Source organism: Flavobacterium sp. 1355, assembly GCF_017833415.1.
Classification (GTDB): domain Bacteria; phylum Bacteroidota; class Bacteroidia; order Flavobacteriales; family Flavobacteriaceae; genus Flavobacterium.
In genome coordinates, this window is the sequence record NZ_JAFICC010000006.1 from 173,014 (window position 1) to 230,684 (window position 57,671).

General features: G+C 34.4%; 50 protein-coding genes (2 of these 50 only partly in view). 22 read left to right on the plus strand and 28 right to left on the minus strand.

Annotated elements, in window-relative coordinates:
* The 6 genes from JOD96_RS09530 to JOD96_RS09555 form a co-directional block, all read right to left on the minus strand.
* On the minus strand, positions 1–848 hold the 5' portion of the coding sequence (locus JOD96_RS09530) for an alpha/beta fold hydrolase (RefSeq protein ID WP_209564047.1). The gene continues 73 nt to the left of window position 1, outside the view; only the first 848 of its 921 coding nucleotides appear in the window; the start codon lies at positions 846–848; its stop codon lies beyond the left edge, outside the window.
* Complete coding sequence (locus tag JOD96_RS09535; RefSeq protein WP_209564048.1) at positions 849–2,132, minus strand: MFS transporter; 1,284 nt, start codon at positions 2,130–2,132, stop codon at positions 849–851. It abuts the gene before it with no gap.
* Positions 2,119–3,822 carry a single-stranded-DNA-specific exonuclease RecJ gene (gene recJ / locus JOD96_RS09540; protein ID WP_209564049.1) on the minus strand — a complete coding sequence of 568 codons (1,704 nt, stop codon included), beginning with the start codon at positions 3,820–3,822 and terminating at the stop codon, positions 2,119–2,121. The genes JOD96_RS09535 and recJ overlap by 14 nt, the downstream gene beginning before the upstream one ends.
* 119 nt (positions 3,823–3,941) lie before the next feature.
* Complete coding sequence (locus JOD96_RS09545) at positions 3,942–4,286, minus strand: HopJ type III effector protein (RefSeq protein WP_209564050.1); 345 nt, start codon at positions 4,284–4,286, stop codon at positions 3,942–3,944.
* Positions 4,287–4,373: 87 nt separating this feature from the next.
* Entirely contained in the window at positions 4,374–5,093 is a 720-nt protein-coding gene (rsmI, locus tag JOD96_RS09550; protein WP_209564051.1) for a 16S rRNA (cytidine(1402)-2'-O)-methyltransferase, read from the minus strand.
* A gap of 102 nt (positions 5,094–5,195) precedes the next feature.
* On the minus strand, positions 5,196–6,206 hold the full coding sequence (locus JOD96_RS09555; RefSeq protein ID WP_209564052.1) for a hypothetical protein: 1,011 nt from the start codon (positions 6,204–6,206) through the stop codon (positions 5,196–5,198).
* Positions 6,207–6,445: 239 nt separating this feature from the next.
* On the opposite strand from JOD96_RS09555, the gene JOD96_RS09560 reads away from it, so the two are divergent.
* Together JOD96_RS09560 and JOD96_RS09565 are read left to right on the plus strand one after the other, a co-directional pair.
* The gene (locus JOD96_RS09560) at positions 6,446–7,036 is read left to right on the plus strand and encodes a thymidine kinase (protein WP_209564053.1); all 591 of its coding nucleotides are present in this window, start codon (positions 6,446–6,448) and stop codon (positions 7,034–7,036) included.
* Positions 7,037–7,079: 43 nt separating this feature from the next.
* A complete protein-coding gene (locus JOD96_RS09565) occupies positions 7,080–7,517 on the plus strand; it encodes a hypothetical protein (RefSeq protein WP_209564054.1) in 438 nt (145 codons plus the stop codon).
* Positions 7,518–7,669: 152 nt separating this feature from the next.
* Here the strand turns inward: JOD96_RS09565 and rpoN are convergent, their stop codons facing one another.
* The 3 genes from rpoN to JOD96_RS09580 all read right to left on the minus strand — a co-directional run bounded on the left by rpoN (position 7,670) and on the right by JOD96_RS09580 (position 13,472).
* A complete protein-coding gene (rpoN, locus tag JOD96_RS09570) occupies positions 7,670–9,130 on the minus strand; it encodes an RNA polymerase factor sigma-54 (protein WP_209564055.1) in 1,461 nt (486 codons plus the stop codon).
* Positions 9,131–9,265: 135 nt separating this feature from the next.
* Positions 9,266–10,711: an asparagine--tRNA ligase gene (asnS, locus tag JOD96_RS09575; protein WP_209564056.1), complete on the minus strand. Its 1,446-nt coding sequence runs from the start codon at positions 10,709–10,711 to the stop codon at positions 9,266–9,268.
* A 394-nt stretch (positions 10,712–11,105) separates the two neighbouring features.
* The gene (locus tag JOD96_RS09580; protein ID WP_209564057.1) at positions 11,106–13,472 is read right to left on the minus strand and encodes an efflux RND transporter permease subunit; all 2,367 of its coding nucleotides are present in this window, start codon (positions 13,470–13,472) and stop codon (positions 11,106–11,108) included.
* Between the two features lie 181 nt (positions 13,473–13,653).
* On the opposite strand from JOD96_RS09580, the gene JOD96_RS09585 reads away from it, so the two are divergent.
* The 4 genes from JOD96_RS09585 (at position 13,654) to JOD96_RS09600 (ending at position 18,084) form a co-directional block, all read left to right on the plus strand.
* Positions 13,654–13,983 (plus strand): DMT family transporter, encoded by a 330-nt coding sequence (locus JOD96_RS09585; RefSeq protein WP_209564058.1) that lies wholly within the window; start codon positions 13,654–13,656, stop codon positions 13,981–13,983.
* 160 nt (positions 13,984–14,143) lie between these two features.
* Positions 14,144–14,905 (plus strand): histidine kinase, encoded by a 762-nt coding sequence (locus JOD96_RS09590; RefSeq protein WP_209564059.1) that lies wholly within the window; start codon positions 14,144–14,146, stop codon positions 14,903–14,905.
* Complete coding sequence (locus tag JOD96_RS09595) at positions 14,868–15,587, plus strand: LytR/AlgR family response regulator transcription factor (RefSeq protein ID WP_209564060.1); 720 nt, start codon at positions 14,868–14,870, stop codon at positions 15,585–15,587. Before JOD96_RS09590 ends, JOD96_RS09595 begins: the two co-directional genes overlap by 38 nt.
* Before the next feature lie 226 nt (positions 15,588–15,813).
* A complete protein-coding gene (locus tag JOD96_RS09600) occupies positions 15,814–18,084 on the plus strand; it encodes a cation:proton antiporter (RefSeq protein WP_209564061.1) in 2,271 nt (756 codons plus the stop codon).
* A gap of 212 nt (positions 18,085–18,296) precedes the next feature.
* Here JOD96_RS09600 and JOD96_RS09605 read toward each other — a convergent pair whose 3' ends face one another.
* From JOD96_RS09605 to pyrH, 3 genes are all read right to left on the minus strand, one after another.
* A complete protein-coding gene (locus JOD96_RS09605; protein WP_209564062.1) occupies positions 18,297–20,789 on the minus strand; it encodes a DUF5686 family protein in 2,493 nt (830 codons plus the stop codon).
* Positions 20,790–20,910: 121 nt separating this feature from the next.
* Positions 20,911–21,474, minus strand: coding sequence for a ribosome recycling factor (frr, locus tag JOD96_RS09610; protein ID WP_209564063.1), 564 nt, complete (start codon positions 21,472–21,474; stop codon positions 20,911–20,913).
* A 72-nt stretch (positions 21,475–21,546) separates the two neighbouring features.
* Positions 21,547–22,254 carry a UMP kinase gene (gene pyrH, locus JOD96_RS09615; RefSeq protein WP_209564064.1) on the minus strand — a complete coding sequence of 236 codons (708 nt, stop codon included), beginning with the start codon at positions 22,252–22,254 and terminating at the stop codon, positions 21,547–21,549.
* A gap of 162 nt (positions 22,255–22,416) precedes the next feature.
* Between pyrH and JOD96_RS09620 the strand changes: the two genes are divergently transcribed.
* Positions 22,417–23,034: a thioredoxin family protein gene (locus JOD96_RS09620; protein ID WP_209564065.1), complete on the plus strand. Its 618-nt coding sequence runs from the start codon at positions 22,417–22,419 to the stop codon at positions 23,032–23,034.
* A gap of 359 nt (positions 23,035–23,393) precedes the next feature.
* Here JOD96_RS09620 and truB read toward each other — a convergent pair whose 3' ends face one another.
* The 5 genes from truB to JOD96_RS09645 form a co-directional block, all read right to left on the minus strand.
* Entirely contained in the window at positions 23,394–24,086 is a 693-nt protein-coding gene (gene truB, locus JOD96_RS09625) for a tRNA pseudouridine(55) synthase TruB (RefSeq protein WP_209564066.1), read from the minus strand.
* Positions 24,086–24,883, minus strand: a complete 798-nt coding sequence (locus tag JOD96_RS09630; protein ID WP_209564067.1) for an undecaprenyl-diphosphate phosphatase — start codon at positions 24,881–24,883, stop codon at positions 24,086–24,088. Before JOD96_RS09630 ends, truB begins: the two co-directional genes overlap by 1 nt.
* Before the next feature lie 62 nt (positions 24,884–24,945).
* Entirely contained in the window at positions 24,946–25,197 is a 252-nt protein-coding gene (locus JOD96_RS09635) for a DUF3098 domain-containing protein (RefSeq protein WP_209564068.1), read from the minus strand.
* 80 nt (positions 25,198–25,277) lie between these two features.
* Positions 25,278–26,153, minus strand: a complete 876-nt coding sequence (locus JOD96_RS09640) for a cell division protein FtsX (protein WP_209564069.1) — start codon at positions 26,151–26,153, stop codon at positions 25,278–25,280.
* Positions 26,154–26,368: 215 nt separating this feature from the next.
* Positions 26,369–26,716 (minus strand): winged helix-turn-helix domain-containing protein, encoded by a 348-nt coding sequence (locus JOD96_RS09645; RefSeq protein WP_209564070.1) that lies wholly within the window; start codon positions 26,714–26,716, stop codon positions 26,369–26,371.
* A 243-nt stretch (positions 26,717–26,959) separates the two neighbouring features.
* On the opposite strand from JOD96_RS09645, the gene leuS reads away from it, so the two are divergent.
* The 5 genes from leuS (at position 26,960) to JOD96_RS09670 (ending at position 32,745) form a co-directional block, all read left to right on the plus strand.
* Positions 26,960–29,848, plus strand: a complete 2,889-nt coding sequence (leuS, locus tag JOD96_RS09650) for a leucine--tRNA ligase (protein ID WP_209564071.1) — start codon at positions 26,960–26,962, stop codon at positions 29,846–29,848.
* Positions 29,849–30,057: 209 nt separating this feature from the next.
* Positions 30,058–30,780, plus strand: coding sequence for an alpha/beta hydrolase (locus JOD96_RS09655; protein WP_317195286.1), 723 nt, complete (start codon positions 30,058–30,060; stop codon positions 30,778–30,780).
* Positions 30,780–31,250, plus strand: coding sequence for an RNA polymerase sigma factor (locus tag JOD96_RS09660; protein ID WP_209564072.1), 471 nt, complete (start codon positions 30,780–30,782; stop codon positions 31,248–31,250). The genes JOD96_RS09655 and JOD96_RS09660 overlap by 1 nt, the downstream gene beginning before the upstream one ends.
* Positions 31,240–31,827 carry a hypothetical protein gene (locus JOD96_RS09665; protein ID WP_209564073.1) on the plus strand — a complete coding sequence of 196 codons (588 nt, stop codon included), beginning with the start codon at positions 31,240–31,242 and terminating at the stop codon, positions 31,825–31,827. The genes JOD96_RS09660 and JOD96_RS09665 overlap by 11 nt, the downstream gene beginning before the upstream one ends.
* A 231-nt stretch (positions 31,828–32,058) precedes the next feature.
* Complete coding sequence (locus JOD96_RS09670; RefSeq protein ID WP_209564074.1) at positions 32,059–32,745, plus strand: zinc metallopeptidase; 687 nt, start codon at positions 32,059–32,061, stop codon at positions 32,743–32,745.
* 132 nt (positions 32,746–32,877) lie between these two features.
* Here JOD96_RS09670 and JOD96_RS09675 read toward each other — a convergent pair whose 3' ends face one another.
* The 3 genes from JOD96_RS09675 to JOD96_RS09685 all read right to left on the minus strand — a co-directional run bounded on the left by JOD96_RS09675 (position 32,878) and on the right by JOD96_RS09685 (position 34,995).
* A complete protein-coding gene (locus tag JOD96_RS09675; RefSeq protein ID WP_059117718.1) occupies positions 32,878–33,348 on the minus strand; it encodes an Lrp/AsnC family transcriptional regulator in 471 nt (156 codons plus the stop codon).
* A 214-nt stretch (positions 33,349–33,562) separates the two neighbouring features.
* Complete coding sequence (locus tag JOD96_RS09680) at positions 33,563–34,312, minus strand: uroporphyrinogen-III synthase (RefSeq protein ID WP_035653304.1); 750 nt, start codon at positions 34,310–34,312, stop codon at positions 33,563–33,565.
* A gap of 14 nt (positions 34,313–34,326) precedes the next feature.
* Positions 34,327–34,995 carry a DUF4271 domain-containing protein gene (locus JOD96_RS09685; RefSeq protein ID WP_209564075.1) on the minus strand — a complete coding sequence of 223 codons (669 nt, stop codon included), beginning with the start codon at positions 34,993–34,995 and terminating at the stop codon, positions 34,327–34,329.
* 105 nt (positions 34,996–35,100) lie between these two features.
* Here JOD96_RS09685 and JOD96_RS09690 point away from each other — a divergent pair, with 105 nt between their 5' ends.
* From JOD96_RS09690 to JOD96_RS09700, 3 genes are read left to right on the plus strand one after another with little or no spacing between them, the layout of a single operon-like run.
* Positions 35,101–35,826 carry a polyprenol monophosphomannose synthase gene (locus JOD96_RS09690; RefSeq protein ID WP_209564145.1) on the plus strand — a complete coding sequence of 242 codons (726 nt, stop codon included), beginning with the start codon at positions 35,101–35,103 and terminating at the stop codon, positions 35,824–35,826.
* Between the two features lie 10 nt (positions 35,827–35,836).
* The gene (locus tag JOD96_RS09695) at positions 35,837–37,177 is read left to right on the plus strand and encodes a dihydroorotase (protein WP_209564076.1); all 1,341 of its coding nucleotides are present in this window, start codon (positions 35,837–35,839) and stop codon (positions 37,175–37,177) included.
* A 10-nt stretch (positions 37,178–37,187) separates the two neighbouring features.
* Complete coding sequence (locus JOD96_RS09700; RefSeq protein WP_209564077.1) at positions 37,188–37,685, plus strand: DUF4296 domain-containing protein; 498 nt, start codon at positions 37,188–37,190, stop codon at positions 37,683–37,685.
* 3 nt (positions 37,686–37,688) lie between these two features.
* Here the strand turns inward: JOD96_RS09700 and JOD96_RS09705 are convergent, their stop codons facing one another.
* Positions 37,689–38,690 carry an NAD-dependent epimerase/dehydratase family protein gene (locus JOD96_RS09705; protein ID WP_209564078.1) on the minus strand — a complete coding sequence of 334 codons (1,002 nt, stop codon included), beginning with the start codon at positions 38,688–38,690 and terminating at the stop codon, positions 37,689–37,691.
* Positions 38,691–38,897: 207 nt separating this feature from the next.
* Here JOD96_RS09705 and tyrS point away from each other — a divergent pair, with 207 nt between their 5' ends.
* Positions 38,898–40,193 (plus strand): tyrosine--tRNA ligase, encoded by a 1,296-nt coding sequence (tyrS, locus tag JOD96_RS09710; protein WP_209564079.1) that lies wholly within the window; start codon positions 38,898–38,900, stop codon positions 40,191–40,193.
* Positions 40,194–40,268: 75 nt separating this feature from the next.
* Here the strand turns inward: tyrS and JOD96_RS09715 are convergent, their stop codons facing one another.
* From JOD96_RS09715 to JOD96_RS09730, 4 genes are all read right to left on the minus strand, one after another.
* Entirely contained in the window at positions 40,269–41,249 is a 981-nt protein-coding gene (locus JOD96_RS09715) for an acyl transferase (RefSeq protein WP_209564080.1), read from the minus strand.
* Between the two features lie 127 nt (positions 41,250–41,376).
* On the minus strand, positions 41,377–41,715 hold the full coding sequence (locus tag JOD96_RS09720) for a T9SS type A sorting domain-containing protein (protein WP_209564081.1): 339 nt from the start codon (positions 41,713–41,715) through the stop codon (positions 41,377–41,379).
* Positions 41,716–41,821: 106 nt separating this feature from the next.
* Positions 41,822–43,015: a hypothetical protein gene (locus JOD96_RS09725; RefSeq protein WP_209564082.1), complete on the minus strand. Its 1,194-nt coding sequence runs from the start codon at positions 43,013–43,015 to the stop codon at positions 41,822–41,824.
* A 178-nt stretch (positions 43,016–43,193) separates the two neighbouring features.
* Positions 43,194–45,983: a TonB-dependent receptor gene (locus JOD96_RS09730; RefSeq protein ID WP_209564083.1), complete on the minus strand. Its 2,790-nt coding sequence runs from the start codon at positions 45,981–45,983 to the stop codon at positions 43,194–43,196.
* 230 nt (positions 45,984–46,213) lie between these two features.
* On the opposite strand from JOD96_RS09730, the gene JOD96_RS09735 reads away from it, so the two are divergent.
* From JOD96_RS09735 to JOD96_RS09745, 3 genes are all read left to right on the plus strand, one after another.
* The gene (locus tag JOD96_RS09735; RefSeq protein WP_209564084.1) at positions 46,214–46,897 is read left to right on the plus strand and encodes a response regulator transcription factor; all 684 of its coding nucleotides are present in this window, start codon (positions 46,214–46,216) and stop codon (positions 46,895–46,897) included.
* Positions 46,898–47,159: 262 nt separating this feature from the next.
* The gene (locus JOD96_RS09740; RefSeq protein WP_209564085.1) at positions 47,160–48,239 is read left to right on the plus strand and encodes a sensor histidine kinase; all 1,080 of its coding nucleotides are present in this window, start codon (positions 47,160–47,162) and stop codon (positions 48,237–48,239) included.
* A 170-nt stretch (positions 48,240–48,409) separates the two neighbouring features.
* Entirely contained in the window at positions 48,410–49,705 is a 1,296-nt protein-coding gene (locus JOD96_RS09745) for a porin (protein ID WP_209564086.1), read from the plus strand.
* Here the strand turns inward: JOD96_RS09745 and JOD96_RS09750 are convergent.
* The 3 genes from JOD96_RS09750 to JOD96_RS09760 all read right to left on the minus strand — a co-directional run bounded on the left by JOD96_RS09750 (position 49,702) and on the right by JOD96_RS09760 (position 55,094).
* Entirely contained in the window at positions 49,702–50,778 is a 1,077-nt protein-coding gene (locus JOD96_RS09750; protein WP_209564087.1) for a glycosyltransferase, read from the minus strand. The genes JOD96_RS09745 and JOD96_RS09750 overlap by 4 nt on opposite strands.
* A 245-nt stretch (positions 50,779–51,023) precedes the next feature.
* Positions 51,024–51,599 (minus strand): hypothetical protein, encoded by a 576-nt coding sequence (locus tag JOD96_RS09755; protein WP_209564088.1) that lies wholly within the window; start codon positions 51,597–51,599, stop codon positions 51,024–51,026.
* 63 nt (positions 51,600–51,662) lie between these two features.
* A complete protein-coding gene (locus tag JOD96_RS09760; protein ID WP_209564089.1) occupies positions 51,663–55,094 on the minus strand; it encodes a hypothetical protein in 3,432 nt (1,143 codons plus the stop codon).
* 228 nt (positions 55,095–55,322) lie between these two features.
* Between JOD96_RS09760 and JOD96_RS09765 the strand changes: the two genes are divergently transcribed.
* The 3 genes from JOD96_RS09765 to JOD96_RS09775 all read left to right on the plus strand — a co-directional run.
* Complete coding sequence (locus JOD96_RS09765) at positions 55,323–56,384, plus strand: helix-turn-helix domain-containing protein (protein ID WP_209564090.1); 1,062 nt, start codon at positions 55,323–55,325, stop codon at positions 56,382–56,384.
* A 2-nt stretch (positions 56,385–56,386) separates the two neighbouring features.
* Positions 56,387–57,442 carry a helix-turn-helix domain-containing protein gene (locus JOD96_RS09770; RefSeq protein WP_209564091.1) on the plus strand — a complete coding sequence of 352 codons (1,056 nt, stop codon included), beginning with the start codon at positions 56,387–56,389 and terminating at the stop codon, positions 57,440–57,442.
* A gap of 200 nt (positions 57,443–57,642) precedes the next feature.
* Positions 57,643–57,671: the 5' portion of an outer membrane beta-barrel family protein gene (locus tag JOD96_RS09775; protein WP_245188383.1), read on the plus strand. It continues 2,314 nt past the right edge of the window; only the first 29 of its 2,343 coding nucleotides appear in the window; it begins with the start codon at positions 57,643–57,645; its stop codon lies off the right edge, out of view.

Here is a 57,671-nt window from a genome sequence, read left to right on the forward strand (position 1 = left end):
CAATTCTCAATAAATGCAAAATGATTTTCTTCAACTAAATTTCTCATTGAATCAATTTGTGCCGACGAAAAAATTCTGTCATCTTTTCCATAAATTGCAAAAACAGGAACGCCTTTGGCTTTTATATTTTTTAAAAAAGGCCTGCTGTCAATGTTGTTTAGTTTTTCATTTTTATAAAAAACAAGCGGAGCATTTTTATTTCGAATATTGGTTTTAAAAAACTCGCTTGCTTCATAATGAGCATATAATTTTTTTGAATCTTCAGTAGGATTAGGCATTTTAAAATAACCATTTTCACCTGCTAAATCATAACATCCTTTTCTGTACTCAGCTGATTTTTTATTTAAATTCTCTACAGCACTTATTTTGTTTAGCTGTTGGTGATTATTAACGTATTTTGCTTTTAAGGAATTTAAAATATGATCATAAGTTTCCTGTTGCGAAAATAAGGCACCACCCAAAACTAAAGCACTAACATTCTGTGGATATTTTTCAGTATAAAGTGTTGCAACCAATCCTCCAAAACTATGGCCGATAAGGACTGCTTTCTTTAAGTGATGTTTTTTATAAATCGAGTTTAGATCCAGAAAAGCTTCCTGATAGGTAAATTTTGCGTCAGGATCTACAGATCGACCTTCGCCTCTTCTGTCATAAGCAATAACATAAAAACCTTCGTCGGCCAGATTTTGAGCTGTCGTCCCTTCAAATAAAGTGGCATTACCGCTTGGACCACCGTGAATAAAAATTACAGGTTTATTCTTTTCGTTTCCGTATGTTTTGATGTAAAGGTTTTGTCCATTTACGAAAAGGGACATTACTAAAAATAAACAAAGAAAAAAAGATTTCATTTATTCCAATTTGCTATGATCTTCCATATCTTTATGAAGATCTAAATTCCTAAAAGTTGGCGATTTTAATGCTGTCACTATAACGGTCAAAAGTGTAATGCTTCCTCCAAAAACAACTGAAGTTACAGCTCCCATTAATTTGGCAGTAGCACCGCTTTCAAAAGCACCTAATTCATTAGAAGATCCAACAAAAATTGAATTTACAGCACCAACACGCCCGCGCATATGATCAGGAGTTTTAAGCTGCAGTATAGTTTGGCGAATCACTACAGAAATTCCGTCCGCAAGTCCGCTTAAAAATAAAGCGAAAACAGAAAGCCAGAAGGACGTAGAAAGTCCAAATAAGATGATGGATAATCCAAAAACAAATATGGCTACCAAAAGTTTCTTTCCTGCATTTTTGTACAAAGGCACATAAGCAGAAACGAGCATCGTAATAAATGCCCCTACAGCAGGAGCAGCTCTTAATATTCCAAAACCTTCAGAACCTACTTTTAAAATGTCTTGTGCAAATACAGGTAATAACGCTACCGCACCTCCAAAAAGTACAGCAATCATATCAAGCGACAAAGCACCTAAAACAATTTGGTTTTTAAATACAAAAGTCAAACCTTCTGTAAGACTATCTTTTATTGATTCTCCGATTTTTGGATTTATGATTGGTTTTTTACTGATTTGCGACAAAGCAATTAAGGAAAGAAGTGAGAATCCGAATACGATACACATTGACCAGTGAACACCCATCCAGTTGATTGAAAAACCCGCCAGCGCAGGTCCCATAACAGCCCCAATCTGCCAAACCGAACTGCTCCAGGTTGCAGCATTTGGATATACTTTTTTAGGAATAATCAGTGATAGAAGAGAGAAGATAGTTGGCCCAAGAAAAGCACGGACCAATCCGCCAAAAAACACTAATGTATAAATTGAATATAAAATTACAGTTGAAGACCAGCCGCTGACCACTTTAGGCCAGGTCAATAAAAATAATCCAAAACTGATTACTGAAAATCCTAAAATACATTTTATCAATAATCCTTTTTTCTCTTTTTGGTCTACAATATGTCCGGCAAATAAAGCCATTGAAACGGCAGGAATAACTTCCATTAACCCAATAATTCCCAACGAAAGCGGATTTTTGGTTAAACTGTAAACCTCCCATTCAATTACAATAAACTGCATTGACCAGGCAAAAACCATTGCAAAACGCAATAATAAAAATACGTTGAATTCTTTATAACGCAGTGCCTGATACGGATCGCGCTTGTTTGATTTAATCTCTTCCATTTGTTCTAATGTCTTTCAGCATAAGCTGTGTTGAAACAGTTCCGTTCCATTCATTTTCGCCAATAGTATAAGCGAGCTGAAACAGATTTTGATTTTTTGCTATGTCTAATTTTTTTCCGAGCCCAAAGCCGATTGCGGCAATTCCTTCGGAGTTGTTTTGCTTGACGAAAAGTCTTAAATGTTCTTCCTCAGCACCCAGAGTTTTCGCATAACCAGTGTCTTTTACATCAGAAGTCATAAAAACCGGTGTCATATTCTGAGGGCCAAAAGGTTCGAATTGTTTTAAAATCCGGATTAACTTTGGAGTTATATCATTGAAATTTATTTCTGCATCAATCTCAATTTCCGGAGTTCGCATTTCGGGCTGAATGGTTTGTTGTACACATTTCTCAAAAGCGTCTTTAAAAAGCTGATAATTTTCAGCTTTTAAAGTCATTCCCGCAGCATACATGTGACCGCCAAATTGTTCCAGATGTTCTGAACAGGCATCCAACGCATTGTAAACATCAAAACCTTTTACCGATCGGGCAGAAGCCGCGTATTTGTCACCGCTTTTGGTAAAAACCAAAGTAGGACGATAATAGGTTTCAATCAGTCTGGAAGCTACAATTCCAATTACACCTTTATGCCAGTCTTCCTGAAAAACAACAGTAGAAAAACGTTCTTCTTCATTATTTTGCAAAATTTGCTGAAAAGCTTCCTTGGTTATTCTTTTATCCAAATCTTTTCTGTCAGCATTATAATGTTCTATATCTGATGCAAATTGCTGTGCCTGTTCAAAATCAAACTCGGTCAATAACTCAACAGCATGGTTTCCGTGTTTTATTCTTCCGGCAGCATTTATTCTTGGGGAAATAATAAAAACAACATCGGAGATATCCAGAACTTTCTTTTTTACCTGATGTATCAAAGCTTTAATTCCAGGTCGTGGATCGCTGTTGATTACCTGTAATCCAAAATAGGCCAAAACCCTGTTTTCACCTGTCATAGGCACAATATCAGCTGCGATTGCCGTAGCTACCAAATCCAGATAAGAAACAAGATCTTTGATTGTTTCGTTCCGGTTTTTTCCTAAAGCCTGTATGAGTTTAAATCCTACACCACAGCCGCATAATTCATCATACGGATACGAACAATCTTCTCTTTTTGGATCTAAAATCGCAACTGCATCAGGAAGAAATTCTCCAGGACGGTGGTGATCGCAAATAATAAAATCAATATTTTTTTCTTTCGCGTAGGCGATATGATCGATAGATTTGATGCCACAGTCTAAAGCGATTATTAAAGAAAATCCATTGTCATCGGCAAAGTCAATTCCTTTAAAAGAAATTCCGTAGCCTTCATCATAACGATCCGGAATGTAAGTGGCAATATTTGGATAATGCGATTTTAAATAAGATGAAACAAGCGAAACAGCGGTGGTCCCGTCAACATCATAATCGCCAAAAACCAAAATATTTTCCTGATTTTCAATCGCCTGTTCTATTCGGGCAACCGCCTTATCCATATCTTTCATCAAATAAGGATCATGAAGATGCTCTAAAGAAGGCCGAAAGAAGTTTTTGGCGTCTTCAAAAGTTTCGATGCCACGCTGAATCAAAAGTGTTGCTACAAAATCTTCTACATTTAAGGCCTGCGCCAAATGTTTGACTTTATCTTCAGAAGGTTTTGGTTTTAATGTCCAACGCATTTTTTTATTGTAGATTTTAGTCCCGAAGCATCGGGATAGATTTTAGATTGAAGAATCAAAATCGTTTATCTGATATTTATTTTTTTTTAATCTGTGAAATCTGTGGCAAAATTTGTTTTTTACTTCAGCTCGAGCGCATTTCCTTCAAACTGAATTCCGTCCCAGCCTAAGTTGATGAAATTTCTAATGTTTTGGTGATTTGTTCCGTTTGGATCTTTTAAAACTTCTTCAAAATAAAAAGCTCCAAAGCAGGCTAAAGTTTCTTCTTTGCTTAAGTTTTGCAATTTGGCAAAAGAAAATAATTTACAAGAACCAGAATTTTCTCCGGCTGTATTGTGCTGTGTTCCATTCTGGAAAGCAGTTGGCGTAAAATTGTAATTTTCCTCAATTACTGCAATAGTTTCAGGAAATGTTATTTCGTTTGGAGTTTGTTTTACTTTTTCTAAAAAGGCTTGAATGCTCATAATTATTGGCTTAATTTTTTGCCACGAATTACAAATTTCCACTAATTAAATTCGTGCTAATTTGTGTAATTCGTGGCGAAAATATTTTTATTCTTCTTCATCCTTAGAAAATTTACTTTTCTTAGGTTCTTTTGTTATTGTTTTTCCGGCAACGACAACGACAATTTCGCCTCGTGGTGCTGTTTTTTCAAAATGTGCTAAAACTTCTTTTGCAGTTCCGCGTACATTTTCTTCGTGCATTTTTGATAATTCTCGTGAAACGCAAACTTGTCTGTCTTCTCCAAAATACTGAATAAATTCAGCTAGAGTTTTGACTAATTTATGCGGGGACACATACAAAATCATCGTTCTTGTTTCTTCGGCCAGAGCCAGAAAACGAGTCTGACGGCCTTTTTTATCAGGCAGAAAACCTTCAAAAACAAATTTGTCGTTTGGGAGTCCGCTGTTTACCAGAGCGGGAACAAAAGCTGTTGCGCCGGGAAGACACTCAACTTCGATTTTATTTTCGACACAGGCACGCGTCAATAAAAATCCGGGATCAGAAATGGCCGGAGTTCCTGCATCTGAAATTAAAGCAATAGTTTCGCCTGCCTTTAATCTTGAAATCAGATTTTCAGTTGTTTTATGCTCGTTATGCATATGATGACTGTGCATATGTGTGCCGATTTCAAAATGCTTAAGGAGTTTACCGCTCGTTCTGGTATCTTCGGCCAAAATCAAATCGACTTCTTTGAGAATCCGAATCGCACGAAAAGTCATGTCTTCAAGATTACCAATTGGCGTGGGAACTATATATAATTTGGACATATTTAATTTTAATATTAAACACAGATTTCACGAATTAGCACGAATATTTAAATGCTGAAAATTTCACGAAAACAAATTAGTGTAAATCTGTGAAATTTGTGTTTATGAGAATTTCTTCTCGATAATTCCCAGAAAACGCTCTGCATAATCGTCTTTTCCTTCCCAGTTATTATAATCCGGCTTTACCATATTTTCTATAAAATCTAGTGCTTCACTGTAAGAGCCAAAAGTTAATAATTGATTTAAAACACGGCTGTAATCTTCTGTACTGTTCCCAAAAAGATTTTTGGTAAAAGCAATTCTGTCATTCAGATCAATATGAAAACCTTTTGCTAATTTTTCGTTTAACGGAACTGTCTTTGGTTTTGCCGATTCAAAAATTGTATCAACAGGAACCTTTTTCTCATTAAGATCATTTATAGAGGATGATTTAGGGGGAACACTTTCAAAATCGTCTACTTTTACAAATTGAGCATCGACATAATTTACTCCCAAAATATCTTCAAAAGAAATATGTACAGCATCTGCTTTTGCAGGAGTTTCCACTTTTGGTTCTTCCTTTATTTCTTCCGTTTCTAATTCAAATGCAGGTTTAAAATCCGGAATCGGTTTCAAATCACTTGTTGTTCTAAACGAAAGTTCTTCTGCACTTTCTTTTTTCTCTTCTTCAATTGGCTCTTCTTTTTCTGTAGTAGTTGGTTGTGGCATCTCTTCTGCAAATGGTTCAGCAATAGTTTCTGCAACTGGTTCGGTAATTATTTCTTCGGGTGTTTCTTCAATAGCAACGGGATTCTCTTCAGCAACTTTCGGCTCCGAAACAGTTTCAGGCTCAATTACTGTTTTTTCAACTTCAACCGGAGTTATTTCGTCAGTTTCAATCTTAACCGGAACAATTTCCTCTTTATCAAAAATGGTTTCAATTTTAGATTCTACTTCACCACGTCCGATGGTTGGTTTTACTTCGTCGAAATTTTCATCAACAAATTTCAGTACCGCCAGTTTTTCATATAATTTCTGTGTTTCAAGATACAATTGATTGATATCGGATTTATTTTTAAGTTTTAAAATTCGATGAGCAATGCTGATTAAATCGGCTTCCAATTTTTTTTTCATAACTGTTGAAATTATAGTGAATACGGTGCTTTAGTATATTTGTGTTTTCGAATGTCTTAATTGTTGAAGTAAATTCGCGTAAATATTTTTTTATTTCTGTTAATAAGCGTTTGCGAATCTTCGATTTGATAAAATTTTTCTACTTTTGAAAAAACGTAAAAACAGTAATTTTTTGCGTCAAATTATTACTAGTACAAAGTAATAAAAACTATTCATCTTTAAAGGTAGAAAAATACAAAATGTTTCTCGAAAATACAGTAAATCACAAAGAACAATTTGGTTGGATTGAAGTTATTTGTGGATCAATGTTTTCGGGTAAAACCGAGGAGTTAATCCGCAGATTAAAACGTGCTCAATTCGCCAAACAAAAAGTCGAAATTTTTAAGCCTGCTATTGATACCCGCTATCATGACGAAATGGTGATATCACACGATGCCAACGAAATTCGCTCAACACCAGTTCCTGCAGCTGCCAATATTGCTATTTTAGCACAAGGCTGCGATGTAATCGGAATTGATGAAGCCCAGTTTTTTGATGATGAAATTGTTACCGTTTGCAATGATTTGGCCAATCAGGGAATTCGTGTCATTGTTGCAGGTTTAGATATGGACTTTAAAGGAAATCCCTTTGGGCCAATGCCGGCACTAATGGCAACTGCAGAATATGTGACCAAAGTTCATGCTGTTTGCACAAGAACAGGAAACCTCGCCAATTATAGTTTTAGAAAAACCGATAATGACAAATTGGTTATGCTTGGTGAAACCGAAGAATATGAGCCGTTGAGCCGTGCTGCATATTATAATGCGATGAAAAAAAATCAGGAAAAGTAATTTCCATTTAATTTCTAAATAATAGTTTTAGCTAAAATTTATCATGCAGGAAAAAAAAAGTAAAAGAAAACAGAATATTTGGTTATTAGTTACAATTGGGGCCGCATTGATTTTAGTTGGATTTATTCAATTTTATTTTTACAAAAATTTAGATGAGGTAAATTCTGAAATAACAGAATTAGTCGATAAATATAATAAAAACTGTCCTTTGACTATTCAGGAAGGAATTCGTTTAGACAGTGTAAGTTTGCCCGAAAAACAAGTTGCTCAGTATAATCTGACTTTAGTGAATGTAGTAAAAGAAACTGCTGAAGTTGATGTAATAAAGCAGGAAATAGAAAAAAGTCTGATAAGTACAGCAAAAGCGAATCCCGGGCTGCAGGTTTTTAGAGATAATGATTTTACTTTGGTTTACAGTTATAATGACAAAAAGAAAGTTTTTTTGTTTAAAGTAACAATTATGCCAGATCAGTATAAATAATTAGAAGATTCTATACATAAAAACCCGACAAGTTTAAAAATTTGTCGGGTTTGTTGTTTGTAGTCAAGGCATAAAAAAACCTAACAGATTTTCAAAACCTGTTAGGTTTGCTATTAGATATAAATAAACTTATTAGTCACAAAAAATAAAAATTAAATCTTCTTTCTCATTCTTGCCACCGGAATGTCTAGCTGCTCTCTGTATTTAGCAATAGTCCTTCTGGCAATCGGATATCCTTTTTCTTTTAAGATTTCGGCCAACTGATCGTCCGGAAGCGGTTTTCTTTTATCTTCTTCTTCAATAGTATTCTTAAGAATCTTTTTGATTTCTAAAGTCGAAACATCTTCTCCCTGATCATTTTTCATGGCTTCAGAGAAGAATTCTTTAATCAGTTTTGTTCCGTATGGCGTTTCAACATATTTGCTGTTGGCAACACGTGAAATAGTCGAAATATCCAAACCAACCATATCAGCAATGTCTTTTAAGATCATTGGTTTTAGCTTGGTTTCGTCGCCGTCTAAGAAAAATTCTTCCTGATAATGCATAATCGCATTCATTGTTACAAAAAGTGTTTCCTGACGCTGTCTTATCGCATCGATAAACCACTTTGCCGAATCCAGTTTTTGCTTTATAAACTGAACAGCATCTTTTTGTGCTGTCGATTTATCGCGAGAATCCTTATACGTTTGCATCATTTCCTGATAATCTTTAGAAACGTGCAGGGAAGGAGCATTTCTTCCGTTTAAAGTCAGTTCCAATTCGCCATCTACAATTCTGATCGCAAAATCCGGAACCACATTTTCTGTTACTTTATTGTTTCCCGTATAAGAGCCGCCTGGTTTTGGGTTTAGTCTTTCGATTTCATGAATCGCTTTTTTAAGCTGTTCGTTCGAAACCGCATATTTCTGTAAAAGTTTATCGTAATGTTTTTTCGTAAAAGCATCAAACTGGTTTTCGATAATATCAATCGCAAGATCAACATATTCGGTCGGTGTTTTGTGCTTTAACTGCAACAACAAACATTCCTGCAAATCGCGCGCTCCAACTCCCGAAGGTTCCAGTTCGTGAATGACATGAAGCATTTTTTCGACCATCTCTTCGTTAGTATAAATACCCTGAGTAAAAGCCATGTCGTCTACAATATCCGGAACGCTTCTGCGGATATAACCCATGTCGTCAATACTTCCGACAAGGAATTCGGCGATTTCGCGTTCTTCATCATTCAGAATGAAAGTATTCAGCTGATTAATTAAATCCTGATGAAAACTTATCGGAGAAGCAAAAGGAGTTTCACGCTCTTCTTCATCTCCGTAATTATTAACCTGTGTTTTGTAATCAGGAGTATCGTCGTCGCTTAAATATTCATCAATATTAATATCGTCTGCTTCAATTCTGTCCGATTCTGCATCATCATAATCATCGTAATCTTCATTTGCAAATTCATCTGCTTCGTATTCATCTTCTTTTCCAGCTTCAAGAGCCGGATTTTCGTTCATTTCTTCTAATAAACGTTGCTCAAAAGCTTGCGTAGGCAATTGAATTAGCTTCATCAGCTGAATTTGCTGTGGAGATAATTTTTGTGATAATTTTAAATTTAAAAATTGCTTTAGCATTTATTTTTGTTAAAAGTTTCAAGTTTCAGGTTTCAGGTTGCGGAACGTCCAACAACCTGAAACTTGAAACCTGAAACAAATTTACTATTTATTAAAACTTAGAGTCTTAGTACCTCAGTATCTTAGAACCTTAGATTAAAACTCCGCACTTCCAGGAGTTCTCGGGAAAGGAATTACGTCTCTAATGTTTGTCATTCCGGTTACAAACAATACCAAACGCTCAAAACCTAAACCAAAACCGGCGTGAGTCGCAGAACCAAATCTTCTGGTGTCTAAATACCAGTATAATTCTTCTTCGTCGATGTTTAACGCTTTCATTTTCTCCACCAGAACATCGTAACGCTCTTCTCTTTCAGAACCACCAACAATTTCTCCAATTCCGGGGAAAAGGATATCCATGGCACGAACCGTTTCTCTTCCAGGTTCTGTGTTGTCATTCAAACGCATGTAAAACGCTTTAATGTTTGCCGGATAATCGTATAAAATTACCGGACATTTAAAGTGTTTTTCAACTAAATAACGCTCGTGTTCAGATTGTAAATCAGCTCCCCATTCTTCAATGATATAACTGAATTTTTTCTTTTTATTTGGAGTTGAATCTCTTAAAATATCAATCGCTTCTGTATAAGAAACACGTTTGAAGTTGTTCTCCAAAACGAAATTCAATTTCTCTAACAAACTCATTTCACTTCTTTCTGCCTGAGGTTTTGATTTTTCTTCTTCTAAAAGTCTTCCTTCTAAAAATTTCAAATCATCCTGACAATTGTCTAAAGCATATTTAATTACATACTGAATAAAATCTTCAGCCAAATCCATATTGTCATCCAAATCGTTGAAAGCAACTTCCGGCTCAATCATCCAAAACTCAGCAAGGTGACGGGAAGTATTTGAATTTTCTGCTCTAAAAGTGGGCCCAAAAGTATAAATCTGTCCCAAAGCCATTGCAAAAGTTTCTCCTTCTAATTGTCCCGAAACGGTTAAGTTCGTATGTTTTCCGAAGAAATCTTTTTTGAAATCAATGTTTCCTTCTTCATTTTTTGGTAAATTATCTAGTGGAAGTGAAGTTACCTGAAACATTTCGCCGGCACCTTCAGCATCAGCTCCCGTAATAATTGGCGTGTTTACATACACAAAACCTTTTTGTTGGAAATAGTTGTGAACCGCAAAAGACAATACCGAACGCACACGCATAATTGCTCCAAAAGCATTTGTACGTACACGTAAATGTGCATTTTCACGTAAAAATTCCAAAGAGTGTTTTTTAGGCTGCATTGGGAATTTCTCCGCATCAGAATCTCCAAGAATTTCCAGTTTAGTAACCTGAATTTCGTATTTCTGCCCCGCACCTTTACTTTCAACCAAAGTTCCAATTACAGAAACCGCAGCTCCGGTAGTGATTCTTTTTAAAGTCTCTTCCGGTGTATTTTCAAAATCAACAACACATTGTATATTATTAATGGTAGAACCGTCATTAAGCGCGATGAACTGATTATTTCTAAAAGTTCTCACCCATCCTTTTGCATTCACTTCCTGTAGCGTCGTAGTACTGTTTAATAAGTCTTTAACCTTTGTGTGTCTCATTTTAATTTTAGATTTTAGATTTCTGATTTTAGATTAAAATAGAATCAGTGTTTTATATCGAATTGCAAATATAAACGATAATAATTAATTTTTGAAGCTGTTCCTGCTATCCGCTATATCTTTTTCTTGCTAAAGGAGCAAGAAAAAGGATACCGCTCCTATCAGGGCTAGGGCAGTCGATGTTATAAGATGCTTTCTAGGGCAGTTGTCATTCTGAGGAACGAGGAATCGCACTATTAATTTCGTAAAGAAAGACGCCAATCATTGTCGAGTTTCGAGTGAGATTCCTCGTTCCTCGGAATGACAAACTTTGTGTTAACCTTTGTCAAAGTTTCCAACTTTTACAAGGTTATGAGTCAATTCGTGCTAATTCGTGAAATTCGTGGCAGAAACTTTATTTCTCTAAATTCTCCAATTCCTCTTTCTTAGTTTTCTTCTTCTCAAAAGTCATAACCAGCGAAGGCAATACAACTAAGTTAGCAAACATCGCAAAAGCCAGAGTACAGGAAATTAATCCTCCCAATGCAATTGTACCGCTAAAACTAGATAACGTAAAAGTGGCAAAACCTAAGATCAAAACTACAGAAGTATAAAAAGTACTAATTCCGGTTTCTCTTAAAGCACTAAAAACAGATTTTTTCACTTTTCCACCACTTTGCAGCAAGTCATGACGGTATTTTGCCATAAACTGAATCGCATTATCAACCGAAATTCCGAAGGCAATACTAAACACCAAAATTGTAGAAGGTTTCAATGGAATTCCAAAATAACCCATTAAACCGGATGTAATACAAAGCGGTAAAACATTTGTAATGACAGAAGCCAAAACCATTTTGAATGATCGGAATAAATATAGCATCAGAACTGCAATTGTTAGAATTGCAAAAATCAATGACTCAATTAAATTGTCAACCAAATACGAAGTTCCTTTCTGGAAAACCAATGCTTTTCCGGTAACGGTAACTTCATAACGATCTGAAGGAAAAATTTCATCAATTTTTTTGTGAAGCTTTTTCTCCACTTTCGCCATTTCATCCGTACCAATATCTTTCATGAAAGTCGTGATTCTGGCATATTGTCCGGTCGAATCAACATACGCTTTCATTAAATTTTCTTTACTGTTTTTGGTTGCGTTTTTAGCATAACTCAAAATAAAAGTCTGCTCTTGTGAAGTCGGCAATTGATAATATTCCGGATTTCCGTTGTAGAAAGCCTGTTTAGAATATTTTACCAGATTTACAACCGAAACTGGTTTTGCCAATTCCGGCATTTCAGAAATTGTATTTTGCAGTTCATCCATTTTACGAATTGTCGAAGCCTTCATAACACCTTTTTTCTTTTTGGTGTCGATCATGATTTCTAATGGCATAACCCCGTTGAATTCTTTTTCGTAAAATAAAATATCTTTAAAGAAAGAAGCACTTTTTGGCATTTCACCAATCAAACTTCCTGAAACTTTCATTTGCAAAACTCCAATGACACTAAAAACCAAAAGCAAACCGTAAATAATATAAACGTATTTGCGTTTTGTTTTTACCAGATTTTCAACCACATTCAACAAAGTCGAAATATACGTTTTAGTCAAATGGTATAAATGTTTTTCCTTTGGCAACGGCATAAAACTGTAAATAATCGGCACAATAAAGAGTGTCAGTAAATAAACCGAAATCACATTTATTGAAGTCACCAGACCAAATTCAAAAAGCAAATCGTTTCCGGTAATCATAAACGTTGCAAAACCAATCGCCGTGGTTAAATTTGTCATTAAGGTCGCAACCCCAATCTTTGAAATAACACGTTGTAAAGCTTTTGCCTGATTTTTATGCAGTTTAATTTCCTGCTGGTATTTGTTAATCAGGAAAATACAGTTTGTAATACCAATTACAATAATTAATGGTGGAATGATTGCCGTTAAAATCGTGATTTTATACCCAAATAAGCCAAGCGTTCCAAACGACCAGATTACACCAACTATTAAAATACAAATCGAAATAAAAGTTGCTCTGAACGAACGGAAAAAGAAAAAGAAAATCAAAGAAACCGTAAATAAAGCTGCACCAATAAAAAGACCAATTTCGCCTTTCATATCGGCTGCATTAATCGTTCGGATATAGGGCATTCCCGAAACTTTAAGATCAATTCCGGTTGTTTTTTCAAATTTATCGATTTTCGGAACTAAATTCTCCAGAATAAAAGTCTTTCTTTCTGCCGTGTTGACCAGCTTTTTATTGATATAAATCGCAGAACGGACACTTCCGCTTTCTTTATTGAATAAAAGTCCTTCGTAAAAAGGCAAATTATGAAATAAATCGTATTGAACGCTTTTTAAATAAGCAGGATCAAGTGTTTTGCTCTGGTCAATAAACGGAGTTAAAACGAATTTTTCGTTAACCGTATCTTTTTCAAGCTTTTTTAAATCATTTAAGGAAACAACCAAATCAACTTCTTTCGATTTTTTTAAGCCGGTCATCAATTCATTCCAGGCGGCATAATTTTTTGGAGTAAAGAATTTAGGATCTTTAAAACCAATAACCACCAGATTTCCTTCTTCACCAAACTTATCAAGGAATTTTTGATATTCTTTATTTGCAATATGATCTTTAGGAAGCAAATTTGCTTCGGTGTAAGTCATAGCAAGGTTTCTCCATTGCAAAGCAAGGAAGATTGTTAAAAGAGAAAGGACAACTAAAATGGTTATTCTGTTTTTAAGTATGATTCGGGCCAATTTTTCCCAAAATCCAACTTGAATAGCGTTTTTCATAAATTCTTTAAAAATGGATGCAAATGTAGTGAAAAGTGCTCAAAATCATAAACAATCCATTGTATTTTACTTAATGTTAACACAAATCGGCACGTGTAGTATTTGTGATAAATTTCTTTCTTTTTGCTGTTTAGTCATTAGGTTTTCTCATATTTGCAGTTAATTTAAAAATGAAAAGAAAATGAACTGGATTTTATTGATTATTGCCGGACTATTTGAAGTTGGTTTTGCATCGTGTCTGGGAAAAGCAAAAGAAACAACAGGAATTATTTCAACCTATTGGATGGTTGGTTTTTTTGTATGTCTTTCAATCAGTATGATTTTATTGTATAAGGCGACTCAGGTTTTGCCAATTGGGACTGCGTACGCAGTTTGGACCGGAATTGGAGCGGTAGGAACTGTTTTAGTTGGTGTTTTGGTTTTTAAGGAACCGGCAACTTTCTGGAGAATCTTTTTTCTTTCAACATTAATCGCTTCAATTATTGGCTTGAAATTCGTTTCAAGCCATTAAATAAATATGCCACAGATTTCACAGATTAAAAAGATTAAAAAATCTCTGAAATCATTTTAATCTGTGGCAAAAAAATTCACGCAGATTTTGCAGATTTAATAAAAATAAATTCGTGCGCATTCGTGAAATTAGTGGCAAAAAACTTTAAACATCACAAACAATGCAGGAAAACAATACCACAACTTTTATTTTTTTGGCAATTCTTTTGCTGCTGATTGTCATAATTTGTTTTATGATGTATCAGTTACTGCAGGCAAAAAAAGCAAAAGACGATGTCGAAAAAAGTTTTTATGCACTGGAAATGAAAGTGAATGATTTGCAGTTAGAAACTTTAGAATCTAAACTGAATCCGCATTTGTTTAAGAATATTTTAAACTCCATTCAGTCACACGCGTATCAAACTTATTTTGCTTTGGATAAACTGGCCAATGTTTTGGATTATATTTTATACGAAAGCAAAAAGAAATTTGTGACAGCAAAAGAAGAAATCGATTTTGCATTGAATCTTATCGAAATCAATAAAATCAAAATTAGTCCGCTTTTTGAGTTGAAGATAAAAACCAACATCAACAAAGAAGATAAGTTATACGAACAGCCTTTGCTCGCGCCGTTAATTTCGATTGATTTAATTGAAAATGCTTTTAAACACGCAGATCTTCAAAGTGCCGATGCCTTTATTTCGGTTATTTTTGAGTTTCGGGATAATGCTTTTTTTATGACCGTTTCGAATAAAATTTCAGACAAGAAAGTCTTGAAAAAAGAACGCAGCGGTTTTGGTCATGCCACATTAGAGCACCGTTTACGCATTATTTACAAGAATAATTTCAAACTTGATAAGTTTATAGAAAACGATGTTTATATTGCTCATCTAAAAATAGATCTCCTTGAATACAAAACTGAAATGCTTGCTTCTGGACGATGAGCTCCCGGGATTAACGTACCTAAAAATGCTTTGCGAACAAATTCCGGAACTGGAAATCGTAAAAACATTCAATAATCCTGAGAAATTATTGGCAGATATTCCGGATCTGGAATTTGATCTTTTAATTTCGGATATCGAAATGCCGGGAATGGACGGTTTACACCTTGCAGAAATGCTTCAGCATAAAATGGTTATTTTTTGTACCGCTTATAAAAATTATGCCGCCGATGCTTTTAATATCGATGCAATAGATTATATCACCAAACCGGTAAGGTTAGAGCGTCTGCAAAAAGCGATTTCCAAAGCCGTTGATCGCTTTGATAAACCGGATGCCGCTAAAAAGTTCATACAGTTAAATACCGATAAGGGAAAAACCTTATTGTATTTCAACCAGATTCAATATATAAAAACGGCCATTAGTGACAGCAGGGATAAAACCGTTTTACTTACTGACGGAAGTTTTCTGAATTTGAAAAACGTGAAATTTGATACTCTTTTAAACGAATTACCCGAACAGGATTTCTGCCGTATCAACAAAAAAGAAATCATTGCCGTAAAAGCAATAAAATTCTTTAATCATAACGAAATTGTGCTGCATCATCTTGAGGAAAACAATAAAAATACGACTTTGATTTTAAGCGAAACCTATCGTTCGGAATTTTTGAAAAAGGTAAAAATATAGATGTAAAAAGTTTGTCAGGCTGAGCGTCCGAAGCTTCGGGAGAAGCCCCTTTTATCTAATATAGTCTTCTCCCGAAGCTTCGGACGCTCACGATGACAGTCGTTTTCATAACTTATTACAAAGTTTTTCGGACTTGTTACATAGATTGAAAATTAGCTGGAAATTTGCTTTTTCAGTTAAATGGCAGTTCTGATATTTGCGGCAAATTTAATCAAAAGAACGAGTTATGAATAATATTAAAAACTCTGTATTTTACGTTACAATTATAGGTGGTTTTACTGCTTTGATATATTGGGTAATTTCAAAAGGCGCGGCGCTTGAAGTAGGGCGCAATATTGTTAAGAAAAAAATCGAAAGCAATCATTGGAATGATTTCCTGCATTCTATGGTTGAAAATCTACAGCATCCTTTAGCCATTTTACTGGCTCAAATCGTCACTATAATTTTGGTAGCGCGTTTGTTTGGATGGTTTTTTAGAAAAATCGGACAACCGTCTGTAATTGGCGAAATGATTGCCGGAATTGTTTTAGGGCCTTCTTTGGTTGGAATGTATTTCCCGGAATTTTCTGCAGCATTATTCCCAAAAGAATCTTTAGGAAATTTACAATTTTTAAGTCAGATTGGTTTGATACTTTTCATGTTCGTAATCGGGATGGAACTGGATTTGAAAGTATTAAAAAACAAAGCACATGATGCCGTTGTAATCAGTCACGCCAGTATTGTTATTCCGTTTGCCTTAGGATTAACACTGGCTTATTTTATCTATCATACTTTTGCTCCAATCGGAGTTGAGTTTTCTTCTTTCGGGCTGTTTATGGGAATTGCGATGAGTATTACAGCATTTCCTGTTCTTGCCAGAATTGTTCAGGAGCGCGGCATGCAGAAAACCAAACTGGGTACTATTGCCATAACGTGCGCCGCTGCAGATGATATTACAGCATGGTGTATTCTGGCTGTAGTAATTGCTATTGTAAAAGCAGGTTCTTTTACCAGTGCTTTGTATGTTATTGGTTTGGCCATTTTATATGTAATTATAATGTTGAAAATCGTTCGTCCGTTTCTAAAACGTGTAGGAGATTTAAATTCAACAAGAGAAAGTTTAAATAAACCGGTAGTGGCTATTTTCTTTATTACACTTTTATTTTCGGCTTATGCTGCTGAGTTAATTGGAATTCATGCTTTATTCGGAGCTTTTTTAGCAGGAGCAATTATGCCGGAAAACAATAAATTCAGAAATATATTTATCGAAAAAGTAGAAGATGTTTCTATCATCGTCTTATTACCGTTATTCTTTGTTTTTACAGGTTTGCGTACGCAAATTGGTTTGTTAAACGATCCTGAATTATGGAAAATAACAGGATTAATTATTGCGGTTGCCGTAGTAGGTAAATTCTTTGGAAGCGCCTTGGCAGCAAAATTCGTAGGTCAGAACTGGAAAGACAGTTTAGCTATCGGAGCTTTGATGAATACACGTGGATTGATGGAGCTTGTTGTTTTAAACATTGGTTATGACCTTGGCGTTCTTTCTACAGAGATTTTTACCATGATGGTCATTATGGCTTTGGTGACAACTTTTATGACAGGTCCGGCATTAGATTTTATCGGATGGGCTTTTAAAGATAAGGCAACAATAATTCCGCAGGAAATTGGAAATAAAAGCAAATACAAGATTTTGCTGTCATTTGGTACTCCGGAAAAAGGCAAAAAGTTATTGAAAATTGCCAATAGCTTAGTAAAAAAACAACCGGACAATTCGATCGTCACAGCGATGCATTTGTCTTTGAGCACAGAAGTGCATTCATTTGATGTAAAAGACCACGAACGCAAAATGCTTGTTCCTGTTATTCAGGAATCTGAAAAACTGAATCAGAATATAGTTAGTCTTTTTAAAGTCTCAAATGACATTGATATTGATATTATTGATACAGCAAACCAAGGTGAATACGATTTATTACTGGTTGGTTTGGGGCAATCTATTTTTGATGGAACACTTCTGGGTAAAATTCTTGGTTTTACAACCAGAATTGTAAATCCGGACCGTTTGATTGATAAGTTTACAGGAAAAGAAGGCTTGTTCGAAAACTCTCCTTTTGACGAAAGAACGCGCCACATCATTACCAAATCTAAAATGCCGGTCGGAATTTTTATCGATAAAGATTTAGAAGAAGTAGATCAGGTTTTTATGCCGATTTTCAGTAAAGAAGATGCTTTTTTAATTGAATATGCCAAGAAATTAATCAATAATAATGGTTCGCAGATTACGGTTCTGGATGCGAGCGGCGATGTTAAAAATACCCGCGATATTCAGGAAACGATTCGTTCAATAGAACAGATTGCGCCCAATCATATTATGATTATGCACGACAGAACCATCAAGAAAGAATTTCTGGACGGTCAGAACTTAATGATTATAAGTTTAGAAAGCTGGAAAAAACTGATAGAATCACAAAGTATATGGCTGAATAACACACCTTCAGTTTTGATTATTAAGCCTTAGACTTTAAAATTTAATATTTTTAAAATCCCAAACTCCAATTGTTATGATTGGGGTTTGGGATTTTTTTATTCGTTTTATTGTCATTGCGAGGAACGAAGCAACATCATTTGCTAATTCAGAAGTTGTGTCGTATTGTTGGTGCGGTTGCTTCGTTCCTCGCAATACAAGCTAGCGTTTGGAATTTGGGATTTTTAAAATTTGGAATTTAAATTTTACAATCCTAAATCAAGGACATAAGAAATCTTAACCGCGATATTGTCATCAAATCGCGTTAACTGATTTGGCCCGTAGCGGTAAAATCCACCCAGACCAATACCTTTATAGATTTTATTCAGCTCAATTCCTGATTCAAAAAAACCTTTGTCTAAAGTTTTATAAGCAGGCCCAACATGCTGTTCCGGGTTTTCTATATTTCCCCACACCATTCGGGTTACTAATACCAATGATGGGCGTACTTTTCTAAAAAGGGTAATTCTGTCAAAACCATGTTTGATTTGAAAGAAAAGATACTGACTGGAGAAAAACTCATTAAAATACATGGTTTCAAACGCATTTCTTCCCGCAAACGTTATACGCTGAACAATGGTTTCTTTCGTTAAATTATTTGGAGCCGTATTGTATAAATGCGTAATTGGAGCATCACCAAAAGCGTATCCTCCCTGCAACAATAAACTTGTTTTCTGGCCGTTCAGATATTGTTTTTCATATTCGGTTTTGAAATCTATTTTTCCGAAATTAAAGTCGTTATCTAAAACATCAGGCAGGGTTTGTGTATATTGAAAAGTAAACCTTGGGAACCTTTTATCAGATTCTGTTCTTCCCGTAGGAGTCTGCATAAAACCACTAAATGGTGCCCAAACAACAGAAAGCATTGCGGTTGTCATAATGTAGCTTGAATACAATTTTCCGTTGAGGTTAAACAGATAATCAAATTTTGGCTCGATAAAGTTTCGCGATACCTCAAGAATAGCTTCCGTCTTTGGGATAATTTTAGTTTGAACATTTGCTTTCCAGCCTGAATATTCATAAAAAGTACTAATGTTGATCGGGCGAGGGTCATAAATTTTAAAAACACGTTTGTCAACAGCAAAAACCGTACTCGCAATCTCCCTCACATCATCTGTATAATAGGCATTTATCCAGGTATTAGTGCTTTTGTCAAGCAAAACCCCTGCGCCTGAGCTGTACTTAAAAGCCCCATCTTTAGTCCCGTATGCGGTATAAGCTTCAAGTCGGAAATTTTTGGAAAAACGATCATTTGTGATGCCGCCCAGTCCAAGTCTGAAGCCTTCGTAATTATTGTAACTGATAATTTTTTTCAGATCCAGATCAACAGGTCCGATCGGGTAGAAGCCATTTATAATTTTACGGCCGATGCCTAATCGTTTTTCAACTCTTTTTTCGATAGAAAGGCTATCAAGCAGCAAATAAGTTCTTTGGCTTTTTAAATCAAGATTTTCTTTTCTGTAGGCCTCCCAGAAACTTTCAGGTTTTTTGTTTGCATCTTCTTTAATTTCGATATAAAGCGACGGGTTTTTTATAGCTGAACTGGTATTAAAATGGACATCGAAACTATTGCTTTCGGAAATTAAATACGTAAAATCAGAAGCTACTTTTTTTCGCGGCTCAACATCCTCGTCAGAATCTGCATCAAACTGAATTGTCCCGCCAAGAATCTTGATATCTTCGTTGTTTTTTCCTTTTACAATTTTAAAAGTTGTATTGCTCTGAAACCAGAGTTTTTCGGCAGTATCATATTCAAATTCATGAATCCCGCTGATATCCAAAACACCTTTAATACGCATAACGGCTTTTGCAATGGCAAAATTTTCCTTATCAATATATAAAACACCTTCTAATCCTGATTTTCTTTTTTGTTTGTATTTAAAGTAAACCATGTAAGTATCACGCCCTTTTATACTTACGGTATCCAGTAATTTATAATTGTAATCTCCGAGGGCATTATTAGATATTGGACTTTCATATTTTGTTTCCAGCAATTCATATTTTGGGTCATAAATAGAAATTGATTGAAGATTGAAGGCGATAATTTCATAGACAGGCTGTTTAAAACCAGCCATTTTTGTCCCAAGAACAGTCTCTTTCAGTTTGTTGTTTCCAAACTGGTACTGCGATATTTTTTCTGTCTGAAATAAGTGCTGTTTGCTGATTATTTCCTTAAACTTATAATCGGAAGAATCAACATTGATAATTTTTTTGTCTAAATCTTTATAAGCAGCAGAAGAATCTATACGGCCATCAATCGAATCCGGATTTGCAGTAACGGTAAGTTTATTATATGTTTTATATTCAAAACTATGCAGTTTTCTCTGCGGATTGTTTTGGTTTTTGTTTGCAATTACTTTTTTTAATACGCCCAAAGCCGGGTTTTCGTTAGAAATAATAACTTCTTTTAAGTCATCACTTTTTTGCGAAAGAGAAACGGGATAGAATTTTTTGTTATCTGCTACGGCAATGGTTTTGCTTTGAAAACCTACATACGAAACTGTAAAAGAAGAAGTTTTTGCTGAAATGGTGAGAATAAATTTACCATCAATATCCGTAATAGCACTATTACTGTCTGAAGTTTTTATGGTAGCAAACGGAAGGGGTTTGTTGCTGGAGTCGTTTACAATTCCGTTGATTTGAAATTGCGCCTGAATACTAAGCGTGAAAAACAAAAACAGAAAACAAAATAACTTCATACAGCGGGATATAGTTTCAAAAAATGAAAACATTAAATTTTTTAGGTATGCAAAAATAAGAATAAAAAAAATCCGTCTAGTGCAATTTAACTAAACGGATTAATATTTTGTGACGATTGAGTTACACTTTCATGATTTCAGCTTCTTTTGCAGCCAATAATTCATCAATTTTTTTAATGTAAGCATTCGTTAAGTTCTGAACTTCTTCTTCTGCAGATTTACAAATATCTTCAGAAGTTCCTTCCTTTTCTAGTTTTTTAATATCGCTATTAGCATCTTTACGTACATTACGAACACCAATTTTTGCGTCTTCAGCTTCAGCTTTTGCTTGTTTTGCAAGGTCGCGTCGACGCTCTTCTGTTAAAGGCGGTACACTGATGATAATAACATCCCCATTATTCATTGGGTTAAAACCAATATTGGCGACCATAATTGCTTTTTCAATTACAGACAGCATATTTTTTTCAAAAGGTTGTAATGTAATTGTTCTCGCATCAGGAACGCTGATTTTTGACACTTGAGAAAGAGGAGTTGCAGATCCGTAATAATCTACAAAAACGCTTCCTAACATTGCCGGAGAAGCTTTTCCTGCGCGAATATTTAGAAATTCTTTTTCAAGATGCGCAATAGAACCATTCATTGATTCCTCAGTACTTTCTAATATAAAATCTATTTCTTCACTCATTTTTTTTAGTTTTCAGTTTTATGCTCAGTTTCAGTTCAGTTCGGTATTGCGACTGTAAACTGTTGCTGATGACTATATATTTACTACAGTTCCTATATTTTCGCCTTCGCAGATTTTTAATAAATTTCCAATTTTGTTCATGTCAAAAACAACGATTGGCAATTTGTTTTCCTGGCTTAATGTAAATGCGGTTGTGTCCATTACATTTAATCCTTTTTTCAGAACATCATCAAAAGAAATAAAATCAAATTTTACAGCCGAAGCATTTTTTTCAGGATCAGAATCGTAAACACCATCAACACGTGTTCCTTTTAAGATAACATCGGCATTGATTTCGATTCCTCTTAAAACAGCAGCAGTATCAGTAGTAAAATAAGGGTTTCCAGTTCCTGCGCCAAAAATTACAATTCTTCCTTTTTCAAGGTGACGATCTGCTCTTCTTTTAATATATGGTTCTGCAATAGATTCCATTTTTAAAGCAGTCTGAAGACGGGTTTTCATTCCTTTGTCTTCAAGAGCACCCTGTAATGCCATTCCATTAATTACAGTAGCAAGCATTCCCATATAATCGCCTTGTACTCTATCCATACCGGCACTTGCACCCGCAACGCCCCTAAAAATATTTCCTCCTCCAATTACAATAGCAATTTCTACTCCTTTACTATGAATCTGCTTAATTTCTTCAGCATATTCGGCTAATCTTTTTGGGTCAATACCATATTGCAAATCACCCATCAAGGCCTCGCCGCTAAGTTTTAGAAGAATTCTTTTATATTTCATTTGTGTGTTGCGTTAATTTGTGCAAATATAGACATATTCTGATTTTTAAAAATAATGTTTTGAAAAAATAATTTTGGAGCTTATTTCTCCTGAATATGACAAAAGTCATTCTCATATCTTTCTAAAATGTGTATTTTTATTGTACCAAAAAAACAAGAAAATATGAAAAGTATTGTAGCCAAAGCACTATTCAATAGTCACTCTTATTCTGAATACCGAAAATTAGTTACCGATTTGTTGTCTGAGGGAAAATCAACCGGAGAGCAGCAATCTGAAAGTTTGACACATTACACCAGTTTGAATGAGGCCAGAATGAATCGTCTCGAGAAAACCATTAAAGTTTCTGATGAGACATTAGAGAAACTTCAAAACCTGAAGAATCATTATATCTGGCTCGTTATTTCTGAGGGCTGGTGCGGTGATGCTGCTCAAATACTTCCGATTTTGAATAAAATGGCTGCAGGTTCCAATAAAAAAATCGATCTGCGAATTGTTTTAAGAGATGAAAATGATGATTTAATGAGCCAGTACCTGACAAACGGCGGCAGAGCAATTCCTAAAGTTATTGTAATTTGTAAAGAAGCCGGAATTGTGAGAACTGACTGGGGACCAAGACCAAAAGGAGCAACAGAATTAATGGCCAATTATAAAAAGGAATTTGGTGTAATTGATGAAAAAATCAAAACCGATCTGCAATTATGGTATTTGGCCGACAAGGGAATTTCTGTTCAGCAGGAATTACTTGAAATTATGGAGAAAATAAAATATAATCGATTATAATTCTTTGGTGATAAATTTATCAAAAACAATGGTTTTTGATGTAATTCATTGAAAGCAAAGATTATACATTATTAAAAATTTAAAAAAATATTTTTTTTAATGTAAAATTTTGTATCTTGCTGAAGATCCCACCTCTATTATTTATTTTTTGATTTACTCTTTTTATTGGTGTTTATTTAATCTTTAACAATTAAAAAATGCACTATTATGAAAAAGTTATTCGAAAGGTTTTATGATTATTTTTCGGTATTTTTATTTGGAGGAAAAAACATTCCACATTATTAATCCGTAAGAATCAGGTATTAGCAAATTAAGGAGTTGGCACATTACTAAGGTTATTTGTAATGTGCTTAATTTTTTTAGTCTAAAAGACTTTCTTCAAATAATGTGATGTCAATAGCATTTTTCACATCATAATCACCAATTTTTGTTCGGCGCAAAACCGTTAAGTGAGAACCAGAATTCATTGCTTTTCCAAAATCATACGCGAGAGAACGTATGTAAGTGCCTTTGGAACATACTACTCTAAAATCTATTTCCGGTAATGCAATTCTTGTAATTTCAAATTCGTGAATTGTAGTTTTTCTGCTTTCAATTTCAATACTTTCTCCGGCACGTGCATGTTCGTACAAACGAACACCGTCTTTTTTAATAGCAGAAAATATTGGCGGTTTCTGGTCGATTTCGCCCAAAAATTGTTTGACAGTTTCATGAATCAAGCTTTCATCGATATGTTCTGTTGGATAAGTCTGATCGATTTCTGTCTCTAAATCATAAGATGGAGTAGTGGCCCCGATATAAAAAGTCCCTGTATATTCTTTAGCTTGTCCTTGCAGTTCAGAAATTCTTTTGGTGAATTTTCCTGTGCAGATTAACAATAAGCCAGTGGCTAAAGGATCTAAAGTTCCGGCATGACCAATTTTGAACTTTTTTGGAAGTCCGACTTTATTAATTAAAAGGTATTTTAATTTATTGACTGCTTGAAACGAACTCCATTTTAAAGGTTTGTCTATCAATAAAACCTGTCCGTTTAAATATTCTTCAGGAGTCATTATATAATGGTAAGCGGGTGAATGAAAAAGTGAATCAGTAACAAAATGATTCCGGCTATGATTCGGTAATAACCAAAAACTTTAAAACCATTCTTAGTCAAAAATCCGATGAAAGTTTTAATGGCTAAAAGGGCTACAATAAAGGCAACCACATTTCCAATAATTAACAAATTAGTCTGGTCGTGAGATAACTCAAATCCGGCTTTATAATAATCGTAGCATTTTTTTACAGTCGCTCCCAACATTGTTGGAACTGCTAAGAAAAATGAAAATTCTGCTGCTGTTGTTCTCGATAATTTTTGAGACATTCCGCCCACAATAGTCGCGCCGCTTCTGGAAACTCCGGGAATCATAGCAATACACTGAAATAATCCAATTTTAAACGCTTGCAGATAAGTGATTTCCTGCGAAGTGTCGGCTGTGTTTGGGTTGTTGAACCATTCGTCAACTTTTAATAAAATAATTCCGCCTATTAAAAGAGAAATAGCAACCGTAACGGGATTTTCTAATAATCCGTCGATAAAATCACCTAACAATAATCCTAAAACTACTGCAGGAATAAATGCAACCAAAAGTTTAAAGTAAAAATCAAGCGTCTGAAAGAAACGTTTGAAATATAATACAACAACAGAAAGTATAGCACCAAGCTGAATAACAATTGTAAAAAGTTTAGTAAAATCGTCGTGTGCAATTCCAAAAAAAGAAGAGGCAATAATCATATGCCCGGTTGAAGAAACAGGCAGAAATTCTGTAATTCCTTCAATAATAGCAAGAATAATAGCTTGTAATGTGTTCATGGAGAATTTTAGATTTCAGATTTTAGATTTCAGATTGTTTAATTAAAATCTAACAAATCTATTTATTTAGATTTTTTGAAAATAGAATAAATAGTGATTCCAAAACCAATTAGCACAGTTGTTGGTGCTAAACGGATACGTCTAAAACTAAAAACATCTTCATTAAAAACATTTGGATTATCACTTCCTCCACCAGACATTAAAATAAACCCAAGAGCGATAACGCCAATTCCAATTAATAAGATTTTGTAATTAATCCCGTCAAAAAGGAATTCATGCTTTTGTTGTTGTTCTTCTTTATTATTGTTTTTCATTGTTGTTTTTTTGTCAGCCTGAGCGAAGCCGAAGGCATTTTGTTTTTAAAATCTAAAATCTAAAGTCAGCAAATCTAAAATTAATAGAGATCATCTGTTCTTAAATTAAGAAAACGTTGTGTAGCAAAGTGTGTACTTACCCAGGTAATTAAAATCCCTAATCCGAAAACGGCCAGTAAAACCAATCCTATTAAAACCTTGTCCTCTAAAATTCCTAATCCCGGAAAATTAGTTTCTACATAAAATAAAACTCCTATCAGGGCAATAATCGCCAAACCGGAACCCAGCATTCCTAATTTTACACTACGCATAACAAATGGCTTACGAATAAACGATTTTGTAGCGCCCACCATTTGCATTGTTTTAATGATGAATCGGTTAGAGTGTATAGATAATCGCAATGAACTATTGATTAATAACACCGCAATTACAGTAAGAAATCCGCTGATGATCAAAATCCACATACTTACTTTTCGGATATTATCATTTACCAGATTTACTAATTGTTTGTCGTAAACAATATCAGAAATCATAATGTTTTGACGTAAACGGCTCTCAATTTTAGCGATGCTGTCTCTCTCAACATAATCAGCTTTTAAATGAATATCATAAGAATTCAATAAAGGATTTTCTCCTAAAAACGTTAGAAAATCCTCGCCGATAATGTCAGTATGCTCTTTTGCAGCTCTTTCTTTAGTTACATAAACATAAGATCTTGCAAAAGGCGCTCTCTTCAATTCGGTATTAAATGCTTTTATAACACTATCATTAGCTTCGTTTTTAAAGAAAACTGTCATTGCGATTTTTTCTTTAAAGTCATCTGCCAGTTTTTTAGAATTTATAATAAATAAGCCTAGCACCCCCAAAAGGAACAATACCAGAAATACACTTAATACAACCGAAAAATAAGAGGAAATTAACCTGCGTTTTTGAAATTTATCAAAGTTAGAACTCATAGTCTGCTTAAATTATGTGGTAAAAATAATAAAGAATTTCTTTATTTAAAGTTAATAACGAACTTTTATACTATAAATGTACAATTCTGCTTGTAATAAAAAGTAGGTTTAACCGCAAAGTGAGCAAAGTTTTTTTATTCTTTAGTTTTATAATGATCTGGTGGAAAATCTTAGCACCTTAAAATCTTAATCTCTCAGAACCTTATTATACTGAATTAAAATTTCAGATTTTGCGTTTCTTTCTCAGCAAATTCTTTAATACGTTTTTCAATTTCATAAAAAACAGCAATTGCTTTTTCGCCGGCGTCAGTCAGTCTTGCGCCACCGCCGCCTTTCCCGCCAAGAAGTTTTTCAACCAACGGATTTTCCGCACGCTGATTCATTTCCTCAACCAATTGCCAGGCCTGGCGATAAGACATTTTCATTTCTTTTGCTGCATTGGTAATTGAGCCCGTTTTCCGGATATTTTCAAGAAGCCAGATTTTTCCAATTCCAAGAAACGCACCTTCAGCTTCCTCAATCCAGACGCGGACTTCAATATTGTATTTCTTGTTTTCTGCCATTTATTTTGAGGATAAATAAGTATAATGCTTGTACAATAATACGTGTTTTTACTTAATCTAAAATACGTAATTTATTATTTTATTTGTTTGTCAATGAAATAGCTTTGGTACAATGCGCAATAAATGTAAATTTGCGATCTTAAAACTTAGAACCTTAGTTACTCAGTAACTTAGCAACTCAAATAAAAATGACTTGAGTAAGCGAAAGCATGACTCCATTAAAATAAAAATATAAAACAACGAATGAAATACAATCCAAACGAAATAGACGCCAAATGGCAGAAGTATTGGGCAGAAAATCAAACTTTTGCTGCTGAAAACAATTCTGAAAAACCTAAGCATTATGTATTAGATATGTTTCCTTATCCATCTGGTGCGGGATTACACGTAGGGCATCCGCTGGGATATATTGCTTCAGATGTATATTCTCGTTTCAAAAGACATCAGGGATTCAATGTTTTGCATCCAATGGGTTATGACAGTTTCGGATTGCCGGCAGAACAATATGCGATTCAGACAGGGCAGCGTCCGGAAGATACAACACGTGTAAATATTGACGGAGGAGTAGATAAAGAGGGAAAACAAATTGCCGGGTATAGAAAACAATTAGATAAAATAGGGTTTTCTTTTGACTGGAGCCGTGAGGTACGTACGTCAAATCCTGATTATTACAAACATACGCAATGGATTTTTATTCAGTTATTTAATTCATGGTATTGCAGAAAAGAAGGAAAAGCATTTGATATTGCTACTTTGACTGAAGTTTTTGCAGAAGAAGGAAACGCTTTGGTAGAAGCCGTTTGCGATGATAATGTTGCCATTTTTTCTGCAGCAGAATGGAATTCATATTCTGAAGAAGAAAAAGAAAAAATCCTTTTACAATACAGATTGACTTATTTGGCAGAGACAGAAGTAAACTGGTGCCCTGGTTTAGGAACTGTTTTGGCCAATGACGAAATCGTAAACGGAGTTTCTGAGCGCGGAGGATTTCCTGTTATTCGTAAAAAAATGACACAATGGAGCATGCGAATTTCTGCTTATGCAGAACGTTTGCTTCAGGGGTTAAATGATATCGACTGGAGTGAAAGTATTAAAGAATCACAAAGAAACTGGATCGGAAAATCGGTTGGTGCAATGGTTTCTTTTAAAGTTATTTCTTCGAATGTCACTCTGAGCGGAGTCGAAGAGCAACCCGTGATTTCTGTTTTTACAACAAGACCAGATACAATTTTCGGAGTAACTTTTATGACTTTGGCACCAGAGCATGATTTGGTAGCAAAAATTGTAACTGCTGATCAAAAAAATGCCGTTGATGCCTATATCGAAAAAACTGCAAAACGTTCTGAGCGTGAGCGTATGGCCGATGTAAAAACCATTTCGGGTGTATTTACGGGAGCTTATGCCGAACATCCTTTTACAAAAGAACCAATTCCGGTTTGGATAGGAGATTATGTTTTGGCAGGTTACGGAACTGGCGCTGTAATGGCGGTTCCTTGTGGAGACGAGAGAGATTATGCTTTTGCAAATTTCTTTAAAGGTCAAAACGGAATGCCGGAAATCAAGAATATTTTTGATAAAGACATTTCTGAGGCTGCTTTTGGAGCCAAAGAAGGATTTACATTAGTAGATTCTGATTTCTTAAATGGATTAAATTATAAAACAGGAACTCAAAAAGTAATTGCTGAGTTAGAAAAAATTGGTCAGGGAACCGGAAAAACAAATTACCGTTTGCGTGATGCTGTTTTCTCCCGCCAGCGTTATTGGGGAGAACCTTTCCCGGTTTATTATGTAAATGGTTTGCCAAAAATGATTGCAGCAGAACACTTGCCAATTATTTTGCCTGAAGTAGAAAAATATTTACCAACCGAAGATGGTTTGCCTCCGTTAGGAAACGCAACAATCTGGGCTTGGGACACCAAAAACAATGAAGTAGTTAATACTGATTTGGTTGATAATAACGAAATTTTTCCTCTGGAATTGAACACCATGCCAGGTTGGGCGGGAAGTTCATGGTACTGGATGCGCTATATGGATGCACACAACAAAGACAGATTTGCCAGCAAAGAAGCTTTGGCTTATTGGGAAAGTGTAGATTTATATATTGGCGGAAGCGAGCACGCAACGGGACACTTATTGTACTCTCGTTTTTGGAATAAATTCTTAAAAGACAAAGGTTTTGCTCCAACCGAAGAACCATTCAAAAAACTGATTAATCAGGGAATGATTTTGGGAACTAGTGCGTTTGTTTATAGAATTGAAGGGACAAATAGTTTTGTATCTAAAAATAAAATCGGAGATCAGAAAGTACAGCCAATTCACGCCGATGTTTCAATGGTTAATTCTTCTGACGAACTAGATGTTCAAAAATTCAAAGCGTGGAGAGAAGACTATGCTGATGCTGAATTCATTTTAGACGAAAACGGAAAATACATTGTTGGCCGCGAAGTCGAAAAAATGTCGAAATCAAAATACAATGTTGTAACGCCGGATGATATTTGTAATGAATATGGTGCTGATACCTTACGTTTGTACGAAATGTTTTTAGGTCCGTTAGAGCAGGCAAAACCCTGGAATACTGCCGGAATTTCCGGAGTTTTTGGTTTTCTTAAAAAATTATGGAGATTGTATTTTGATGATAACGGTTTAATCGTAAACAACGACGAACCAACAAAAGACAACTTAAAATCATTGCATAAAACAATCAAAAAAGTGGCAGAAGATATTGAGAGTTTCTCTTTTAATACTTCTGTTTCTCAGTTTATGATTTGTGTGAATGAATTGTCAACTCAAAATTGTCATTCAAGAGCAATTCTTGAACCCTTAGCCATTTTGGTTTCGCCGTACGCACCGCACATTGCAGAAGAATTGTGGTCACAATTGGGACACAAAGAATCAATTTCAAAAGTTGCTTTTCCTGTTTTTGAGGCAAAATATTTAGTAGAAACCAATAAAGAATATCCGGTTTCTTTTAACGGTAAAATGCGTTTCACAATCGAGTTGCCTTTGGATTTAACTGCTGCTCAAATTGAAGAAATCATCATGAAAGACGAGAGAACCCAGAAACAATTAGACGGAAGAACTCCAAATAAAGTGATTATTGTTCCGGGTAAGATTATCAATTTGGTAGGTTAACCAAAATTTTAAATACTAATCCCGAAACCTCGGGATAAATTCCAAATTCCAATTTTACGATTGGAGTTTGGAATTTTTTTTTGCACCGATTTGTCATCCTGACGGAGGAAGGATCGCAGGCGTAAGCATGTCTAAATGTTTTTGCTCAGACAAAATCATATCCTTTTGAAGTTATAAAATCAGGAAAAGGAAAACAGTCCATAGTATTTATTCCGGGTTTTGCTTCTTCCGGAGAAGTCTGGAATGAGGCAAAAGCCAATTTCGAAAAGAATTTTACTTGTTATACCCTTACAATGGCCGGTTTTGCCGGAGTAAAACCGCAGCCCAATGCTTCTTTTAAAAACTGGGAAGAGGCAATTGCAGCTTATTTAAAAGAAAATAAAATAGAGAAACCAATTATAATCGGACACAGTATGGGCGGTGCACTGGCTTTGGCAATTGCAGCAGATTACCCGGATCTGGCAGACCGAATTGTTGTTGTAGATGCAGTACCCTGTCTTGCAGCGTTAATGGATGCCTCTTTTAAATCAAAAGAAAATAATGATTGCAGTCCGATAGTAAATCAAATGAGCGCTTTGACCGATGAGCAGTTTGCCGAAAATCAGAAAAAATATGTAGACAGACTAACGACAGATGTTTCAAAATATGATTTATTGTTGAGCTGGAGTGCCAAATCAGACAGAAAAACTTTTGCAGAAGTATATTGTGATTTTGCAAATACAGATTTAAGAGAAAAAATTGCCGCCATAAAATGCCCATCCCTGATTTTATTAGAATCGTATTTTTCGAATATAAAACCAGCCATAGAAGAACAATACAAAAATCTTAAAACAGCCAATCTTCAATACGCTACAAAAGGGCTGCATTTTATAATGTATGATGACAAGGAGTTTTACTTCAAACATTTAAATAACTTTATAAAAGTTAAATAATGGAGTTTGAAAATATCTACAAAACATATTGGGACAGGATATTTCGGCTTTGTATGGGTTTTGTAAATGATTATGATGCTGCACAGGACCTGGCGCAGGAAACTTTTATTATTGTTTGGCAAAAACTGGACACATTCAGAAACGAGTCCGGTATCGGAACCTGGATCTTCAGGATTGCATCAAATAATTGCCTGAGGCAGATTGAGAAAGACAAACGTTTTCCTAAATCAGAACTTCCGATACATATAACCGAAGAGAAACAAACCTCACTAGAACCACAAATACAGTTTTTATATAAATGTATTGCCGAATTGCCCGAAACAGAACGTATTATTATTTCGTTGGAACTGGAAGATGTCAAACAAACAGAAATTGCTAAAATCGTTGGCCTTTCTGAAGTAAACACAAGAGTAAAAATCCACAGGATCAAAGAAAAACTGACTCAAAAATTTAAAGAAAATGGACAATAATATAGACTTTAAGGATTTATGGAAAAAGCAATCCGTAAGTCAGCCCAATTTGGAAGATTTACTGGCCAGATTAAAACAATTCAAAAAAGCCGCTCTGCGCAGTTTATGGATTACTAATGTTTTGCTTATCGCAACTAGTATTTTTATAGCGGTTATCTGGTATTATTATCAGCCGCAATTTGTTTCGACAAAAATTGGGATAATCATTACAATTCTGACAATGATGATGTATCTGACAATTTATAACCGATTATTGAATGCTTATAAAAATATTGATTCGACACAAACCAATCAGGAGTATGTGCAAAACCTCATTTCAATCAAAAAGAAGCAGCACTACTTACAATCAACAATATTGAGTTTGTACTTTGTCTTGCTTACAATCGGGCTTTGTCTGTATATGTATGAATATGCAAGCAGAATGACTGTTTTCTGGGCGATTTTTACTTATGCAATGACTTTGTTCTGGATGGGAATTAATTGGTTTTTTATTCGTCCAAAACAAATTAAAAAACAACAGGCAAAAATAAATAGTCTTATCGAAAAATTTGAAGACGTCAGTAATCAGCTGCACTAATAAAAAAGAGCTTTGTAAATTTTAACAAAGCTTTTTTTAGTTAAATTCTAATATTCTTCAAAAGTATAAAACCAAAAATGTAACAGAACTGATGGCTTTTCTTTTGAAAAACAATTTATTAAGCTAAGACAAATTAGGTAACAAAATGTCAAAATGTCATTTTGTTAAAATGGTTCGCATTTTGATGTTTGTTTCGTAACTTTAAAATTCAAAAACTAAAATCTAAAAAAAATGGGATACGGATATATAATAATTGCCGGTGCAATTATGCTCTTAAGCTGGATGGTAAGCTCTAAACTGAAAAGTAAGTTTGAGCTTTACTCAAAACTGCAATTAAGAAACGGAATGAGTGGTGCCGAAATTGCAGAAAAAATGCTGGCCGATAATGGAATTAGGGATGTTCGTGTTATTTCGACTCCGGGTCAGTTAACAGATCATTATAATCCAAGTGATAAAACGGTAAATCTAAGCGAAGCCGTTTATAGTCATCGTAGTGCGGCAGCTGCAGCCGTTGCAGCACATGAATGTGGACACGCAGTACAGCATTCTATTGGTTATGAATGGCTGACTATGCGTTCTAAGTTAGTACCGATTGTAAGTGTTGCGTCAAATTATATGCAATGGATTTTACTTGCCGGAATTTTAATGATTCGTACTTTTCCTCAGTTGTTGCTTATAGGGATAATTATTTTTGCTGCAACAACCTTGTTTTCTATTATTACTTTACCTGTAGAGTATGATGCAAGTAACAGAGCGCTGGCCTGGTTAGAGAATAAACACATGCTGACACAAGATGAGCAGGCAGGAGCAAAAGATGCTTTAAAATGGGCTGCAAGAACATATGTAGTAGCGGCGCTGGGGTCAATCGCTACGTTGTTGTACTATATTTCGATTTATTCGGGAAGCAGGAGAAATTAATTTGACAATTAGATAATTAGTAAATTAGATAATTTATAAAACCCGACAGATTTAAAACCTGTCGGGTTTTTCGTTTTCATTAAGTATTTTTTGAAATTATCTAATTATCAAATTGCACATTCTCTAATTTAATTAAAGCTGTATCTGTCTGTCAATCTGCTGATCCAAAGAAATGAAAGTTTCTGTTCTGGAAACGCCTTCAATTGCCTGGATTTTGGTATTTAAAAGCTGCATTAAATGTTCGTTGTCGCGACAGATGATTTTGATTAAAACAGACCAGTTTCCTGTGGTGTAATGACACTCTAATACTTCAGGGATTTTCTTTAAATCTTTTACAGCCTCAGAATTACGAGAAGCCTTATCCAGATAAACTCCGACAAAAGCCATAGTGTTATATCCTAAAACTTTTGGATTAACAGTAAATTTTGATCCTGATATCACTCCCGATTGTTCCATTTTTTTCAAACGCTGATGGATAGCAGCTCCGGAAATACCAATTTTGTTGGCAATTTGCAAAATAGGTTTTCGGGCATCATCCATAAGATACCGAAGTATTTCCTTGTCGATACCGTCAATTTCAATTAAAAGGGAGTTGATTTTCATAACTTGATATTTGAAACTAATTCTTGTGGTTTGGTTAAGAATAGAAATCAAATGTAGTTAAAATGCTGTAAAAAATAAAACTCCAATTTTTAAATTCCAAATTCCAATTTGCTTATGATTTCAATTATGGGTTAATATTGATAAAAAGAAAAATTCCAAAGCCCAACAGGGAAGTTGGAATTTGGAATTTAAAAATTTGTATGTTAAAAAGGAATTATTTTCCTTTATTAGCTTCTGCAATATATTTTTCCAGTGCCATTGTCATAGAAGGAGTTTCAGGAGTTGGAGCAAGAATATCGATTCTTAATCCGTGATCCAAAGCTTCTTTTTGAGTTGTGCTTCCAAAAACAGCAATTCTGGTATTGTTTTGTTTGAAGTCCGGGAAGTTTTTAAATAATGATTTAATTCCGGTTGGACTAAAAAATGCCAAAACATCATAATAAACGTCTGCAAGATCTGATAAATCGCTCATTACAGTTCTGTAAAAAATGGCTTGTGCCCAGTCTACCTTTAAGTTGTTTAAAGTAACGGGAGCATCAGCATTTAATTGATCAGAAGCCGGAAGCAGGAATTTTTCGTCCTTGTATTTTTTGATTAATGGAGATAAATCTGCAAAATCTTTAGCGCCAACATAAATTTTGCGTTTTCGGTACACTACATATTTCTGCAAGTAAAACGCAACGGCTTCAGACTGACAAAAATATTTCAGTCCTTCAGGTACTTTATAGCGCATTTCGTCCGCTACTCTGAAAAAATGATCTACTGCATTTCTGCTGGTCAAAATAATCGCAGTGTAATGATTAAGGTCGATTTTTTGTAATCGAATCTCTTTTGCGCTAACCCCCTCCACATGAATAAATGGTCTGAAATCAATTTTTATTTTGTGTTTTTGTTGGAGCTCAAAGTAAGGAGAATTTTCCACTTTAGGTTCAGGCTGTGACACCAAAATTGTTTTCACTTTCATATTATAAACTTTTACTAAGCCACCTCTTTTGTAATCCAATAATACAGGAAATAATAAGGGGCTATTTCAAGAGCGCAAAGATATAAAATAAAATAAAATAACTTGCTGAATATTATATTTTGATGTGTTTTAATCGAAATAAAGTATGAGAATAGACTTATACATAGTGAAACCCCGATGATTGTTAGCGGTACGCTTTTTGGAATATTGTCATAATAGAACAAAATAGCATTAAACGGAAGGATTAATACGCCAATATAAGTCCTGTATGTCGCTTTCTGAAGGTTAAGGGTGTCTATAAAGTCTTCAATATTGAATGAAGTTGCAACGATTTTTTCGATTAAATATTTTGCCAAAATAAAATAAAGTAAAAATGTTGCAATCTGAATAAATAAAACCCAGTCTGTTTTTGAGGCATATCCAAAAATATGCATGGTAAGCAGAATGAAAAATGAAAAGGAGATAATCTGGACAAAAAACAATCCCACAATAAAACTGCCTTTAAGATTACTTGTGTCGCGATAAATTTTAGCATATTTATCTGAGAAGATAAGTTTGCTGAATTCGCTGAATCTTGTCTCGTAAGCAGATTTAGTAATAGCAACAAGAGCAAAGGCTAACACAAATAAAAGTGTTGCCCAATCTTTGTTTTCCAGAATCCGGGGATGAAGTTGTTCAATCATAGCGTTACAAAATTAGTAATTTTTTGTATCAATACTTTTATTATAGATTTATTATGAGTCAAATGCCATAAAAAGTTTATTTTTGCGATGAAATTACCCAGAAAAATGAATGATAGTATTGTCATAATTCCAACTTATAACGAAATTGAGAACATAGAAAGTATAGTCAGAGCTGTTCTTTCTCAACATAAACCTTTTCATCTTTTAATCATTGATGATAATTCACCAGATTTTACTGCAAATAAGGTGATTGCATTACAGGAAGAATTTCCGGGAAGACTGTTTTTAGAAAAAAGAGCCAAAAAATCCGGTTTGGGAACAGCGTATGTTCATGGTTTTAAATGGGCTTTGGAACGCCGGTATGATTTCATTTTTGAAATGGATGCTGATTTTTCGCACAATCCGAATGATTTGGAGAAATTATATGATGCCTGTCATTTTGGAGGAGCAGATTTGGCCATTGGTTCACGTTATGTTACCGGTGTAAATGTCGTAAACTGGCCTTTGAGCCGTGTTTTAATGTCTTATTTTGCTTCTGTTTACGTGAAATTTATTACCGGAATGAAAATTCATGATGCAACGGCAGGTTTTGTTTGTTATAAAAGAGAAGTTCTCGAAAAGATAAATCTCAATAAAATTAAATTTGTAGGGTATGCTTTTCAAATCGAAATGAAATATAGGACGTATTGCAGTAAATTTGAAATTACTGAAGTGCCGATTATTTTTACAGATCGCACAAAAGGAGTTTCGAAAATGAGTAATGCCATTATAAAAGAAGCAATTCTTGGTGTGATTTCACTTCGATTAAAAAAATTATTCAATACATTATAAAGCCACGGTGATGAATAGGATATTAATAAAGAATGCCAAAATTGTAAACGAAGGATCAATTTTTGAAGGAGATGTATTGATAGAAAATGACTTAATTGTCGAAATTTCAGATAGCATCAGCCTGAAAACATCCGATTGTATAGTTATTGACGCCGAAGGGAATTATTTAATGCCCGGAGCAATTGATGATCAGGTACATTTCAGAGAGCCGGGATTAACACATAAAGGAGATATAGAATCAGAATCCCGCGCAGCGGTTGCCGGCGGAATAACTTCTTTTATTGAACAGCCAAATACGGTTCCTAATGCCGTGACTCAGGAAATACTGGAAGATAAATATCAGATTGCAGCCCAAAAATCATTTGCGAACTATTCGTTTATGATGGGAGCAACCAATGATAACCTGGAAGAAGTTTTAAAAACAAATCCTAAAAATGTTGCTGGAATCAAAATTTTCCTGGGTTCTTCTACAGGTAATATGCTGGTGGATAATGAAGCAACTTTAGAAAAAATATTTTCAAGTACACCAATGTTAATTGCTGTGCATTGTGAAGATGAAACTACCATTAAAAATAATCTCACTGCTTTTAAAGAACAATATGGAGATGATGTTCCGGTAACGGCTCATCACTTAATCAGAAGTGCAGAAGCGTGTTATATTTCATCTTCAAAAGCAGTTGCCTTAGCAAAAAAAACTGGCGCACGTTTGCATATCTTTCACCTTTCAACAGCTAAAGAAATGGAATTGTTTACTAATAAAATTCCATTAGAAGACAAAAAAATTACTGCTGAGGTTTGTGTACATCATCTATGGTTTACTGATGAAGATTATAAAACGAAAGGCAATTTTATAAAATGGAATCCTGCTGTAAAGACCGCTGCCGACAGAAAAGCACTTTGGGAAGCTTTGAATGATGGCCGTATTGACGTAATTGCAACAGATCACGCTCCGCATACAAAAGAAGAGAAAAAACAATCCTATTTAAATGCACCTTCGGGAGGGCCATTGGTTCAGCATGCTGTAGTAGCAATGTTTGAGGCGCATCATCAGGGCAGAATTTCTATTGAGAAAATAGTAGAAAAAATGTGCCATAATCCTGCAAAACTTTTCAGAATCGAAAAAAGAGGTTTTATAAGAGAAGGTTATTTTGCTGATTTGGTGATTGTAAATCCGAGTTTGCCGTGGAGTGTAAATACAGATAATATTTTGTCAAAATGTGGCTGGTCTCCTTTTGAAGGATATGCTTTCAGATCCAGAATAACCCACACTTTTGTAAATGGCGAATTGGTTTACAATAACTTTAAAGTAAAAGATATCCGTAACGGAAAAAGATTATTGTTTGATAGATAATAAAAGACAAATGAAGAATTTTATATTGATAGTATTGGTTTTGTTTCTTTCTGTAAGTTGTAAAAAAGAGTTGGTAAAAGAACCAAAGCGACTTATTGAGAAAGAAAAAATGATTGATATTATGTATGATTTATCTATTCTGGAAGCAATAAAGTATCAAAATCCGTTGTCAGTAGATTCTATAGATACCAATCAGAAGAAATTTGTTTTGCAAAAATATAAAGTTGACAGTCTTCAGTTTGCACAAAGTAATATTTATTATGCTGCAGATTATGACACGTATAAAGATATGTTTGATGAAATTGCCAGAAGATTAGAAAAAAATCAAAAAGCAGCAGATTCATTAGTCAAAATTGAAGAGAAGAAAGCGGCAAAAGCAAATAAAAAAAATAAAGTTTCACAACCTGCTCCGAAGGCTGATGGTACTATAGTTCCGCCTGTTAAAAAAGCGAATGTTGATTCGATAAGAAAAACAATTCAGGCAAGAAGAATGCAAATGCAAAAATAGATTTTATAGTTTTGCCACATCATTTATGTATTGATGTACATCTTGAAAAACCGTTCCAAGAGCGGTTTTTATTTTTTCATTAGAATACAAGCTTTTAGAATAAGATGCTTTTGCAGTAGCTTTGGTAATACTTCTTTTTCTAAAAAATAAAGCAGATAAAATTCCGTCTGCTATCCATGCAAAATTCACTAAAATAGGTTTGGCATGAATAGAAGGTCTTTTTACTTTTAATGCATCAGATATGGTATTAAAAATATCGCGGAAAACTATATTTTCTGCAATTAAAGTAAAACGCTCGTTTTTAATGCCGCTTTTCATTAATTCAAATGTAACTCTCACAACATCATTTACCGTTATAAATCCGGTAGAACCCAAAGTATAAAACGAAAGCCCGTTGGCTACTCTTACATAAAACTCTGCACTTCCCTGTTCGCAGGTTTTGCTTTTCGGTATTGGGCCTAAAATTACGCCCGGATTTACAATAATAACATCTAAGCCTTCCTGGAGTCCTCTCCAAACTTCCATTTCTGCACCATATTTAGATATTGCGTAATCACTATGCGGTTTCTCCGGATTCCATTCTGTTTCTTCAGTTATGATAGTTTCATGTGCGGCCAAATCTCCTAATGCAGCAATAGAACTTACGAAACAAAATTTCTTTATTCCTTTTGCAATAGAGAAATTGACCATATTGGCCGTTCCTTCGATATTGGTTTTTCTAAGTAAATCTTCGTCTTTTGGGTCTAGAGAAATAAATGCAGCGCAATGATAAACATATTCGATGCCAATAAAAGTAATTTCTAAAGAAGGGATATCAAGAATATCAGCTTCCAGCCATTCTATTTTTTCAAACAAATCAGCTTTTTTGTATAGTTCAAAAAATGATTTTGTCTTTTGTATGTTATTTTGTTTACGGTAAATAGCCCGTACGTTTTCTCCATTTTCAAGTAAATGAAGTAATAAATGTGCGCCAACCAGACCTGTTCCTCCTGTAACTAATACCATTTTGTAAATATACCGATTTTGCCACAAAGGCACAAAGACACTACGTTTTTTTTGTTTTTGCTACAAAGTACAAAGGCGCAATTTTTTGTTGACTATCATAATACAAATGTTATGTTATTAATTTCTTTGTGTCTTAGTGTCTTCGTGGCAAACAGGTTTTGATATTGCAGTAGACAATCCCTATATTTGCACCAAATTATTTTAAAAATGAAGAATCTAGTTGAAGAATTAAAATGGCGCGGGTTATATCACGACAGTATGCCTGGAACGGAAGAACAATTACTGAAAGAAGTAACAACAGCGTATATTGGTTTTGATCCAACTGCAGATTCACTTCATATCGGAAGTATGGTTCAGATTATTTTATTGGTTCATTTAAAGAATTTCGGCCATCAGCCTATTGCTTTGGTTGGAGGTGCGACCGGAATGATTGGTGATCCATCTGGTAAATCAGACGAAAGAAATTTATTAAACGAGGAAACACTGGCTAAAAACGTAGCCGGAATTAAAAGTGTTTTGTCCCGTTTCCTGGATTTTAATTCTACTGATAAAAATGCTCCGGTTATGGTGAATAACTACGATTGGATGAAGGAATTTTCGTTTATTGATTTTGCACGTGAAGTAGGAAAACGTATCACTGTAAATTATATGATGGCGAAAGATTCTGTTAAGAAAAGACTTAGCGGAGAAGGTGAAGGAATGTCTTTCACAGAATTTACATACCAATTAATTCAGGGATACGATTTTTATCATTTATATAAAAACAACAACTGCCTTTTGCAAATGGGAGGTTCTGACCAATGGGGCAATATTACCACAGGTACAGAATTAGTACGCAGAATGGGAGGAGAAAGTGCAAAAGCTTTTGCTTTGACAACGCCTTTGATAACAAAAGCAGACGGATCTAAATTCGGAAAATCTGAAGGAGGAAATGTTTGGCTTGACGCTGATAAAACGTCTGTTTATAAATTTTACCAATTTTGGGTAAATGCAACAGATGTTGATGCTGAAAAATATATCAAGATTTTTACGTTTCTAGATAAAGATACGATTGATGCTTTAATAGAAGAGCATAAAGCAGCACCGCATTTAAGAGTTTTACAGAAAAAGCTGGCTGAAGAAATTACGATTTTTGTTCACAGCAAAGAAGAATTGGAAAAAGCAATTCAGGCATCAAATATTTTGTTTGGAAATTCTACAGCAGAAGATTTAAAACAATTGGATGAAGCTACTTTTCTGGAAGTTTTTGACGGAGTTCCGCAAGCTGAAATTATAAAAGCAGATCTTGAAAACGGTTTGGATATCGTTGCGGTTTTAAATGAGAAAACAGGTTTCTTTAAATCAAACGGAGAAGCAAGACGTGCTTTAACTGCAAATTCAATTTCAGTAAACAGAGAGAAAATCAAAGAAGATTTTGTTTTAACTGCAAATGATCTAATAAACAATCAGTTTGTGTTATTGCAAAGTGGAAAGAAAAATTATTTTGTGATTAGAGTGGTTTAACCACAATATGAAAGTTTAATAAAAGTAAAATAGAAAACTCTTAGTGAACTTTGCGAATTTCTTGTGTCTTTGCGGTTAAATCACCATTAAATTACAACCACGTATATCAGAATTATCAAAACGTCCCAATACCTCAAAAGAGTTGTTGGGATTTTTTTTGCCTAAATCCTGCGTTGCGATAAAAGAGCATGAATTAATATTGGCGAGATCAATAACATTAATGCCACCGGTTTTTCCATCTTTCACGTAAGTGAGTGCATCTTCAGGATCACGGATCAAAATATTCATCCAGCCCGGACATTCAAAAACGCCTTCGCCCAAAGAATAAGCTTGTCCTAAAAGTTCTGTCATACCATATTCAGAATGTATGGCATTCACGCCAAAACCTTTGCAAAGTTGTTCGTGCAGTTCTTCCCGAATCATTTCTTTGCGTTTTCCTTTCATTCCTCCGGTTTCCATAATGATGGTATTCTTAAGATCAAACTGATGTTTTTCGATTAAATCTAATAACGCATAAGTGACCCCAATCAAAATGGTGTTTTGCCCGGATTTATCCAATTCAATTAATTTTTGGGTAAGTTCTCCGTGGTTGTGTAAATAAAACCCACTTTCAGGCTGATTGGATTGTTTTATAAGATCATCGACCATATAAATTAATGAAGACCCGTCGCGTTCGAGATAAGACGGCAAAAGGGCTAAAACAACATAATCTTCGATATTGCCATAAAATTCAGAAAATCCTTTTCGGTAACTTTCTTCATAAAGAGTGACATCGGTTACCAAATGCCTGCTGGTAATCATTCCGGTTGTTCCGCTGCTGGTAAATGTAACCTGTGCAGGATCATTATTTGAAACAACATCATGACTTTTGAAAAACTGGATAGGCAAAAAAGGAATTTGCTGTAATGATTTTACCTGTTGCGGATTTACTTTTAGAAAATCACAAAAATCACGATATACTTTATTATTCTCATGCTGAAAACGAAACACTTTTAGTGCTGTTTTTTCAAATTGTTTCTGACTCGAAATGGTAAATATATCGTTGGCTGTAATCAAAACTTTTTTTGTGCAAAGATATTGTTTTTTAGTTTTCAGTCTCAGTTTTATACGCTATGTGCTTAACTGAATACTGAATACTGTGACTGTAAACTAAAAAAACTCCTAAGAGGAGCTTTTTTTTAAATTATCGAATAATCAATTTTCGGGTTGCCGAAGCATTTTCTTCGCTTATTTTGATAATATAAACTCCTGGAGTTAAGTCAGCAACGTTTAGTTCTCTTGAGACTAAATGTGTCTGAATGACTTTTTTTCCTAACAGATCAAAGACGCTAATTTCTTTTTCCAAATCATTTTTAGATGAAATGTAAACCTTGCCACTTGTGACTGGATTAGGGTACAGGCTTAGTCCCTCTATAGTAACACCATCCTGAGGTTTTGACGTTTGTTTACTATCCTGTGCAGAAGCACCCGTAGTAAAGAAAAAAGCCAGTAAGATTACAATATAAAAGTAGTTTTTTGCCATCGCATTTTTTTAGATAAGTAAATATACAAAAAAAATTACAAAAATTACGCCAAAAAAAAACATCCTAAAATTTTAGGATGTTTTTAACATTTTATGTGTTAGAGGATTATAGCTTCTCTAATAAGTTTACACCGTCAACAATTGCCCACGCTCCAGGAGTTAAAGCAGCTCCTGTTGCTGTTGTGCTTGTTGTAAAGTTTCCTGTAGGGAAAGCTACTGTAAATCCGGCAGCACCAGTTCCTGTCAAAGGAGTTGCAGCATCAGCAACTTTTACATTTAACATTTTAATTTTTCCGCCAGCAACCTGGTTTGTATTTGTAGCAGCTTCCTGAATTCTTACTGCAACAGATCCTGTTGTAGTAAATCCTGATATTACAACATTTGAATATTCACCGTTTCCATCTTTTTTGAATTGGATTGCATCATATTCTACAGAACCTGCAGCTTCAGTTACTGTTCCTGCCGCTCTTCTCAAAGTAATATTAGAAACTTTAGGAAAAAACAAATTGTTTACACTTTTTGCTTCAATTTCCATTCCGAAATTTCCAGCACCTGTTTGGTAAGCAAACCAGTTAGTATTTGCTTGTCCTTGCCATCCGTCTTGCCAGTCAAAAGAGTCATCTGTATTTCCGTATGAAACTAAGTTTTTAGCACTTACAGTTCCACCATAAAATTCAAAACCATCATCAGCACCTTTGTAAGCAACTAAGTTTTCTAAAACTGTCCCTGAACCTACTGCGTAAAATGAAAAACCATTCATTTCTGAGTTTCCGTCAAGAATCTTTTTACCAGCATATTCTACACGAACATATTTTAACGAACCACTGCTGTGAGTAGGATTAGAACCACCGTAAACGATGTTTGTTCCATCTTCTGAAGTAGCAGTAGTAATTGGTGTTCCATCAGCAGTTTTTCCTGAAACGATTGGAGCATCACCAAAAATGATTATTCCACCCCAAGATCCAGGAGTTTTAGATTTTTCTGTAAAAACAACTGGTTCTGCTGCAGTACCTGCAATGTTCAAAATACCACCTTTTTCAACTAATAAAGCATCTGCACCGTTAGTTACATCAGCAGTAATTGTAGATCCGGCTTCGAAAGTTAAAGTTACGCCGCTTTTTATTCTTACAGTACCACTAAGAGTATATGTTCCTTTAACAAATGTTTTTGAAGTTGTAACATTTTCTGCAGTTATTTCTCCCGATCCAGTAGCTGGAGGTGTAACAACATCGTCATCGTTAGATGAACAACTTGCGAAAATCAAGCTTAATAGAGATAAACTTAAGACTAATTTTTTCATTTTTTTAATGATTTTAAATTATTTTTTTGTGTTATTTATGTTATTCAAAAGTACTAGTGCGCTTTCGAAACTTGGTTAGCTAATTGTTACTAAAGCATTATATAACAATTAGCTGTATGTAAACTTTATGTTATGTGCCCAAAACAAAAAAGAGCCCTACGGCTCTTTTTTGTTTTGATTAAAATGTGTATCCAAGATTAACTGAGAATCCAACTCCTTTTTTATATTCACGAAGTACTAATGAATCTTCTGTAATATCAATAGTGCTGTCTTTTCCTAATTCTTTTCTGTAATATGGATTTAATATATTCTCTGCACTAAATTTTAATTCGATATTTTTAGAAAGATTACTTGTCCAGATAAAATCTAATTTGCTAAATGATTTTTCATAAATGTGATCCATTCCTGAAGAACCTACTGCGAAAATTCTGTCTCCATAAACATTATATACTAATGTCATTGAGTTTTTCCAATCTTTTTTTAATTTGAAGTCATACTTTAAATCACTGTTGATAATCCAGTTTGATGCTCCCTGAAGTTGACGATTTGTACTGTTTTCTAATTCGTTTCCTTGTTTTTTGATATCAATTTTTACGTCGGTACTCATTACAGAAGTATTGAATCCGAAAGTAAAGTTAGAAAGTGATTCGTTAATTCTGCTTAGTTGTAAACTCATTTCAAGTTCAGCACCGTAAATTATAGCCTTCTCAGAATTTTTAAAAGTTGTGATTTGTCCACCACTATTAGCAGTTGGTTTAAAAACTCTTTCGATTGGATTCTCAATCATTTTTCCGAATGCGCCGATAGCAAAAACTTCCTTACTGTTAGGGAATAATTCGTATTTGAAATCAACATTGTAGTTGTCGCTGTCTAATAAATCTGAATTTCCACTTTCAGAAGTTCCATCAGCATTGATGTAGTTGATCGGAAGTAATTCCATTGCTACTGGTCTTGTGATAGTTTTGCTTAAAGAAGCACGCAGATTGCTGTTTTCGTTTAAAGCATATTTACTGTTTAAAGATGGTAGGAAATCCAGCTTGTCGTCATTTTTAGTTCTGTAAGGGCTTCCAAAAGGATCTCCTAATTGTCTGAATTTAATTTCACGGGTTGAACTTTCAGCTCTTACTCCAACATTTAAATCCAATTTTTCTCCAAATGTCCAATACAAATTAAAGTAACCAGCATTTACGAACTGATTTAATTTTAATTTATAATCTCCATTTGATTCTTCCTGAACATATACAATTCCGTTATCAATATCCTGATTAATTTCGGTACTAATTGTATTTAGATTGGCAGTATAGTTTTTCTCTATATTTCTTCTTCCAGAGAAAAAACGGTAACTAGACTCCATGTCATTGATGAAATTATTATATCCTACAGTAAGGTTGTTCATCTTTTCTTTGTCACCAAACTTAATGCTGTACTCCGCAAGAGCCGAGAAGTAAAAGTTTCCGCTTACATCTAAATACTGTCGGTTTAAATTATTACCGCCATAAGACATATTAATTTCGTCATCATTCAGTTTTAAACCTGTAATGAATTTTCTGTCCGGTTGTTGAAAACCTGTTTTTACGTATGAACCACCTGCTTTGATGGTTTGTTTTCCGTCTTCAGTCAATTTGTAATCACCAAATAATTGCGTATTCCAATATTTAGATTCCTCAAATTGATTCATTCTGATAAGATTGTTGGTTACGTTTGCCAAACTGTTGGTGTAACCTAACTGATCCTGAATTTTACTTTCAGTAGCCTGAATGAATAGGGAGTTAAAATTTAAGTTTAATCTGTTTGTTTTGTATCTTAAACCTGCTAAGCCAGAAAACGTAGTTTGGTATGCATATTGTGTATTGTATAAGTTGTTGTCGTAGTTACCTTGTCCTAGGTTGAAAGTTCTGTCAACCCCTTCTCTAAAAATGTATTTATTATCAAAATTAAATGACATTATGTAACTAATACTTCTTTCTTCTTTTTCCAGGTTAAATTTTTGCGAATGTAAAAATCCGATACTTGAATTTAAAGGGCTTGCAGTCTGATCCACATCCCAGTTTCTGTCACCATATGCATTGTGATATTCGTCAGGAGATAACTTTCTTCCGCTTGGAACTGATCCAAAAACTTCAGGAAGTTCTCTTTTGTTTCCAAGAAGTCCAAAAGTTCCTGCCGTTGTATTTGCATCATCAGAAAGAAGGAATTTTTTCAGATTATTATTCGTGGTGTAGCCAAATCCAACATTTATTTTTGTAATATTTTTTGGCTGGGTAGTTTCAATATTTATAGTTGCTCCAGCAAAGTCACCGGAGATATTTGGATTAAAGGTTTTATAAATATTTAGAACACCAACGATGTCTGTTGGAAATAAATCAAGAGGAATTATTTTTTTGAAAGGACTGTTTGAAGGCGTTTGTAAATCATTTACCAATAAATTGTTGTAACGATCTTCAAGTCCTCTGATGAATAAACCTCTCCCGTCAACTTTGGTTATACCAGTAACCTTAGTTAATCCATCTTCCACATCGCTAACACCTTTTCTCGACATTTCCTGTGCACCGATACTTTGTTTAATAACAACTGCATTTTTTTGGTCTAATAATAATGCAGTTTCTTTTTCTCTGCTAGTGGTATTTTTTACAACAACATCTTTTAAAGTATAACCTCCAGAAGAAAGTACCTGGTTAGCAGTTACAGTTTGTCCTGCAGCAACGGTTACAGGTTTTTCTACAGATTCGTAACCTACGAAGCTAAAAATTACAGTATAGTTTCCAGGATTTACGCTTAATGAGTATTTCCCGTCAATGTCGGTGTTTGCACTAATATTTGTACCTTTAAGTAAAACATTTGCAAAAGGTAATGGCTGATTATTAGATTCTTTGTCGGTTAATGTACCAGAAATTGTACCTTTGTTTTGAGCGATCGAAATCGTGCAGATAAATAATGTAAATAATAGAAATTTAAGATTGAATTTCATTTTAGTTGTGTTTAATTTATTTTTTTGCAAAGAAAGAACCGCCCTGTAAAGTTCATGTTACGCACTTGTTATGTTTTTGTGTTCTGTAGATTATCAAATTGTTACGAGATTAAATTACCGTTAACAGCGAAATTTAACCGTTGATTTATTATTATATTTACCATCGCAATTAAAAAACATTAGATTTTTGACATAAAAATTTGATGAAAAAACTCAATTTTTGCTATTTTATGAAAAAAACACAAACCAAGATCTTATTAGTTGATGATGAACCGGATATCCTGGAAATTGTTGGCTATAACCTTGCTCAGGAAGGCTATCAGATTGTAACAGCGTCAAACGGTAAAGATGCCATCGCAAAAGCTCAAAAAGAATTGCCCGACCTAATTATTATGGATGTAATGATGGCAGAAATGGACGGAATGGAAGCCTGCGAAAACATTAGAAAAATTCCTGAATTAAATAATGTAATCATAACATTTTTAACAGCAAGAAGCGAAGACTATTCTCAAGTTGCTGGTTTTGATGCAGGTGCAGATGATTATATCACCAAACCAATAAAACCAAAATTATTGGTAAGCAAAGTAAAGGCTTTGTTAAGAAGGTTAAAAGAACAAGAAGTTGTTACAGATACCTTAAACGTTGGAGGAATCGAAATTAACCGCGAGGAATATAAGATCATAAAAGGCAATGTAGAAATTGCTTTGCCAAGAAAAGAATTTGAATTGTTTTACTTACTGGCTTCTAAACCGGGAAAAGTTTTTAAAAGAGATGAAATCCTTGACAAAGTCTGGGGTAATGAAGTGGTAGTGGGAGGAAGAACAATTGATGTTCATATCAGAAAATTACGCGAAAAGATCGGAGAAGACTTTTTTAAAACTATAAAAGGAGTTGGTTATAAATTTGAAGTTTAGTTTTTTTACGATTCTGAGGTTCTAATTTGCTAAGGTTTTAGTGACTAACTGATTTCTCTGAAGATCAAACGAATTTCAGATTATAAAAAATAAACCATATAAGAATTAAAGATCCTATGAACTTTAATTTCTTATATGGTTTTTGAGTTAACTTTGTTTTTAGTTCAAATGTTAATTTAAAGAAAAATGTATAACTCAAAAGAGAACCTTAATTTTTCTTAATCTCTTAATGGTTCATTATTATAAAGAATAACTGTCTGAAATGAAAATTAATTTTAAAAAAACCTACAAATTTGCTGTAAAATCGGCATTATATATAAGTCTTTTTACAACTGGGTTTGTGTTGATTTTAATGTCCTTATTTTATAAAGGTCAACTAAAACATCAGGTTGCATTTGGAATAATTTTTATTATCTCAGTTTATATTTTCTCCTTTTTAGTTTTGCAATATCGGGTAGAACGTTTTATTTACAGAAGAGTAAAAAAAATATACGACGATGTTTCTTTACTGGAATCTACAACGCTTATCAATCAGCCTATAACTACAGATATGGAAACGCTTTCACGTGAAGTGAAAAAGTTTGCTACTGATAAAAAACTCGAAATTGAAATGCTCGAAATTCGTGAACAATACCGCAGAGAGTTTCTGGGGAATGTTTCGCACGAATTAAAAACACCATTATTTACAGTTCAGGGTTATGTTTCCACATTGCTTGACGGAGCTATGGACGACAAACATATCCGAAAGAAATATTTAAAACGTGCCGAAAAGGGGGTGGAACGTCTTATTTATATTGTTGAAGATCTTGATATGATTACCAAACTGGAATCGGGCGATCTGGATTTGGTCATGACTGATTTTGATATTGTGGAGTTAATTCAGAATGTCTTTGACTTATTAGAAATGAAAGCCGATAAAAAGAAAATTAAATTGGCTTTTGAAAGTAAAAATGTACAATCGGTTATTATTCGTGGAGATCAGGACAGGATACAACAGGTTCTGGAAAACCTGATTGTAAACTCTATTAAATATGGCAAAGAAGGCGGACTTACAGAAGTTGGCGTAGTAAACCTAACCAAGAAAAAAGTCTTAATTCGTATTAGTGATAATGGAGAGGGAGTTGAAAAACAAAACATCCCAAGACTTTTTGAACGTTTTTACAGAGTTGATAAAAGCGGAACACGATCAGAAGGAGGTTCGGGGCTTGGACTGGCAATTGTAAAACACATTATTGAAGCACACAAAGAGAAAGTCTATGTAGAAAGTGAGTTCGGAATTGGTTCTGAATTCTCATTTACACTCGAAAAAGCACATAAAGTACAAAAGTCAGAAGTTAAATAATTGTAACTTATTGCGCGGTAAGGCACCGTTAACCATGGCCTTAGAGACTTAATCATAATTACATAACTATTTCTAAACAAATCTTCTTATTATCGTAACATCCTGTTAATGATTTCTTAACATTGGTGATACATCTTTGCATCTTGAATTTTAGTGCATTAAAGCGAAAGATGATAAAAAGAAAAATAATTGCAATTTTATTGCTAATTACTTGTGTAGCAAATGCGCAAGATTTGAAAAAAGAAGATGTAAAAAAAGAGGTTTTACGCCTTTTAGACTCCATTAATCAGGCAAAACTTCCAGATACAAAATCTGGCGTAAGCGGAGAAGAACACTGGTACGACAGAATCTCGTTAAGAGGTTATGCCCAAATAAGATACAATGGTTTGTTTTCTACAAATGACAAAGTTTCCTGTGATCAATGTGATAAATCCTGGGGAACTATATCTACAGCTCCGGACGCAAAAGCAAACAACGGACTTTTTATCAGACGTGCACGTCTTGTTTTTTCAGGCCAAGTCCATCCAAATGTATTTTTCTATTTCCAGCCGGATTTTGCCAGTTCACCAAGTACCGGAATTCAGAATTTTGTACAAATCAGGGATTTATATTTTGATCTTTCTTTTGATAAGAAAAAAGAATATCGTTTACGTGTAGGGCAGAGTAAGATTCCGTATGGTTTTGAAAACATGCAGTCAAGCTCGCAACGTTTGACTCTGGACCGTGCCGATGGAATAAACAGTTCAATAGCAAATGAGCGTGATTTAGGTATGTTCTTTTACTGGGCACCGGCCGAAATCAGAGAGCGTTTTGAAATGCTGGTTAAAAACGGTTATAAAGGTTCTGGTGATTTTGGTGTATTTGCATTTGGAGTTTACAATGGACAGATTGCCAATAAAATAGACGGAAACAGAGACCTCAATGTTGTAGCAAGAGTTACATATCCATTCGTAATCGGTAATCAGATTATTGAACCGGGAATTCAGGCATATACCGGAAAATGGGCATTTACGGGTGAGATTTCATCTGGCGTGATTGTTAATGATCCGCAATATGTTAAAGACCAGCGAGTAGGAGCAACCTTTGTTTTATATCCAAAACCATTCGGAGTCCAGACAGAATATAATATCGGAACAGGTCCAAAATACAATACCCTAACAAATACTGTTGATGAAACAGATTTAAATGGAGGATATGTATTGTTGAATTACAAATGGGACATCAAAAAACAACATATTTATCCTTTTGCCAAATTTCAATATTATGACGGAGGAAAAAAATATGAAAAAGATGCCAGAAGTTATGTTGTAAGAGATTATCAGTTTGGTGTAGAATGGCAGCCAATAAAAGCTTTTGAGCTCACTGCAGAATACGTTGTAGCCGACAGAACTTTTGAAGACAGCGCTCTGCCGGTAAACAGACAACAAGGTAATTTATTGCGACTTCAGGCACAGTTCAATTTCTAAGCCTTATCTTCAAAAATAGAAAACAAAGAATCCCAGTCGATGTTGTTTTTAAATTGAGATAAACCGTTAAACGATTTTACTCTTGAAAGATCTTCAATAGTAAAATCGTCTTGCGTTGCATAAGGCACCAAGTTTTCATCCTGAAGTTTTATCGCAAGATATTCCTGTTCGTATTGTCCCGGTGTAGGTATAAAAAAAGCTTTTTTGCCCAATTTTGCCAAATCCATTACAGTAGTATAACCAGAACGGCATAAAACCAATTCACTTTCGTTAAAGGTCTGTTCCAGTTGTTTCGAATTCATAAAATTGTAATAAGTCACATTTCCAATTTCCTGTTTCGTCTGGGTTTTTTCGACCACACCTTTTACAAAAACAACTTTTCCATCATAACGTTTTACTTCTTCCTGAAGTTTTTCATCCAGATAAGTACGTTGAGGTTCAGGGCCGGAAAGAATAACCATTAAATCATAAACCTTTGGTGTATCTTTTTGGCGCATCCTGCTCAAGGGTCCGATATATTTTAAATTCAGTTCGTTTGTTTTAAGATGACCCAGCTCGCCAGTTAAATTTAAGGTGTCATTCGTGTCCGGAATCCAGCATTCTGAATATTTTTTTATAATATGCTGATGACATTTACTGGTAAACCATGTTGTATTTCCGGTCATCACGTTCAATTGATGCGTCATAAAAACAGAAGGAATTTTTCTGCTGAAAACCCCTAATCTGTTATCTGAAATGATACCATCAATACCATGTTTTCTAATCCATGACTTTACCATTTTTTTCTCATCAAGAATGGCAGTAATCATTTTTGGTAAATTTTTAATTAATTTCCATTTAAAGTTTTTACCGTTTTTAGCATATTCAATATGATAAGAAGGAAGTTCTAATGTTTCTATATAGGGAAATTCTTTTCGTAATAAGGCCAGTGCAATACCGTCGGAAGCTATTATCGGAATATAATTATTCTCCTGAAGCGCCTTTATAATAGGAATACATCTTGTAGCATGTCCTAAACCCCAGTTTAACGGGGCCACTAAAATAGTTTTGTTCGCAGAATAGTCAATGCTCATATGTAACGCGTTTTAAAAAACGAAGATATAGAAATATGTTTTTTATGTTATTTCCGACATATTACTAAATTATTAACTCTATATTTTATTTAAGGCACTAAGGTTCTGAGATTCTGAGGTTCTAAGTTTTTTATTTAACAAAAGAAAAAGCCGAACTTAAGTTCGGCTTCAAAGTCGTGTATCTAAATTTTAGTCCCGAGGCTACGGGATAGGAACTTAGTATTTCAGAACCTTAGTACCTTTCTCTAGTCCTGGATATACGTTTTATTTCCATTGGCATTAATGTAATATTTACCGCCACGTGGCCCTGTATATACTTTTTTACCATTATATTCTCCAGTAACCTTATCGGCAACTTTTGGAGCTTTTTCATTAGTTTCCTTCAATTTTTTAGTTGAAGATTTTGCAGCCTTATCAGCTTTCTCTTTTGTCTTGTCTGCTTTTTCTTTTGTTTTTGCAGCTTTCTCTTTTGTCTTGTCTGCAGTTTCCTTAGTTTCAGCTGCTTTTTCTTTGGTTTTTGTTGTCTTAGCAGCTGCCTTGTCAGCGCTTAGTTTTGATTTCGAAGCTTTTTCTTTTGTTTTTGCAGCCTTCTCTTTTGTCTTGTCTGCAGTTTCCTTAGTGTCAGCTGCTTTTTCTTTAGTTTTTGCAGCTTTCTCTTTTGTTTTGTCTGCAGTTTTCTTTGCGTCAGCAGCTTTTTCTTTTGCTTCTTTTTTGGCTTTTGCTTCTGTTTTTGCCTTAGTAGTTTTGGCAGTTTCAGTTTCCTGTCCATAAAAATTACCTGACAATGCTAACATGAAACACAACATTAATAATTTTCTCATAGTAAAAGGTGTTAGAATTTTAATCAAAATTAATCATTTTTTTGTAATATATTTCGCAACATATTAAAAATATGCCCGTAGTTGTACATTGCCTGTATGAATCGTATTTCCGGTTTCACTTTTACGTCCCTGATAATTTAAATTAATATCCAGAAACTGCGTAATGTTCTTTTGCAGAAGAAGTTTCCATACAAGATTTTTCCCTGCCTGAAGCCCTTCCAGCATCTGGAACCCTACTGATGAAAATTCATTCCCGGTAAATTCATTTTCATAAAAAGAAAACTCACCGCTTACTGTCACTTTTTTTTCACCTGCATAAGAAAACGAAGTTCCGAGTCTGTTTTGAGACAAAGTTTCTAAGCTGCCAATCTGGTTTTTTTTGTTCTGTAATTCATAAAAGAAATCCAGGCTTGTATTTTTAGAAAACAAATAACTGATTTTTGGCGCAATCTGATACCCTTCAAGATCATAGTTTTTTTCAGTAAAATCTTCAGAAAACAAAGTTGTCTTAATGCTTTTGGTAAAGAAATTAAACAACCAGCTTTTTTGATATAAATGTGTATACTGCAACTGATGCGAATTGTTTCTGACATCCTGAGAACCAATCGAAAGCAGATTTTTTCCTTTATTAATAAGGTAAGAATAGGTTACGGAATGTTTTTGTTTTCCTCGGTTAAAATACAGACTGTTTCTTAAACTTGAATTTAAACCCAGCATATTTTCATCTGAAGAATGAAACGGATTCAGTTCAAAATTTCCGCCATCGGTTTTTACTTTTCGATCCATTATAAACGAAGTCTGATTATAAAAATAAGAAGCCAGTTTTTTGAAACCTGTTTGATTCTGCCATTGCAGCGGATTTAAAATTACAGATTGTGAAAATTTATTCTGATTGGTTTTGATATAAATCTGATTTGGTAAAAAGATACGGATAAACTTTGCCTGATCAGGAAAAGGAGCAACTTCAAACTCTTCCAGTTCCTGAACTCCATTTCCATTATAATCATTCCATGTATAAACACCTTGCCCGGTTGGGACTTCTACATAAGTAAATTCCTGTTGCGCAATAGTTCCCGAACTGGTTTCATATGCCGTTCCGATTTGCATAAACTGATTAAAAAACCGGTCATTATACAAAATTCTGGAGTTTAATGAAGGTTCGCTTTTTCGTGAAGCATCTGTAAAATCAAGTGTTCGGTAACTTGCATAAACAGCCAGATCTGTTTTTTTGTTTTGTATTAACTTGGATTTCAAAACATACATTTTTGAATCATTGACATGTTGCAGTAAACCATTTTGCAAACTATCATTACGACGCTGTAAGTAGCCCAACTCTACAAAAACTTTGGTACTGTCACCGCGACCAACAAAAACGCCATATTCAGAAAATCTCTGGCTCAGGGCCGAAAACGTATTGGTAACTTTATCTTTTTCCTGATTATCCTCAATCTGAATACTTCCGCCTACCCAGTTTTTCCCGAAATGATATTTGGTTTTGGTCTGATTTCTGATGAATTTTGAAGTTGAAGCTGTCGCATCAGAATTCAGAAAACTGCCATGATTTTCAATCGTCCATTTGTTCAGTTTAAGAAATGCATTTGCCGTGTGGCGCGAACCGGTATAGCTTTCTGTAAAATCCAGTTTGTCAAATTGATACGTAAATAAACCAATATCGGTAGTTTCTTTTTTAGAAAATAAATCAAGATTTAAACCCGTAACCAGCAAACTCTGATTTCCTAAAAGAGTTGAATTTAAATTCCAGTCGCGATTAAATTCGATATTGTACAAACGTTCTACAGACCTGAAATCTTCCTGCACAAATTGGTAATTTGCGAAAGCATCCAAAGTCCAGTCTCTGGTAAAAAGGCGTTTTTTTATATTTGTTTTTACAGCAACTCCTTTGTTGTCAGAATCATCAATACCAGAAAATAAATTTTTATCATTATTACTCACTGCAACTTCAAAATCAACCAAAGTCTTTTCATCCGGATTATATTTTCCTAAAAAAGTAGCAACCTGAATTTTCATTGGGGCAACCAACTTTACTATGGGTTCATAATTTCCCTGCAAAATACCGTTTACAGGCGCAGCATATTCATAGATACGTTCGACAGAATTAGTGTTCTGTATGATATAATTTCCGAGATTGTTTCCGACAAGACTAAACTTTACATTATATAAAACATCTGCAGAGTTGTTTGAATATTCATAAACTTCAATACCGTTTACAATTACCTTTTTGTATAAAATTTTATTGTCTGCATAAGCATCTTCATATGCAGAGGGTGCTGTCATTAAGTTTTGATCATCACCCGCCTGACTCAGAACCTGAACCTGTTCTGTAGAAAGGTTTTGCTGCAAAGGCTGGTTTTTCATATCATTTTCAGAATACAAATAACCGCCAAAACTCCAGCTTTTATTTTCATGAGTAGCCCCGGCATATGTCACCAGGCGATTGTAATTTCGATCAGAATATTGGTATTCTATATTGATACGCATTTCAGACGTAATCGTAAAAAGGGATGTAAAAACAATTTCGCCTGCATTATAATCAATTACATAATCGTTGTTTTCACCTCGTTTTAATAAAATACCATTCACATAAACACGTTCAGAGCCCGAAATAACCAAAACATACAATTCACCATTCTGGCCCTTTAATTTATATGGACCCTGATTCCCTTCCTGTCCTGTAAACGTACTTTTTGCATATTGTCCTTTTACAAAAGAAACGGAAGCAAAAACATTGGTCTTGCTTTTTTCGGTATCAAAATCAAAACTTGCGGCAAGCCCCTGAACCTTTTTGTTGAAACTTAAAAATTGCGTTTTCCTGTTTTCCAGAAAAACATCGCCTGCGCGAATGTTCCAGTCATCGCTGAAAAGTTCCATAAAAATATTATCAAACTGATCCAGTTTCTGGGAATATCCCCCATCCTGAAGCGGAATATTGCTGTCCTGCAATGACGCTCTCAAACTTACTTTGTCGGATAACTTTCCGGTAATCTGGAGATCCAGATTCGAATTGAGAACGGTGTTTTGATTATTACCAACCGTAACCCCGCGCGTAATGCTTCCGGAAGTGTTTAACCCATCAAACGGAGTGACTTTTTTGGCGTTTGTATTTTCTATTCTGTAAAGTTTTTCAGAACCTACATCATTACTCACCACCTGGCTATCCTGATAAAGCCCGTATTCCTTGGTAAGGAAATCTGGATATCTCAAATAATTTACAATTAAAGTATCGGAAACTGAAGTGAATTTATCATTAAGAAGTAAAGTTCCTTTTTTGAAATCTATGGTATAAAGTGTAGAATCAACAGGTTCGTTTCTGGTATTTAGCAACTCAAAAAAAGCAGAGTTGATGCTGAATTTTTCGAGATGGATAGTATCACGCGTTACAATTACTTTTTTGGTTTGGTACGATGATTCCGTTTCCTGCGCCTGAAGACCGGAATAAAAAAGAAGCACCGTAAAAAACAGTAATTTTTTCAACATAAATACTTTAACTCCAAAAAGCCAAAAGTAGTATTTATAATTGGTAATCAGGACGTTTTTGCGTTTTGAAGTTTTTAGCCGGTTTACTTGTAATAGTTTTGATTTAGAAAGATTTGAATAACGGTTTTACATTGATAATTAATAATTTATTAAATGATTCGATATTTTATTCTTACAATACATCATTCTTTTTTTTAGCTTTGTCAGTACAAAAACGAATCTTACATTATGGATACCGGCAAAGAACTTTTATTCTTTTTCAGTGCTTTGGGAGCTTTCAACGGAATTATCCTGGGGGTATATTTTTTCTTTTTTACAAAGAAAAAATACCTGACCAACTATTTCCTTGGAGCCCTTTTGTTTGCTTTGAGTATTAGAATTGCTAAATCTGTTTTTGTTTATTTTCACCCGGGTCTGCCAAGAATGTATTTGCAGTTTGGTCTCACAGCTTGTTTTTTTATTGGTCCCTGTTTATTTTACTTTATAAAATCGGCAGCAGACGAAGTCAATACTATGCCAAAATCATGGAAATGGTCGTTGATCTTTTGGGCAATCGTGATATTAAGTGCCGGTATTGCATTTCCGTATGAAGAATATCCCAAATTATGGGGCAACTATTTTGTGAGGGTTATTTATTTCCAATGGTTCATTTATATTGTTTTATCCGGTTATACTATTAGAAAAGTCCTGAAAAAAATCGTTAGCAGAAAATTAAAAGCGACTCCTGCCGAAACCTGGTTTGGAATGCTCTTTTTGGGTAATTTTTTACTTTTTCTTTTTTATTTTCTTTCCCTAATGCGCGCTCCGGCTGTTACATATATTAGTGGCGCAGTTGTTTTTTCTTTTATTCTGTATCTCATTATTTCGATTCTTTTATATAGGAAAAAAACAGACGATTTGTTTTTATTAAATGGGCAGAAACCTTCCGGAAAAAGAATAGAAGAATCTGAGGCTGCAATTTTATTTGAAAAACTGGAAAATATAATGACTGAAAAACAGCTTTATAAAAATCCAAATTTGAGTTTGCAGGATCTGGCACAAGAGCTCAGTATCTCGGGTCATCAATTGTCCCAATTTCTCAATAATAATGTCGGAAAGAATTTTACCAGTTTTATAAATGAATTCAGAATCAGTGAAGCCTGCAGGATTATAATATCCAATGATAAAATTACTCTGGAAGCAATTGGCTATGATGTTGGTTTTAACTCTAAATCGACGTTTTTTGCCGCTTTTAAAAAACATACCGGAACCACACCGTTAAACTATCAATTGCAGGCAGTACAAACATAATTATGAGTATAGGTAAAGAAATATTATTCTTTTTTGGTGCTTTGGGAGCTTTCAACGGAATTTTTCTAAGTCTGTATTTTTTCTTTTTTACAAGAAAAAAATACCTCACCAATTATTTTCTGGCCGCATTGCTTTTAGTTTTAAGTATCAGGATTACGGTTACGGTTTTTGTCTATTTTAATAATGCCCTGCCCAGGACCTATCTTCAGATTGGGCTTTCTTCCTGTCTTTTAATTGGACCATTTTTATATTATTTTCTAAAAACAGGAATCAAAGGAATAACTGTTGTACCCTATTTGTGGAAACGAAATCTTATGATTTTATTTCTTTTCATATTGATATTTGGACTTTTATTTCCATACCAGAATTACCCTGTTTTATGGAATGAGTATATTGTGGCGGTTATTTTTGCAGAATGGTTTTTCTTTGTTTTTATTTCAGGTTTTGATAGCAGAGAGTTACTTCAGAAAATAGTAAATAAAAAAGAGGAAATTGTTCCGGCAGAAATGTGGTTTGGAATGATTTTCTTTGGTAATGCGGCTGTTTTTATCTTTTACTTTCTTGGCTTTGCCAGAGTTCCTTTTGTTTCGTGCCTTACAGGAGCAGTCTCTTTTACCTTTATTTTATATCTAATTTTTCTGATTCTGCTAAATCGAAAAAAGACAGATGATTTGTTTCTGCTGTATAAAACTTCGGTAAAGAAAATGGAAGTTTCTGAAGTGGAATCTTTACTCAGAAAACTAAAAACTGTAGTGGTTGAAAAAGAGTTATATAAGAACTCCGATTTGTCTTTGCAGGATTTATCAAACGAAATGAAGATTCAGTCCTATCAGTTGTCCCAGTTTTTGAATAATAATCTCGGGAAAAATTTTACCACTTTTATAAACGAGATAAGAATTAAGGAAGCTTGTGAAATTATACTTTCTAATGATAAACAGACTTTGGAATCTATTGGTTATGATGTTGGTTTTAATTCGAAATCGACATTCTTTGCTGCTTTTAAAAAATATACCGGAACTACTCCGTTAAACTATCAATTGCAAAAATTATCGATTTAAGGATGTAACATTACGAGACTTTGGACTCCAAAAAGAAGTTCAAATTTATAAATCCGTACTCCGGATTTCTGTTTCAACGACCTCAAAAAGTGATTTAAGACTGACTTTTGCTCCAATCAAAAGTCAAATCTTAACCCTAAAATTTTATGAGGTTTCTAATTTCAATTTTCATTTTTATTTATTGTTTGTTTTTTTCTTCCATGATAAAAGCACAATCGATTAAAGCAAT

Bases quoted from the DNA above. Each gene is read 5' to 3' on its own strand.
- JOD96_RS09535 (WP_209564048.1), bottom strand. From the start codon at position 2,132: ATGGAAGAGATTAAATCAAACAAGCGCGATCCGTATCAGGCACTGCGT.
- recJ (WP_209564049.1), bottom strand. From the start codon at position 3,822: ATGCGTTGGACATTAAAACCAAAACCTTCTGAAGATAAAGTCAAACAT.
- JOD96_RS09545 (WP_209564050.1), bottom strand. From the start codon at position 4,286: ATGAGCATTCAAGCCTTTTTAGAAAAAGTAAAACAAACTCCAAACGAA.
- rsmI (WP_209564051.1), bottom strand. From the start codon at position 5,093: ATGTCCAAATTATATATAGTTCCCACGCCAATTGGTAATCTTGAAGAC.
- JOD96_RS09555 (WP_209564052.1), bottom strand. From the start codon at position 6,206: ATGAAAAAAAAATTGGAAGCCGATTTAATCAGCATTGCTCATCGAATT.
- JOD96_RS09560 (WP_209564053.1), top strand. From the start codon at position 6,446: ATGTTTCTCGAAAATACAGTAAATCACAAAGAACAATTTGGTTGGATT.
- JOD96_RS09565 (WP_209564054.1), top strand. From the start codon at position 7,080: ATGCAGGAAAAAAAAAGTAAAAGAAAACAGAATATTTGGTTATTAGTT.
- rpoN (WP_209564055.1), bottom strand. From the start codon at position 9,130: ATGCTAAAGCAATTTTTAAATTTAAAATTATCACAAAAATTATCTCCA.
- asnS (WP_209564056.1), bottom strand. From the start codon at position 10,711: ATGAGACACACAAAGGTTAAAGACTTATTAAACAGTACTACGACGCTA.
- JOD96_RS09580 (WP_209564057.1), bottom strand. From the start codon at position 13,472: ATGAAAAACGCTATTCAAGTTGGATTTTGGGAAAAATTGGCCCGAATC.
- JOD96_RS09585 (WP_209564058.1), top strand. From the start codon at position 13,654: ATGAACTGGATTTTATTGATTATTGCCGGACTATTTGAAGTTGGTTTT.
- JOD96_RS09590 (WP_209564059.1), top strand. From the start codon at position 14,144: ATGCAGGAAAACAATACCACAACTTTTATTTTTTTGGCAATTCTTTTG.
- JOD96_RS09600 (WP_209564061.1), top strand. From the start codon at position 15,814: ATGAATAATATTAAAAACTCTGTATTTTACGTTACAATTATAGGTGGT.
- JOD96_RS09605 (WP_209564062.1), bottom strand. From the start codon at position 20,789: ATGAAGTTATTTTGTTTTCTGTTTTTGTTTTTCACGCTTAGTATTCAG.
- frr (WP_209564063.1), bottom strand. From the start codon at position 21,474: ATGAGTGAAGAAATAGATTTTATATTAGAAAGTACTGAGGAATCAATG.
- pyrH (WP_209564064.1), bottom strand. From the start codon at position 22,254: ATGAAATATAAAAGAATTCTTCTAAAACTTAGCGGCGAGGCCTTGATG.
- JOD96_RS09620 (WP_209564065.1), top strand. From the start codon at position 22,417: ATGAAAAGTATTGTAGCCAAAGCACTATTCAATAGTCACTCTTATTCT.
- truB (WP_209564066.1), bottom strand. From the start codon at position 24,086: ATGACTCCTGAAGAATATTTAAACGGACAGGTTTTATTGATAGACAAA.
- JOD96_RS09630 (WP_209564067.1), bottom strand. From the start codon at position 24,883: ATGAACACATTACAAGCTATTATTCTTGCTATTATTGAAGGAATTACA.
- JOD96_RS09635 (WP_209564068.1), bottom strand. From the start codon at position 25,197: ATGAAAAACAATAATAAAGAAGAACAACAACAAAAGCATGAATTCCTT.
- JOD96_RS09640 (WP_209564069.1), bottom strand. From the start codon at position 26,153: ATGAGTTCTAACTTTGATAAATTTCAAAAACGCAGGTTAATTTCCTCT.
- JOD96_RS09645 (WP_209564070.1), bottom strand. From the start codon at position 26,716: ATGGCAGAAAACAAGAAATACAATATTGAAGTCCGCGTCTGGATTGAG.
- leuS (WP_209564071.1), top strand. From the start codon at position 26,960: ATGAAATACAATCCAAACGAAATAGACGCCAAATGGCAGAAGTATTGG.
- JOD96_RS09660 (WP_209564072.1), top strand. From the start codon at position 30,780: ATGGAGTTTGAAAATATCTACAAAACATATTGGGACAGGATATTTCGG.
- JOD96_RS09665 (WP_209564073.1), top strand. From the start codon at position 31,240: ATGGACAATAATATAGACTTTAAGGATTTATGGAAAAAGCAATCCGTA.
- JOD96_RS09670 (WP_209564074.1), top strand. From the start codon at position 32,059: ATGGGATACGGATATATAATAATTGCCGGTGCAATTATGCTCTTAAGC.
- JOD96_RS09675 (WP_059117718.1), bottom strand. From the start codon at position 33,348: ATGAAAATCAACTCCCTTTTAATTGAAATTGACGGTATCGACAAGGAA.
- JOD96_RS09680 (WP_035653304.1), bottom strand. From the start codon at position 34,312: ATGAAAGTGAAAACAATTTTGGTGTCACAGCCTGAACCTAAAGTGGAA.
- JOD96_RS09685 (WP_209564075.1), bottom strand. From the start codon at position 34,995: ATGATTGAACAACTTCATCCCCGGATTCTGGAAAACAAAGATTGGGCA.
- JOD96_RS09690 (WP_209564145.1), top strand. From the start codon at position 35,101: ATGAATGATAGTATTGTCATAATTCCAACTTATAACGAAATTGAGAAC.
- JOD96_RS09695 (WP_209564076.1), top strand. From the start codon at position 35,837: ATGAATAGGATATTAATAAAGAATGCCAAAATTGTAAACGAAGGATCA.
- JOD96_RS09700 (WP_209564077.1), top strand. From the start codon at position 37,188: ATGAAGAATTTTATATTGATAGTATTGGTTTTGTTTCTTTCTGTAAGT.
- JOD96_RS09705 (WP_209564078.1), bottom strand. From the start codon at position 38,690: ATGGTATTAGTTACAGGAGGAACAGGTCTGGTTGGCGCACATTTATTA.
- tyrS (WP_209564079.1), top strand. From the start codon at position 38,898: ATGAAGAATCTAGTTGAAGAATTAAAATGGCGCGGGTTATATCACGAC.
- JOD96_RS09720 (WP_209564081.1), bottom strand. From the start codon at position 41,715: ATGGCAAAAAACTACTTTTATATTGTAATCTTACTGGCTTTTTTCTTT.
- JOD96_RS09725 (WP_209564082.1), bottom strand. From the start codon at position 43,015: ATGAAAAAATTAGTCTTAAGTTTATCTCTATTAAGCTTGATTTTCGCA.
- JOD96_RS09730 (WP_209564083.1), bottom strand. From the start codon at position 45,983: ATGAAATTCAATCTTAAATTTCTATTATTTACATTATTTATCTGCACG.
- JOD96_RS09735 (WP_209564084.1), top strand. From the start codon at position 46,214: ATGAAAAAAACACAAACCAAGATCTTATTAGTTGATGATGAACCGGAT.
- JOD96_RS09740 (WP_209564085.1), top strand. From the start codon at position 47,160: ATGAAAATTAATTTTAAAAAAACCTACAAATTTGCTGTAAAATCGGCA.
- JOD96_RS09745 (WP_209564086.1), top strand. From the start codon at position 48,410: ATGATAAAAAGAAAAATAATTGCAATTTTATTGCTAATTACTTGTGTA.
- JOD96_RS09750 (WP_209564087.1), bottom strand. From the start codon at position 50,778: ATGAGCATTGACTATTCTGCGAACAAAACTATTTTAGTGGCCCCGTTA.
- JOD96_RS09755 (WP_209564088.1), bottom strand. From the start codon at position 51,599: ATGAGAAAATTATTAATGTTGTGTTTCATGTTAGCATTGTCAGGTAAT.
- JOD96_RS09760 (WP_209564089.1), bottom strand. From the start codon at position 55,094: ATGTTGAAAAAATTACTGTTTTTTACGGTGCTTCTTTTTTATTCCGGT.
- JOD96_RS09765 (WP_209564090.1), top strand. From the start codon at position 55,323: ATGGATACCGGCAAAGAACTTTTATTCTTTTTCAGTGCTTTGGGAGCT.
- JOD96_RS09770 (WP_209564091.1), top strand. From the start codon at position 56,387: ATGAGTATAGGTAAAGAAATATTATTCTTTTTTGGTGCTTTGGGAGCT.